33 protein-coding genes are annotated in these 44,612 nt (G+C 71.5%); 16 read left to right on the forward strand and 17 right to left on the reverse strand.

The annotated features are described in order from the left end of the window. The first annotated feature begins 435 nt into the window (after positions 1-435). On the forward strand, positions 436-885 hold the full coding sequence (locus ACFYP5_RS13125; protein ID WP_389034508.1) for a PTS glucose transporter subunit IIA: 450 nt from the start codon (positions 436-438) through the stop codon (positions 883-885). Positions 886-961: 76 nt separating this feature from the next. Next, a complete protein-coding gene (ptsP, locus tag ACFYP5_RS13130) occupies positions 962-2,632 on the forward strand; it encodes a phosphoenolpyruvate--protein phosphotransferase (RefSeq protein WP_389034511.1) in 1,671 nt (556 codons plus the stop codon). Positions 2,633-2,694: 62 nt separating this feature from the next. On the opposite strand, the gene ACFYP5_RS13135 is transcribed toward ptsP, so the two are convergent. Beyond that, on the reverse strand, positions 2,695-3,558 hold the full coding sequence (locus tag ACFYP5_RS13135; RefSeq protein ID WP_389034514.1) for a hypothetical protein: 864 nt from the start codon (positions 3,556-3,558) through the stop codon (positions 2,695-2,697). A 120-nt stretch (positions 3,559-3,678) separates the two neighbouring features. After that, entirely contained in the window at positions 3,679-5,655 is a 1,977-nt protein-coding gene (locus ACFYP5_RS13140; protein ID WP_389034517.1) for an acetoacetate--CoA ligase, read from the reverse strand. A gap of 223 nt (positions 5,656-5,878) precedes the next feature. Between ACFYP5_RS13140 and ACFYP5_RS13145 the strand changes: the two genes are divergently transcribed. Beyond that, on the forward strand, positions 5,879-8,224 hold the full coding sequence (locus ACFYP5_RS13145; RefSeq protein ID WP_389034519.1) for a glycoside hydrolase family 31 protein: 2,346 nt from the start codon (positions 5,879-5,881) through the stop codon (positions 8,222-8,224). Positions 8,225-8,230: 6 nt separating this feature from the next. On the opposite strand, the gene ACFYP5_RS13150 is transcribed toward ACFYP5_RS13145, so the two are convergent. After that, positions 8,231-8,752 (reverse strand): NUDIX domain-containing protein, encoded by a 522-nt coding sequence (locus tag ACFYP5_RS13150; RefSeq protein ID WP_389034523.1) that lies wholly within the window; start codon positions 8,750-8,752, stop codon positions 8,231-8,233. Positions 8,753-8,875: 123 nt separating this feature from the next. Here ACFYP5_RS13150 and ACFYP5_RS13155 point away from each other — a divergent pair, with 123 nt between their 5' ends. From ACFYP5_RS13155 to glpK, 6 genes are all read left to right on the forward strand, one after another. Next, positions 8,876-9,682: a M15 family metallopeptidase gene (locus ACFYP5_RS13155; RefSeq protein WP_389034526.1), complete on the forward strand. Its 807-nt coding sequence runs from the start codon at positions 8,876-8,878 to the stop codon at positions 9,680-9,682. 132 nt (positions 9,683-9,814) lie between these two features. Further along, a complete protein-coding gene (locus ACFYP5_RS13160) occupies positions 9,815-10,162 on the forward strand; it encodes a DUF962 domain-containing protein (protein WP_030968923.1) in 348 nt (115 codons plus the stop codon). A gap of 49 nt (positions 10,163-10,211) precedes the next feature. After that, positions 10,212-10,700 (forward strand): Zn-ribbon domain-containing OB-fold protein, encoded by a 489-nt coding sequence (locus ACFYP5_RS13165; RefSeq protein ID WP_389034529.1) that lies wholly within the window; start codon positions 10,212-10,214, stop codon positions 10,698-10,700. After that, entirely contained in the window at positions 10,697-11,887 is a 1,191-nt protein-coding gene (locus tag ACFYP5_RS13170) for a lipid-transfer protein (protein ID WP_389034532.1), read from the forward strand. Before ACFYP5_RS13165 ends, ACFYP5_RS13170 begins: the two co-directional genes overlap by 4 nt. A 222-nt stretch (positions 11,888-12,109) precedes the next feature. Then, positions 12,110-12,871 (forward strand): MIP/aquaporin family protein, encoded by a 762-nt coding sequence (locus tag ACFYP5_RS13175; protein ID WP_389034534.1) that lies wholly within the window; start codon positions 12,110-12,112, stop codon positions 12,869-12,871. Positions 12,872-12,952: 81 nt separating this feature from the next. Beyond that, complete coding sequence (gene glpK, locus ACFYP5_RS13180) at positions 12,953-14,470, forward strand: glycerol kinase GlpK (protein WP_389034536.1); 1,518 nt, start codon at positions 12,953-12,955, stop codon at positions 14,468-14,470. A gap of 95 nt (positions 14,471-14,565) precedes the next feature. Here the strand turns inward: glpK and ACFYP5_RS13185 are convergent, their stop codons facing one another. From ACFYP5_RS13185 to ACFYP5_RS13200, 4 genes are read right to left on the reverse strand one after another with little or no spacing between them, the layout of a single operon-like run. Next, positions 14,566-15,171: an ATP/GTP-binding protein gene (locus ACFYP5_RS13185; protein WP_389034538.1), complete on the reverse strand. Its 606-nt coding sequence runs from the start codon at positions 15,169-15,171 to the stop codon at positions 14,566-14,568. Then, positions 15,152-15,589, reverse strand: a complete 438-nt coding sequence (locus ACFYP5_RS13190) for a DUF742 domain-containing protein (RefSeq protein WP_389034540.1) — start codon at positions 15,587-15,589, stop codon at positions 15,152-15,154. The genes ACFYP5_RS13185 and ACFYP5_RS13190 overlap by 20 nt, the downstream gene beginning before the upstream one ends. 9 nt (positions 15,590-15,598) lie before the next feature. Beyond that, entirely contained in the window at positions 15,599-16,042 is a 444-nt protein-coding gene (locus ACFYP5_RS13195) for a roadblock/LC7 domain-containing protein (protein WP_030968910.1), read from the reverse strand. After that, positions 16,039-18,993, reverse strand: a complete 2,955-nt coding sequence (locus tag ACFYP5_RS13200; RefSeq protein ID WP_389034543.1) for a nitrate- and nitrite sensing domain-containing protein — start codon at positions 18,991-18,993, stop codon at positions 16,039-16,041. Before ACFYP5_RS13200 ends, ACFYP5_RS13195 begins: the two co-directional genes overlap by 4 nt. Before the next feature lie 401 nt (positions 18,994-19,394). Here ACFYP5_RS13200 and ACFYP5_RS13205 point away from each other — a divergent pair, with 401 nt between their 5' ends. Then, complete coding sequence (locus ACFYP5_RS13205) at positions 19,395-19,859, forward strand: hypothetical protein (protein WP_389034546.1); 465 nt, start codon at positions 19,395-19,397, stop codon at positions 19,857-19,859. A 2-nt stretch (positions 19,860-19,861) separates the two neighbouring features. On the opposite strand, the gene ACFYP5_RS13210 is transcribed toward ACFYP5_RS13205, so the two are convergent. The 9 genes from ACFYP5_RS13210 to ACFYP5_RS13250 form a co-directional block, all read right to left on the reverse strand. Continuing rightward, a complete protein-coding gene (locus ACFYP5_RS13210; RefSeq protein WP_389034548.1) occupies positions 19,862-24,712 on the reverse strand; it encodes a hypothetical protein in 4,851 nt (1,616 codons plus the stop codon). 53 nt (positions 24,713-24,765) lie between these two features. Continuing rightward, entirely contained in the window at positions 24,766-25,701 is a 936-nt protein-coding gene (locus ACFYP5_RS13215; RefSeq protein ID WP_389034550.1) for a hypothetical protein, read from the reverse strand. Between the two features lie 229 nt (positions 25,702-25,930). Further along, complete coding sequence (locus ACFYP5_RS13220; RefSeq protein WP_389034553.1) at positions 25,931-27,457, reverse strand: hypothetical protein; 1,527 nt, start codon at positions 27,455-27,457, stop codon at positions 25,931-25,933. A 95-nt stretch (positions 27,458-27,552) separates the two neighbouring features. Beyond that, positions 27,553-31,227 carry a hydantoinase B/oxoprolinase family protein gene (locus tag ACFYP5_RS13225; RefSeq protein ID WP_389034555.1) on the reverse strand — a complete coding sequence of 1,225 codons (3,675 nt, stop codon included), beginning with the start codon at positions 31,225-31,227 and terminating at the stop codon, positions 27,553-27,555. Beyond that, entirely contained in the window at positions 31,224-32,171 is a 948-nt protein-coding gene (locus ACFYP5_RS13230) for an SGNH/GDSL hydrolase family protein (RefSeq protein WP_389034558.1), read from the reverse strand. Before ACFYP5_RS13230 ends, ACFYP5_RS13225 begins: the two co-directional genes overlap by 4 nt. A 242-nt stretch (positions 32,172-32,413) precedes the next feature. Next, positions 32,414-33,577: a glycosyltransferase gene (locus tag ACFYP5_RS13235; protein WP_389034559.1), complete on the reverse strand. Its 1,164-nt coding sequence runs from the start codon at positions 33,575-33,577 to the stop codon at positions 32,414-32,416. After that, positions 33,574-34,884: a glycosyltransferase family 4 protein gene (locus tag ACFYP5_RS13240; RefSeq protein ID WP_389034560.1), complete on the reverse strand. Its 1,311-nt coding sequence runs from the start codon at positions 34,882-34,884 to the stop codon at positions 33,574-33,576. Before ACFYP5_RS13240 ends, ACFYP5_RS13235 begins: the two co-directional genes overlap by 4 nt. Before the next feature lie 141 nt (positions 34,885-35,025). Then, positions 35,026-36,444 carry a HEAT repeat domain-containing protein gene (locus ACFYP5_RS13245; protein WP_389034562.1) on the reverse strand — a complete coding sequence of 473 codons (1,419 nt, stop codon included), beginning with the start codon at positions 36,442-36,444 and terminating at the stop codon, positions 35,026-35,028. 218 nt (positions 36,445-36,662) lie between these two features. After that, positions 36,663-37,055, reverse strand: a complete 393-nt coding sequence (locus ACFYP5_RS13250) for an ankyrin repeat domain-containing protein (protein WP_389034563.1) — start codon at positions 37,053-37,055, stop codon at positions 36,663-36,665. 308 nt (positions 37,056-37,363) lie between these two features. On the opposite strand from ACFYP5_RS13250, the gene ACFYP5_RS13255 reads away from it, so the two are divergent. Beyond that, positions 37,364-37,558: a hypothetical protein gene (locus ACFYP5_RS13255; protein ID WP_018103962.1), complete on the forward strand. Its 195-nt coding sequence runs from the start codon at positions 37,364-37,366 to the stop codon at positions 37,556-37,558. 37 nt (positions 37,559-37,595) lie between these two features. Continuing rightward, positions 37,596-39,212, forward strand: a complete 1,617-nt coding sequence (locus tag ACFYP5_RS13260; RefSeq protein WP_389034565.1) for a hypothetical protein — start codon at positions 37,596-37,598, stop codon at positions 39,210-39,212. A gap of 109 nt (positions 39,213-39,321) precedes the next feature. Here ACFYP5_RS13260 and ACFYP5_RS13265 read toward each other — a convergent pair whose 3' ends face one another. Further along, positions 39,322-40,821, reverse strand: coding sequence for a PLP-dependent aminotransferase family protein (locus ACFYP5_RS13265; protein ID WP_389034568.1), 1,500 nt, complete (start codon positions 40,819-40,821; stop codon positions 39,322-39,324). Positions 40,822-40,923: 102 nt separating this feature from the next. Between ACFYP5_RS13265 and ACFYP5_RS13270 the strand changes: the two genes are divergently transcribed. The 4 genes from ACFYP5_RS13270 (at position 40,924) to ACFYP5_RS13285 (ending at position 44,450) form a co-directional block, all read left to right on the forward strand. Further along, complete coding sequence (locus tag ACFYP5_RS13270) at positions 40,924-41,625, forward strand: YitT family protein (protein ID WP_389034570.1); 702 nt, start codon at positions 40,924-40,926, stop codon at positions 41,623-41,625. Then, positions 41,622-42,386 carry a glycerophosphodiester phosphodiesterase family protein gene (locus ACFYP5_RS13275; protein WP_389034572.1) on the forward strand — a complete coding sequence of 255 codons (765 nt, stop codon included), beginning with the start codon at positions 41,622-41,624 and terminating at the stop codon, positions 42,384-42,386. The genes ACFYP5_RS13270 and ACFYP5_RS13275 overlap by 4 nt, the downstream gene beginning before the upstream one ends. Before the next feature lie 47 nt (positions 42,387-42,433). Then, complete coding sequence (locus ACFYP5_RS13280; protein ID WP_389034575.1) at positions 42,434-43,810, forward strand: MFS transporter; 1,377 nt, start codon at positions 42,434-42,436, stop codon at positions 43,808-43,810. 265 nt (positions 43,811-44,075) lie between these two features. Then, complete coding sequence (locus ACFYP5_RS13285) at positions 44,076-44,450, forward strand: RNA polymerase-binding protein RbpA (RefSeq protein ID WP_007262928.1); 375 nt, start codon at positions 44,076-44,078, stop codon at positions 44,448-44,450. Positions 44,451-44,612: the final 162 nt, after the last annotated feature.

Consider the following 44,612-nt stretch of genomic DNA (forward strand, 5'->3'; position numbering starts at 1 on the left):
CTTGCGTTTCCGACTCTATCAGACTCTTTCGTGTCCGATTCCCGGTCGAAGCGGCCCCCTGCGAAGCAGAAGAATTTTTACTGTGCTTTCCAGGTATTCGCTTTCGCGTTTCCCTTTCCGGCGAGTCCGACTCTAGCAGGCCTTTTCCCATTCCCTTGACCAGTCCTGCAGGCATGCAGAAGCTGAATCCGGGTTAGGGTTTGGGCTTAATAGTCGCCGCCGGCCCCCGACGCAATGTCGCACTGGGGCCAGGCAGGAGTACGACAGTACAGGCCGCTGGGAGTCGAGGCAAATCGTTTCCGGTGCCCCCCTAGGTCTGCGTACCTGTTGGACTCGGGCGGAACCGGGACTTCTTATGACTTACGCTGCTGAACAGTACGCCGTCCCCTGCAAGCCGCGGCGGCCCCATTGAAGTTCCACCCCGGGAGGCTCCCTATGACCACTGTGACGTCCCCTCTTGAAGGACGCGCCATCGGACTCGCTGCGGTACCCGACCCGGTCTTCTCCGGTGCGATGGTCGGTCCCGGAACCGCCATCGACCCCTTGCGTGAGCCGTCGGAGGCCGTTTCGCCGGTGGACGGGGTCGTCGTCTCCCTGCACCCGCACGCCTTCGTCGTTGTGGACGGGCAGGGGCACGGGGTACTGGTGCACCTGGGCATCGACACCGTCCAGCTCAATGGCGAGGGCTTCGAACTCCTCGTCAACAAGGGTGACACAGTCACGCGGGGCCAGAACATCGTGCGGTGGAACCCGGCCGCCGTGGAGGAGGCCGGCAAGTCGCCGATCTGCCCGATCGTCGCCCTGGAAGCCACGGCCGACTCCCTCTCCGATGTCCGCGAGGACGGCGATGTCAAGGTTGGCGACACACTGTTCGACTGGCAGTGACACGTTCGGCGCAGTAGCAGCCGACTGGACATTCACCGCGGTGGCACGGATCACCGCACAATCTGAGACGGGTGAAATGGAGACAACGCTGCGAGGCGTCGGCGTGAGCCACGGTGTGGCGATCGGCGAGGTACGGCACATGGGTACGGCTGTGCTCGAGCCGCCGGCCAAACAGATTCCCGCGGAGGAGGCCGAGCGCGAGCAGGGGCGTGCTCGCCAGGCCGTGGACGCTGTTGCGGCCGACCTCAACGCCCGAGGCCACCTGGCCGGCGGCGAGGCGCAGGCGGTGCTCGAGGCGCAGGCCATGATGGCCCAGGACCCCGAACTCATGGCCGACGTGGATCGGCGCATCGCCGTCGGGAGCAGCGCCGAGCGTGCGGTGTACGACGCGTTCGCCGCGTACCGGGCTCTGCTCGCCGGAGCCGGGGAGTACCTGGCGGGACGGGTCGCGGACCTCGACGATGTGCGTAACCGGATCGTGGCGCGGCTGCTCGGTGTGCCGATGCCCGGTGTGCCGGACAGCGATGAGCCGTACGTACTGATCGCGCGCGACCTGGCGCCTGCCGACACCGCGCTGCTCGACCCCGCTCTGGTGCTCGGCTTTGTCACCGAGGAAGGCGGACCGACCAGTCACAGCGCGATTCTGGCGCGGGCGCTCGGTGTGCCGGCCGTGGTGGCTCTCCCCGGTGCCGGTGAGCTGGCCGAGGGGACGGTCATCGCGGTCGACGGCAGCACCGGCGAGATCTTCGTCGAGCCGAGCGAGGCGAAGCGCGCGGAGATGGAGAGCGCCGCCGCGGCCCGCAAGGCCGCGCTGTCCGCTTCGACCGGCCCGGGTGCGACGTCCGACGGTCACAAGGTCCCGCTTCTGGCCAATGTGGGCGGGCCCGGCGATGTGCCGGCGGCGGTCGAGGCCGGTGCCGAGGGTGTGGGTCTTTTCCGCACCGAGTTCCTGTTCCTCGACGACAGCAAGCAGGCGCCGTCCGAGGAGAAGCAGGTCGCGGCGTATCGGGCGGTGCTGGAGGCGTTCCCCGAGGGACGCGTCGTGGTGCGGGTACTGGACGCCGGCGCGGACAAGCCGCTCGACTTCCTGACGCCCGCGGACGAGCCGAACCCGGCGCTGGGTGTGCGCGGGCTCCGTACCCTGCTGGACCACCCCGAGGTGCTGCGGACCCAGCTGACCGCGCTGGCGAAGGCGGCCGAGGGGCTGCCGGTCCATCTCGAGGTCATGGCGCCGATGGTCGCTGACCGTACGGATGCGAAGGCGTTCGCCGACGCGTGCCGGGCAGCCGGGCTTCAGGCGAAGTTCGGCGCGATGGTGGAGATTCCGTCGGCTGCTCTTCGGGCCCGCTCGATCCTGCAGGAGGTGGAGTTCCTGTCGCTGGGCACCAATGACCTGGCGCAGTACACCTTCGCCGCCGACCGTCAGGTGGGTGCGGTGTCCCGGCTGCAGGATCCGTGGCAGCCCGCGCTGCTCGATCTGGTGGCGCTGTCGGCTGACGCTGCCAAGGCCGAGGGCAAGAGCTGCGGTGTCTGTGGTGAGGCTGCCGCCGATCCGCTGCTCGCCTGTGTGCTCACCGGTCTGGGTGTCACCTCCCTGTCCATGGGTGCCGCGTCCCTTCCTTATGTCCGCGCCACTCTGGCGAAGTACACGCTCGCGCAGTGCGAGCGTGCCGCTGCCGCCGCGCGTGCCGCGGACTCCGCCGACGATGCGCGGCTCGCGGCTCAGGCGGTGCTGTCGGGCGAGTAGTTCGCGCGGCTGATTGTGAAGGGGCTTCCCGCCGGACATGGCGGGAAGCCCCTTCGGGTGTTTCAGCGGTGTTCCTCCGGTTCGTCCGCGCCGATGTCGAAGCCCGCGCAGTAGTCCACGCCGGACTCCGGGGAGACGGGTTCACCGGTGTCCGCGTCGGTGCAGTAGGCGCTGAAGACCTCACCGGCGGTGAGCGGTACCAGGCTGCCGCGGGTCAGTCGCCAGCCGTGAACCCGGTCGGGGGTCCCGGGGCTGCTTGTACGGAGCACCAGTCCGCCGCGACTTTCCAGTGCGATGCCGACGGCGAGGACGGTGACGAACTCTGCTCCTTCGCCCGAATCGAGGAGGGCCGGGCCCGTCGTGCCGCGCTCGGTGTGCAGGACGGCGAGGAGCTGTTCGTTCTCCGTGGGGGTGCTGCAGACCAGGTGGTGTGTGCCCGGGCCCGCCGCCTCAAGCGTGCGCATCAGGAGGTGGGACGCCCGGTCGAAGGCGGCGCGGCCGATGTCCTGCCCGCAGTCGGCGCATTCGCCGAGGTCGGCCAGGCGCGTCGTGGTGTACTCCCACGTGGCCTGCCGGACCGCTCGGCTGACGAGGAGCGGGATCAGGGTGTCGATGGGTTGTCCGGTGTACGCGACCGTGGCCCCGGTCGCGGCGATTTCGGCGGTGTACCGACTGCGGGTGGCCGGGGCGTCGGCGGCGAGGCCGGATTCGGCACAGAACTCGGCGTATTCCTCCGGGTCGAAGAGGGCGACGGTGGTGTGCATGCCCTGGGCCGCGAGTGTTCTGAGCAGGCCGTCGACCTGCTGCAGATAGACGGTGTGGTCGTCGAAGGTGAAAGTGCGGTAGCGCCGCATGGCCGCGAAGTCCCGCTCGTCGGCCAGGAGGCCGATGGTGCTCGGTGCTTCGCGGCGCAACGTGCGTCGCATCGATGTACCGGTCCGCCGACAGGCGGTCTTCCTGGTGTTCCTGCTGTGCGCCACGACTCCCCCAGTGCGCTGTCGAACATTGCTCACTCAGAGTAACCACGGGCACTGACAGTGCCCGCTTCAGCGGCGCGTGCGGGCCAGGTCCTCGTAGAAGTGGAGCAGTTCGAGATTGTCGATCGAGCCGGGATTGACCGCCTTGGCCAAGGCTGTTCCCTGGAGGAGGCGCTTGACCGGAACCTCGATTCGCTTGCCGGTGAGGGTGTGCGGGACGCCGGGAACCTCGATGATCTCGTCCGGTACATGGCGCGGCGAAAGGTTCTCGCGGATGGTCTCTTTGATGCGGTCGCGCAGGCCGTCGTCGAGAGCGGCGCCGTCGGCGAGGTGGACGAAGAGCGGCATCCAGTAGCCGCCGTCGGGCTCTTCGAGGCCGATGACCAGGGATTCGCGGATCTCGGGGAGCCGCTCGACGGCTTCGTAGATGTCGGCCGAGCCCATCCGTACCCCCTGTCGGTTGAGGGTGGAGTCGGAGCGGCCGTGGATGATGACGGATCCGTGGTCGGTGAGGGTGATCCAGTCACCGTGGCGCCAGACGCCGGGGTACATCTCGAAATAGCTGTCGCGGTAGCGGCTGCCGTCGGGGTCGTTCCAGAAGTGGATCGGCATGGAGGGCAGCGGGTTGGTGACGACGAGTTCGCCGACCTCGCCGATGAGCGGCTTCCCTGCCGGGTCCCAGGACTGGAGGTCCGTACCGAGGCAGGGGGCCTGGAGTTCGCCGATGTGGACGGGGAGGGTGGGCACCGCGCCGGCGAAGCAGCTGCAGACGTCCGTTCCGCCGCTGACGGAGGCGATCCACAGGTTGTCGGCGACTTCGTCATGGAGCCAGCGGAATCCATCGGGCGGAAGCGGGGAGCCGGTGGTGGCCACGCACTGGATGCGCGAGAGGTCGAGGTCCCGGCCCGGGTGGATGCCGGCCTTGCGGCACGCCATGACGTAGGCGGCGGAGGTACCGAAGAGGGTGGCGCCGGTCTGTTCGGCGACGCGCCACTGGGCGCTGACGTCGGGGTAGCCGGGGCTTCCGTCGTACAGCACGACCGTGGTGCCGGTGAGCAGGCCGGAGACGAGGAAGTTCCACATCATCCAGCCGGTGGAGGTGTACCAGAAGAAGCGGTCGTCGGGCCCGAGGTCGCAGTGCAGTCCGAGCTGTTTGAAGTGTTCGAGGAGAATGCCGCCCTGGGACTGGACGATCGCCTTGGGGAGTCCGGTGGTGCCCGAGGAGTACAGCACCCACAGCGGGTGGTCGAACGGGACCTGTTCGAAGACGGGTTCGGTGTCCGCGGAGGTGAGGGCGGACCATTCGAGGGCGCCTTCGGGGGCGGGGGTGCCCAGCAGCGGGATGTGGACGACGGCGCGCAGGGTGGGCAGTTCACGGCGCAGTTCGGCGACCGTGTCGGTGCGGTCGTGTTCCTTGCCGCCGTAGCGGTAGCCGTCGACGGTGAAGAGGACGACGGGTTCGACCTGCTGGAAGCGGTCGAGGACGCTGCGGGCGCCGAAGTCCGGGGCGCAGGAGGTCCAGACGCCGCCGACGGCCGCGGTGGCGAGGAGCGCCACGACCGACTGCGGGATGTTCGGGAGGTAGCCGCTGACCCGGTCGCCGGGGCGGACCCCGAGTGTGCGGAGTTCGGCGGCGAGGGAGCCGACCTGGCGGCGGAGTTCGGACCAGCTGACCAGGTCCTGGGTGTGGGTCTCGTCGACGTGGACGAGGGCCGGGGCACCGGCGCGCAGCGGGTCCTCCGCGGCACGCAGGGCGTGTTCCGCGTAGTTGAGGGTGGCACCGGGGAACCATTGGGCGCCGGGCATGGTGCGGTCGCCGATGGCGGACTCGTACGGGGTCGAGAACCGCACGTCGAACCAGTCGGCTACGGCCCGCCAGAAGGTGTCCAGTTCGTCGACGGACCAGCGGTGCAGCGCCGGGTAGCCGCCGTCGGCCGGTGCTCCGTACCGCTCGGCGGCCCAGCTCTGGAAGCGGGTGACCGCCGCGGCGGCGATGCGCTCGGCGTCGGGCTGCCAGAGGGGGGCTTCGTTCGCTGCTGAAGTCATGGGGCGGCTCCCTGGCTGTACGGGTACGCGGGGTGGGCGTGGTTCGCGCGCACACGTGCTGGGGTGTGCGCGTGAGGCGGCTTCCAGGGACGATGCCATGTGATCGTCTTCCGCACCAGGGTTCCCCGCCCATGGTTGCCTGTCCGGCTATGTGGTCCGGCCACGGGTGAACGGAAGTTGAACGGAGCCCGTTGCCGCTCCGTCAGGTGGCAGGGTGAGCTGCATGAACGGTCGGGACCTGGTGCGTTCGATGAAGATGGTGGGTTCGGTGCAGGGGCTGCGCATGGTGCGCTCGGCCTGGCGTCGGCAGCGGGCGGATGCCCGGGCGCTGCCGCGCCGTGGTGCGGAGCGGGCGAGAGTGCCGGGTCTGCTGGTGGGGGCGGAGCCCGGGCCCGGCGGCGGCGTCGTGAGATTCGCCCGTTCGGAGCTGTACATCCGGGTCGCGGTGGGAGGGGCCGTGTTCTGGGCGTGGGACGGCGCGGAGCCACTGCAGTCGTACGCGCTGCCGGGTCCGGCGCCGGAGCCGGATCCGCGGGCTGTGCTGGAGCCGGGCAAGGACGGCGGCTGGCAGGTGGTCTCGGAGCGCCTGACGCTGGTGGTCTCGCGGCACGGAGCGGTGGAACTGCGTACGCCGGGCGGCGTGGTGCTCCGGCGGGAGCTGCCGCCGCGCTGGTGGGAGCCGGTGGCGGGTGGTCCGGCCCGGTGGGTGCAGCGGTCCGAGGTGCCTGCGGACGCCCGGTTCTTCGGGCTCGGCGGGCGGGCGTCGGGGCCGCGGCTGCGCGATGGCGTGTACGAGCTGTGGAACACCGATCCGGGCGGGCGCTTCGTGCCCGGTGACGATCCGCTGTATCTGACGATGCCGGTGCAGCTGGTGGTCTCGGATGCGGGGACGCATCTGGCGTTCCACGACAACACCTGGGCGGGGCGTGTGACGCTGCGCGAAGGCGGGGAGGGCGCGGGGTCCGGCCATGACCGTCCGGGGCGGTGCGAGGTGCGGATGGACGGGGGCCCGCTTCGCTGCTGGGTGGTGGCGGGTACGCCGGCCCGGGTGCTGCAGGGCTGGACGGCGCTGACGGGTGCGCCGGCGCTGCCGCCGTCCTGGGCACTGGGTCCGCAGCACGCCCGGTGGGGGTTCGGCAGTGAGCGTGAGGTGCGGCGCGTCGTCGCCGGGTACCGGGAGCGGGGTCTGCCGCTGTCCGTTCTGCATCTGGACATCGATCACTACGACGGTCATCAGGTGTTCACCGTCGACCGGGGCCGTTTCCCGGACCTGCCGCGGCTGGCGAAGGAGTTGCGGGAGGACGGGGTGCGACTCGTGTCGATCGTCGATCCGGCGGTGAAGGCGGTACCGGGCAATGTGGTGTTCGACGCCGGTTCGGCGGTCGGTGGAGCCGGGGCGTTCGTCCGGGACGCGCGGGGGCGGGCGGTGCGCGGGGAGGTGTGGCCGGGTGAGTGCGTGTATCCGGACTTCACCGATCCACAGGTGCGGGAATGGTGGGGAGGTCTGTACGAGGAACGGCTGGCGCAGGGTTTCTCCGGTGTGTGGCACGACATGAACGAACCGGTGTCGTTCTCGGCGTTCGGCGAGCTGACGCTGCCGCGCTCGGCCCGGCACTCTCTGGAGGGCCGCGGGGGCGATCACCGGGAGGCCCACAACGTGTACGGGCTGGCGATGGCGAAGGCCGGGTACGAAGGGCTCTGCCGACTGCGGCCGGACGAGCGGCCCTTCCTGTTCTCGCGCGCCGGCTGGGCGGGGATGCAGCGGTACGGGGGCACGTGGTCCGGCGATGTGGCGACGGGCTGGCCCGGGTTGCGCGCCTCGCTGTCGCTGGTGCTGGGGCTCGGCCTGTGCGGGGTGCCGTATTCGGGTCCCGATGTGGGTGGGTTCGACGGGTCGCCGTCCCCCGAGCTGTATCTGCGGTGGTTCCAGCTGGGTGCCTGGCTGCCGTTGTTCCGTACGCACGCGGCGATGGACGCGGGGCGGCGGGAGCCGTGGGAGTTCGGGCCCGAGGTGCTGGAGCACGCGCGGGCGGCGCTGGTGGAGCGGGAGCGGCTGCATCCGTACTTCGTGACGCTGGCCCAGCTGGCCCGGCTGACGGGTGCGCCGTATGTGCGGCCGCTGTGGTGGGGGGCGCCCGGGGACCGGGGGCTGCGGGATTGCGAGGACGCGTTCCTGCTGGGGGACGCGTTGCTGGTGGCGCCGGTGCTGAAGCGGGGGACGGACCGCCGGGCCGTGCGACTGCCGCGCGGACGGTGGTACGACACGGCGACCGGTGAGGCGTACGAGGGGCCGGGGCAGATATCGGTCGATGCACCGCTGTCGCGGGTGCCGGTGCTGGTGCGGGCGGGGTCGGTGATTCCGGTACGGGGCGTGGACGGGGGACTGGAACTGGAGGTCTGGGCTCCGGCGGCCGGGCGTACCGGGGGTGGCCTGGTCGTCCGTGACGCGGGCGACGGCTGGGAGCAGCCGGAGGTCGAGCGGTATACGACACGGCTGGTGGACGGGCGGGTCGTCGTGGAGCTGGAGGGTGGTGAGGTGACGTGCCCGGTGCGGGTGCGTGGGGTGTGATGCCCGTCAGAGGTGGTGATAGCGGCCTTCGAACCAGGCACGGGCGGCCTGGGTGTGCAGCGGAAAGGCCAGTTCGGCGGGGGCGCGGAGCAGGCTGTGGCCTGCGGTCTCGCCGGTGGGCACGGACGGGGGGAGGTCGGTGACCGGACGTGGCGGGAGCAGGCCGAACAGGAGAAGGTGGCCGTCCGGTGAGCTGAGGGCGTCGGCAAGACGTACGTCCTGCTGGTCGGCTTCGATGCCGGTCTCCTCGCGCAGTTCCCGCACGACCGCATGCCGCCAGTCCTCGGTCTGGTCGATGAATCCGCCGGGCAGTGCGAGGCCGCCGCGTCGGGGCTCGATGGTGCGGGTGATGACGACGAGGGAGGTGCCGTCCTCGTCGGTGACGGGGACCAGGGCGACGGCGACCGGTAGCGGATTGCGGTAGGCGATGGCGCCGCAAGCCGTGCAGGTGCGGGGCCAGGTGCCGGTGGATCCCGGCGCGGGCTGGGGGTACGGCGCGCCGCAGCTGCCGCAGTGGGAGTCCTTCATCGGTTCCCGCACCCTTCCTCCACGTGCTCGTTCCCGCGCTCGGTTCCCTCTGCGGGCGCGGACAAGCGCGGACTGTGTCCGATCGTCCTGCCAAGGCCTGCACGACTGATGGATGATGCGCTCATGACAGGTATCGCTTCCGCACTCCGCTCCCTGGCGGCCAGTGCCGCCGTCCTGCTAGCCGCCACCGTAGCCTCCCCGCCGGCACAGGCCCAGGCCGAGCCGAAGGCCCCCGACGAGTTCGTCGCACTTCGTTCGGTGGACCCCACGATCATCCAGGAAATGCGCTACCCCACCGGGCACAACTTCATGGGTGAACCGGTCGACGGGTACCGCCGGCCCGTCTGCATCCTGACCCGGCCTGCGGCTCAGGCGCTCCACGCGGCGCAGACGCGGCTGCTGCGCCAGGGGTACTCGTTGAAGGTGTACGACTGTTACCGGCCGCAGCGGGCCGTCGACCATTTCGTCCGGTGGGCGAAGGATCTCGACGACGAGGCCATGAAGGGCGAGTTCTACCCTCAGGTCGACAAGACGAGGCTGTTCGCGGACGGGTACATCGCGGAGAAGTCCGGGCACAGTCGGGGCAGCACGGTGGACCTGACGCTGGTGAAGCTGCCCGCCTTGCCGACCAGGGCGTACCGGCCGGGCGAGAAGCTGGTGCCCTGCTACGCGCCGCAGGCCGAGCGCTTCCCCGACAATTCGGTGGACATGGGCACCGGTTTCGACTGCTTCGACACGCTTTCGCACACGGACGACCCGCGGATCCAGGGCGTACAGCGAGCCAACCGGCAGTTCCTGAAGACGACGCTCACCGACGCCGGATTCGTGAATCTGGCCGAGGAATGGTGGCACTACACCTTCAAGCCCGAGCTGTTCCCGGACACCTACTTCGATTTCCCGGTGGCCAGGAGGTCCGTCGCCGGGCACTGAGGTCCGCCCCCGGCCGGTACGGCCGGGCGAACGGGCGGCCGGGACCACCCCCGTGGGCTCCGGCCACCCGTACTTCCTCTCGGACGCGGATCGGCCGTATCCGGTTGCCCTCCCAGCCGTTACGGTGCCCATATGTCACAGCAGACGTTCGATTCGTACGAAGAGTTCTGGCCCTACTACGTGGCGATGCACTCCAGGGCCGCCACCCGCTGGGTCCATCTGACGGGGACCCTGACCGGTCTCGCGGTCACCGCCTACGGTCTGGCACGGGGCCGCAAGCGGTACGCGGCGGCGCTCCCCCTGATCGGCTACGGCACCGCCTGGCCCGCACACTTTCTGATCGAGAAGAACAATCCGGCCACCTTCGGGCATCCCGCGTGGTCACTGCGCGGAGATGTGCAGATGATCCGGATGATGCTGGCCGGCCGCGACCGGGAACTGGCGGAGACCGCCGCCAAGTGGCTCGCCGAGAACGGCTGACCGTGGCACACTTCTGACGTTCCGTCAGATTCTAGGCCGGGGAGGGGCTTTGTCGCACACGCGCACACCCGTGGTGGTCGGTTGGTTCACCGAGGGCGCCGCCGAGAAGGACTTCCGGCTGCTGGGCACACGCTGCTGCGCCTGCTCGTCGGTCTTCTTCCCGCGTCAGGACACGTTCTGCCGCAATCCCGGCTGCACGGGCGGCGAACTGGTCGAGGAGCCCCTCTCCCGGCGCGGCACCGTCTGGTCGTACACCGACGGCCGCTACCGTCCTCCCGCCCCGTACGTCTCCGACCCGGACGCGCCCTGGGAGCCGTACGTCCTGATCGCCGTCGAACTCGCGGCAGAGCGCATGGTGATGCTCGGACAGGCGGCGCCGGGGGTGGGCATCGAGGATCTCGCGGTCGGGATGACCGTCGAGGTGGTTCCGGGGGTCCTGAACGAGGACGCTTCCCAGGGCGGGGGAACCGTATGGACCACCTGGCACTGGCGCCCCGTGACCGCTGCCACCGGCGCGGCCCAGGGCGGTGCCGCGTGACCGGGGACGTGGCCGTCCTCGGAGCCGGGATGCATCCGTGGGGCAAGTGGGGGCGCAGTTTCGTCGAGTACGGCACGGTCGCGGCGCGGGCCGCGCTCAGCGATGCCGGAATCGGCTGGCAGGACGTGCAGTCGGTGGTCGGCGCGGACACCGTGCGCGGCGGCTATCCGGGCTATGTGGCGGGTGCGACTTTCGCCCAGGCGCTGGGCTGGCAGGGCGCACGGGTCACCAGTGTGTACGCCGCCTGCGCGTCGGGTGCCCAGGCCATCAATACGGCCAGGGCGCAGATCCTGGCGGGCATGGCCGACGCGGTGCTCGTGGTGGGTGCGGATGCGGCGCCCAAGGGGTTCTTCGCCCCGGCGGGCGGCGACCGGCCCGACGATCCCGACTGGCTGCGCTTCCGGGTGCTCGGGGCGACCAATCCCGCCTACTTCGCGCTGTACGCCCGCCGCCGGATGGCCCTGTACGGGGACACTCCGGACGACTTCGCGCTGGTCAAGGTGAAGAACGCGGCGGCCGGCGCGCTGAACGGCAATGCCCGCTACCGCGCTCCCGTGACCGCCGAGCAGGTCGCCGCGTCCGCCGTGGTCGCCGATCCGCTGAGGCTGCTCGACATCTGCGCGACGTCCGACGGGGCCGCGGCGATCGTCCTGTCCAGCATGGAGTTCGCCCGCCGCCACGGGGCGGCCGATCCGGTCCGTATCCGCGCCGTCTCCACCGTGACACCCACCTACCCGAAGGCCGTACTGGATCTTCCGGACATAGCAACCGATTCGGCGATCGCGGCGGAACCCGCACCGGAGACCTTTCGCGCGTCGATCGCCCGGGCTGCGTACGAGGAGGCCGGCATCGGGCCCGATGAGCTGTCGCTGGCCGAGGTCTACGACCTCTCCACCGCCCTGGAACTGGAGTGGTACGAGGACATCGGGCTGTGCGCGGCGGGCGAGGGCGCCGAACTCGTGCGCGAAGGGGCCACGGCGCTCGGCGGACGTATCCCGGTCAATCCGAGCGGAGGACTCGCCTCCTTCGGGGAGGCCGTGCCGGCCCAGGCCATCGCGCAGGTCTGCGAGCTGACCTGGCAGCTCCGTGGCACCGCGGCGGAGCGGCAGATCCCGGGGGCGCGCGCCGGAATCACCGCGAATCAGGGGCTGTTCGGGCACGGTTCGGCAGTCGTCGCGGTCCGCTGAGACCAGCCGGGCGCCTTGGACCCCGTACCGAAGTGTCCGCTGGGCGTGCTGTGAACTGGGCTTGTTGTCAGCGTTCTTGACGGCTGATCAGCACCCGTGAAAACTCCTTGTTCAGTCACTGCCGCCACTCCTGCTCTGCGGCAGAGCGACTTGGTCACCACGCTCGTCACGGAAGCCATGGAAGCGCCCGGCGCGATCCGCCGGACAACCCCTAGGAGCGCCATGAGCAATGGAGACATATTCGTCGGGGAAGTCATCGGAACGGCGATCCTCATCCTCTTCGGCGCAGGTGTGTGCGCCGCTGTCACCCTCCATCATTCGAAGGCCAGAGCCGCGGGATGGGTGGTGATCGCCTTCGGATGGGGCTTCGGTGTCCTGGCCGGCGCGTACACCGCGGCTCCCCTCTCCGGTGGCCACCTCAACCCGGCGGTCACCGTGGGCATCGCCGTCGACACCGGGAAGTGGGACAAGGTCCCCCTCTACATCCTGGGACAGCTGGTCGGCGCGGTCATCGGCGCGCTGCTGGCCTGGCTCACGTACTACGCGCAGTTCCGCGCCAACGCGGACAAGGAGACCGCCGTGCCGACGCTGGGGATCTTCGCGACCGCTCCGGAGATCCGCAGCCCGGTGGCCAACCTGGTCACCGAGATCATCGCGACGGCCGGCCTGGTGCTGCCGATACTGGCCTTCGGGAAGAACGCCGGGATCGGGATCGGCCCGGTCGCCGACGAGGGCGCCGGCGTCTACGGATCCGGGATCTCCGTACTGCTGGTCTCCCTGCTGGTGGTCGGTATCGGACTCTCGCTCGGCGGACCCACCGGATATGCCATCAATCCGGCCCGCGACCTCGGTCCGCGGCTGGTGCACGCACTGCTTCCGATACCGAACAAGGGTACCTCCGACTGGGGATACTCCTGGATCCCGGTGGCAGGACCGCTCGTGGGCGGGCTGCTGGCGGGGGTCCTCTTCAACGCCGCCTTCTAGCCGTTCCGGTTCCGGCTATTCGGGCGCGGCTCCTTCAAGCTCCGGCAATTCGAGTTCTCGACCTCGTGACAAGGGGACGTCATGACGGACAGGTATGTCGCCGCCATCGACCAGGGCACCACATCCAGCCGATGCATCATCTTCGACCAGGACGGTGCGATCGTCGCCGTCGACCAGCGCGAGCACCGCCAGATCTTCCCGAAACCCGGCTGGGTGGAACATGACGCCACCGAGATCTGGTCCAAGGTGCGAGCCGTGGTGGAGGGCGCGCTCGCCACCGCCGGACTGCGCGCGGAACAGCTCAGCGCACTCGGCATCACCAACCAGCGCGAGACGACCGTGCTCTGGGACCGGGCGACCGGACAGCCCGTGCACAACGCCATCGTCTGGCAGGACACCCGTACGTCCACGCTCTGCCACGAGCTCGGCGGCGCGGACGGGCAGGACCGCTTCCGGGACATCACCGGGCTTCCGCTCGCCAGTTACTTCTCCGGTCCCAAGGCCGCCTGGCTGCTGGACAACGTACCGGGGCTGCGCAGCCGGGCCGAGCGGGGCGAGATCGCCTTCGGCACCATCGACTCCTGGCTGATCTGGAACCTCACCGGCGGTACGGACGGCGGCGTCCATGTCACCGATGTGACCAACGCTTCGCGCACCATGCTGATGAATCTGGAGACCCTGGAGTGGGATCCGTCGATCCTGGCCGCGATGAATGTACCGGAGGGGGTGCTTCCGGAGATCCGTTCGTCATCGGAGGTGTACGGGACCGCTGTCGGCGCGCTCGCCGGGGTGCCGGTGGCCTCCGCACTCGGCGATCAGCAGGCCGCTGTCTTCGGGCAGGCCTGCTACGACCCGGGTACCGCCAAGAACACCTACGGCACCGGTAGTTTCCTGCTGCTCAACACCGGCAACAGGCCCGTGCCGTCGAAGAGCGGGCTGATCACCACGCTCGGCTACAAGATCGGCGACCAGGCCCCCGTCTACTGCCTGGAGGGGTCGATCGCCATCACCGGGGCGCTGGTCCAGTGGTTCCGCGACCAGCTGGGGATCATCCGGAGAGCCGAGGAGATCGAAACACTGGCGGCGAGCGTCGACGACAACGGCGGGGCGTACATCGTGCCCGCCTTCTCCGGCCTCTTCGCCCCGTACTGGCGCTCGGACGCCCGGGGTGTCATCACCGGACTCACCGGCTATGTCACCAAGGCGCATCTGGCACGCGCCGTCCTGGAGGCGACCAGCTGGCAGACGCGTGAGGTTGTCGACGCGATGTATCAGGACTCGGGAGTGCCGATCACGACACTGAAGGTGGACGGCGGCATGACGGCCAACCGGCTGCTCATGCAGCACCAGGCGGACGTGCTGGGCGTGCCGGTGATCCGGCCGAAGATCTCCGAGACCACGTGTCTGGGCGCGGCGTACGCGGCAGGGCTGGCGACCGGCGTCTGGTCGGGGCTCGACGAGCTCAAGACGCACTGGCAGCGCGATGTGGAGTGGCAGCCACGCATGGAACCGGAGATCCGTGAGCGCGAGTACCACAACTGGCGCAAGGCGGTGGAGCGGAGCCTGGGCTGGCAGGAGGAAGGCGGCGGCGAGCGGTAACCGCCCGTTCCATGAGCGGTCGCGCGTCGGACGGCCTCAGGACGCACGGCCCGTACCCCGGTCGGCGGGGGTGCGGGCCGTGTTCCGCCGCGTACTCAGGTGGTGGCGGGCTCGCGGAGGCGGTCCGCTCGGGCCAGCGCGTGTTCGACGACCGTGACCAGCACATCGCGCACGGAGGAGCGGTCGCGCGCGTCGCACATCAGCACCGGCACCTCGGGGTCGAGGTCCAGGGCAGCCCGTACCGTCCGGGTCGGGAACCGGTCGGCTCCCTCGAAGCAGTTGACGGCGACGGTGAACGGGATCTCGCGCCGTTCGAAGTAGTCGACGGCCGCGAAGCAGTCCTCCAGACGCCGGGTGTCGGCGAGAACGACCGCGCCCAGGGCACCCTGGGCCAGTTCGTCCCAGAGGAACCAGAAGCGGTCCTGCCCCGGTGTGCCGAACAGGTACAGCACCAGATCCTCGCGGAGCGTGATCCGCCCGAAGTCCATGGCCACGGTGGTGGTGGTCTTGGCCTCGACTCCGGCCGTGTCGTCCACGGGGCGGCCCGCCTCCGTGAGCCGCTCCTCCGTACGCAGCGGTCTGATCTCGCTGACCGCTCCCACCAGCGTCGTCTTGCCCACACCGAAGCCGCCCGCCACCAGGATTTTCAAGGTGACCGGCTCAACGGGCCGCGTGCTGCGGCTAGAGCGCCCGAAGGCCATTGATCACCTCGCGAAGAATGTTCACGTCCGGCAGCTCGGCCGGCGGAACGGGACGGGTCACGTGCACCAGTTCGTCCTCGACGAGATCGCCGACCAGCACCCGGACCACCCCGACGGGGAGATCCAGACCGGACGCCAGCTCGGCGATCGACTGGGGCATGTCATTGCAGAGTTCGATGATCTCCACGTGTTCCGGGGAGAGCGTCTGGTTCCGGCCCGGATCGTCGGCCGCGGGTTCCGGGACGACGATCGCGATCAGGTCGAGACGATGGCGGGACGCGCTGCTGGTACGGCCCCGGGTCATCGCGTACGGACGGACCACCGGCCCCGCCTCGGCGTCGTACCAGCGCGACGACTGCGGATCGTCGGCAGCCGCCGGGGATCCGGGGGGTGCGCCCCGGGAGGAGTCAGCGCTCATGCCATCCACTCACCCTCCGGCGTGAAGACCGGACGACCGTGGGGCGTTGGCCAGGTGGACCCCCACGCGCTTGACCATCAGCGTCATCTCGTACGCCACCTGGCCCACGTCGGAGTCGGCGTCGGCCAGCACGGCGAGACAGCTGCCGTCGCCGGCGGCCGTGACGAAGAGGAACGCCTCGTCGAGTTCGACGACGGTCTGGCGGACGCGGCCCGCGTCGAAGTGGCGTCCGACGCCTTTGGCGAGGCTGTGGAACCCGGAGGCGACCGCCGCCAGATGCTCGCTGTCCTCGCGGGTCAGGTCCTTGGACGTACCGGTGGGAAGGCCGTCGCTGGAGAGCACCAGCGCCTTGCGGATGGAGCCGACGCGCTCGACGAGTTCGTCGAGGAGCCAGTTGAGTTCGCCGGATCCGTGGCGTGTGGCGTCGGGTGCTGCGGCGTTCGGTGCGGTCATCGACCGTCCCCTCCCGGAGTGGTTCCTTGTGCTGTCTCACCGAGACCGGTCCCGTCCTCGGCGTTCTGCCGGCGGCCGCGCTGCCAGCCGCGCTGCATCGAAGCCATACGGTTGCGCACTTCGTCCGCGTCCCGCTCGATGTCCTCCGCCGGTTCCGTGGAGGCCGGCTCGGAAGCGCGGCCGCCGGAGCCCTCCCGGAGCTGCGGGACGAGGCTGGCCTGCCGGATCCGGCGGGGCAGTCCGTCCACGGTCCCCGGGTACGAGGCCGGCCCGGCGGATCGCGAAGGTCCGGCCGATGGCGTCGCCGCAGCCGGTGCCGACGCGGATGCGGCGGACTCGGTGGGCGGCCGGAAGCCGGAGTCCTGCCGGTCGGCGGACCGCCGGGCGTCGGCGGCGGAGTGCCAGGGGTCCGTGGTGGACCGCCCGGCTCCGGCCCCGGTGCGCGAGGGCTCCGGGTCCGTGGTCGTGGGGTGCGCACGGCCGGCCTCGTCGACCCGGCGGCCGCGGTCGGTGACCAGCGTGGGCGGCTTGCGGCGGGGCAGCGGCACCGGGCCGCCCGGGCGCATGGCCCGGACGTCTGCGGTGGACTCGGCGACCTGGTCGGCGGCCTGCTGATGCTGGTCGTGGCCGGCATCGCGGCGGAAGCCGTTGTCGGCGTCGCGCTGGAAGGCGCGGTCCCCTTCACGGCGCAGGTCGCGGGCGCGGAAGATGCCGCCGCGCTCGCTCTCGGTGTCGTCGATGTCGGACACTCCGTCGAGTACCGGGTCGAGTACGGGGTCCAGCCCCGCGTCGCGTACGGGGTCGGTCCCGAGGCCGAGCGCTGCGACCGGGGCTTCGAGCTCGACCGGTCCGTCCAGGGCGTTCGGACCCACGAGGCCGGTGAGGACGGGGGCGAGGCCGGTGGACCCCTCGTCGCCCGTACCGTCGGAAGGCCACCGGTCCGCCACACCGTCCCTGCGGTTCTTGTCGCTGCGCGGTCCCTCATTGCTGGGTCGGCCGCTGCCGATCGCCTTCTCGGCGCGGCGGTCGAGGCGGAATCCGGTGCCGTGCGTCTCCGCGGCGTCGGTGAGCAGGGCCGCCGGGATGAAGACGACGGCCGTGGTTCCTCCGTACGGAGAAATCTGCAAGGAGACTCGGACGTTCTGCCGCTGGGCCAGCCGGCTCACCACGAAGAGTCCCAGGCGGTCGGTGTCGGAGAGTTCGAACTCGGGGGTCTCCGCGAGCCGCAGATTGGCATCCAGCAGGACTTCGGGAGCCATGCCGAGGCCACGGTCGTGGATTTCGAGGGTGAAGCCGTTGGCGACGCGGTCACCGTGCACCTGGACCGCGGTGTGCGGGGGCGAGAACACCGTGGCATTCTCCAGGAGTTCGGCGATCAGGTGGGTGAGGTCGGCGACCGCCGGGCCTCCGACGCCGATCCGCGGCAGGCGGCGTACCTCGATCCGCTCGTAGTCCTCGACCTCGGCGACCGCTGCCCGCACCACGTCCATCAGCTGGATGGGCTTGCGCCACTGCCGGGACGGCGCCGCGCCGGAAAGGATCACGAGTCCTTCGGCGTGCCGCCTCATGCGGGTGGTGAGGTGGTCGAGGCGGAACAGGTCGGCGAGTTCGTCGGTGTTCTCGGTGCGGCGCTCCATGGCGTCCAGGAGCGTCAACTGTCGGTGCAGGAGTACCTGGTTGCGGCGGGCGAGGTTGACGAAGACCTCGGAGACACCGCGTCGCATGTCGGCCTGCTTGACCGCGGCTTCGACGGCGGCGCGTTGCAGGGTGTTGAGAGCCTGGCCGACCTGGCCGATCTCGTCCCGCTCGTAACTGAGATGCGGGGCCTCGGTCTCGACGTCGACGTGCTCGCCCGCGGCGAGGCGGCGCATCACGCTCGGCAGTCGCACGCCGGAGACCTCGTGGGCGTCCTTGCGGAGCCGGGAGAGGTCGCGGACGAGCTCGCGGCCGACGCGGACGGACACGAAGACGGAGACGAGCAGGGCGAGGAAGCCGAGGATTCCCGCGACTCCGGCCTTGACCAGGACGTTGTAGCCGACGGGCCTGCCGCGGTCCTGGAAGCGGTTGTTCATCTCCGTCGAGTCGTCTGCCAGCTGGTCCAGGACCGGCAGGGCCACCTCCTGCCAGCGTTCCGCATCGACCGTGCGAGGGGCGCGGGTGGGGCCGGCCGCGATGAGCTTGCTCTCCGCGGTGCGCAGCGGCTCGCTGTCCGGGCTCGCCCAGTACTGCTCCACGCGTCGGCGCTCCGCCGACGGGAGGACCTCGATGTTGATCTCGTAAAGCAGCTTGCGGTTCGCGACGAGATCGGAGATCTGCCGGAGTTCCGGGGCGTCGAGCCGTCCGGCGATGAGTGCCGAGGCCACCAGAGCATCTTCCCGGGACAGCATTTCGCGGGCCCGCGAGATGCCGGTCAGAGCGCGTACCTGCTTGTCCATCGACGCGTTCTCCGTCGTGTGCAGGCCGGTCAGGAAGCGGTAGCACGGGTCGACGAGACGGTTGTAGAACTCCAGCGCCTGATTGCGGTCGATGGTGCGCTTCTCGACGGAGTCGCGGAGCGCACCGAGGCCGTCGACGGCGCTGAGAACCGAATTGAGCTGCGTTTCCGCATCGGGACTCAGCGCATCCCGGATGTCCTTCTGCCGGGCGCTCTCCTTGACGTCCGCCACGACGCGGTCGGTGGCGGCCCGTTGGCGGCGCAGCAGGGGAAGTGCATCGGAGGCGCGGGGGTCCGCGAGGAAGACAAGTGTCTGACGACGCTCGTTCTGGATGACCCGGACGGTGTCCTCAAGAGGGTGGCCGACCTTCTCCACGATGGTGCTCGCACCCATCAGGTCTCCGGCTTCACGGCCGGTCAGGAAGGTGGCGAAGCCCCAGAGTGCGGTGAGGGAGACGAGCGGCACCAACAGCAACGCCACGATCTTCCTGCGGATGGACTTTCCGCGAAAGCGCATGGCCTCCCCCAGCTCGACCCCGCACGGCGGGGTGGGTGTTCCGGCAACAAACGGCGCGAGCCTACTACTGCCGCACAGGCAACTCGAAGACACGTCCGGACTATTTTCGGCCGCACCCCTGCGTGTCGATCACGAGTTGTCGTGGCATTCCGGGAGATGAAATCCGCGAAAGCGGCAGAAGAGACCCGGCAGAGCGCCTCAATCCCTCGCCCGGCAGTTGGCTGGAACTCTTCGTTCCGCGAGGGCTCAGGGGAATCTTCGCCGCCGGTCACTCGTCTGTCTGTACGAGGGAGAGGGATCGCGGGGAGCGCGTGGCACAGGATGGTTCCACTCGCCTGCGTAGAAACGGCGCATGCCGGGCAGCAGCTCTGAAGGCGGACAGCGGTGGGGAGTTGAGAGCCTTGGACACGGAAGAGCGTCGAAGTGCGAAGTCGGCGGGCGGGACATGGATCCCGCGGCAGCCGTTGTGGGTGGAGGAGCCCGCGGTGCGACGGCGGATGCCGGATCCGGTCCGTACGGCGGCCGTGCGTGCTGTGCTCGTCATGTCACTGACGATCATTCAGGCCATGGTGGCCCTGCTGAGCACGATGACGGGCTCCTGGCTGGCGTTCCCCATGCTGCTGAGCAGTGTGGGCAGCACGGTGGTGGCGACCTGGTCGGTGCTGGATGTGTGGGTGACCCGGCAGGTCTGGAATCAGCGCAACGGTGTGGTGTCCGTGCCCAGCAGTTCGGCGCGGCGGTTGCGCCGGGAGCGGCGCGCGGCGCGACGGGTGGCGAGGGCGGCGGAGCGGGAGGCCGCACGGATAAGCCGCCGGGGCGCGAGCAGCCTGTCACGGGCTGGAGCACGCGCCCCGGTGCGGAGTTGAGGTCAGTCGCCGGCGGGGGTTCCGGGAGACCGGGGTGGCTGAGGGGTCTCCGGCGTCGCTGACACATCGGGCGCACTCGGTGTGCGCTTGAACATGCGGGTGGCGGTGATCTCGCCGTGCACCGTCTCGCCGTTCGGATCCTGCTGCGGCAGACCGGGGCGCAGATGTTCCTCCACGCTGATGTACTTCAGGCCCGCCCGCAGGTCGGCGTCGTTGCGCAACCGGATGACCAGCGGGAATTCGGCGAGCGCCGTCGTGTCGAACAGCCCCGTGGTGTAGAGCAGTTGTACGCCGAGGGCGTCCGACACCGCTCGCTGGAGCTCCAGCAGATACGTGGCGTTGGCCCGGCCGATGGGGTTGTCCAGGAAGAGCGTGCCCGCATGGCGGTGCTGGTGGCGGTCACGGCCCCGGTCGTTGCTGCGCAGCGCGGCCATCGTGCAGTAGAGCGCGATCGCGGCGGTGAGCAGCTGGCCGCCGGAGAAGACGTCGCCCATCTGCCCGACCGGGACGCGTTCGGCACGGAGCACCGCGTCCGGCTTGAGGATCTCCACGGCGATGCCCTTGGGCTCCAGCGCCGCCTGTACGCCGCGCAGCAGAAGGGACATGCCGTCGCGGCGCAGATCGGAGTTCTTCCTGAGCGCGGCGCGAGTGGCATCGTCGATGACCTCGCCGAGCCGCTCGGTGAGCGTCGCCTGGTCGGGCTCCTCGAAGCGGATCCGGAGGAACTCCTGGCCGGACCACTCCCCGAGCCCCTCCGGGAGCTGGGAGAGCCGCTGGGCGGAGCGGAGGGTGGTGAGCGCGGACTCCACGAGTCCGCGGAGCCGGTCGACGATCGAGCCGCGGTTGCGCTCCAGCTGGGCCAGCTCATCGGTGAGGACGCGGAGGCGGGGTGCGAAGGCGGCGGCCCACTTCTCGGCGTGCTCGGGAAGGGCGGCGGCCGGGAGTTCGCGGATCTGCTGGCGGGCCGGGGTACGGACCTGTTCGTAACGGGTGGAGTTGGCGTGCCGTACGAGCACATCGCTCGCCTCGCGCACCGCACTCTCGGCGGCGGAGAGGTCGGCGGCACAGCCGCGCAGTGAGCGGCGGGCCTCGGCGGCGGACTGCCGGGCCTCGTCGAGGCTGCCGGGGTACGGCTCGGGGGACTCGGGGTCGTCGTCCGTGCCGTGGTCCCTGAGCAGGTCGCGCAGGAGGGCCGCGGTCTCGTCGAAGCCACCGGCCGAGGCCTCGGCGGTGCGGTGGGCGTGCAGCAGCTCCGCGTGTGCGGCGCGGGCGGTGTCCAGGGAACCGGTTGCGGTGCCGAGTTCGGCTGTGGCGGTACGCAGCAGGGTCTGGGCCTGCTCGGCATCGGCGGGGACCAGCTCGTCGGGGAGCTCGGTGTGGTGGCCCTCGCCGTCGGCCGGGGCCAGGCGCTCGGACTCGCCACGCAGTCGGCCGAGCTGCTCGCTCGCCGTGGAGGCCCGGGTCTCCAGCAGCTGGACCAGGGACTCGGCCCGGGCGGCGGCGGCCTGCCGGGACGGGCCGTCGGCGCCGTCGGTGCCTTCGAGGAGCTGGGCGGCGCGGGTGCGGACCTTGTTGGTGAGCCGGTCCAGCTCGGCGAGGGCGGCGCTCTCGTCGCTCTCGGCGCGGGCCTGTTCGGCGCGCAGGTCGGCGCCGACACCGACCTTCTCGTACAGCTGGGATGCGGCCCGGTAGGCCTCCCGCAGAGTGGGGAGGGCAGGGCGAGGTGCGTCGCCCTCGGGCTCCGGGATGTTCTCGGGGGCGCCGGCGATCTCAGCACGCTCGGCCCGCAGGGCGCGGGCGGTGCGGCGGGCGTCGTCGGCGGCGCGCTGGGCGGCCCTGCGGTCCTCGTCGGCGGCGCGGGCCCGCTCCAGGCAGACGGTGGCGCGGGCTTCGGACTCGGCCGCCTCCTCGACCAGTTCGCGCAGTCTGGTCTGCCAGTCGGCGCGTTCGCGCAGCCGGTGGGCCAGGCCCGCGAGTACGTCGGCGACGCGGCGGGCGCGCTGGGCGGCCTCCTGTCGCTCGTCGCGGACGCGGGCGGTGTCGGCGGCGGCTTCGTCGGCCTCGGCGCGTGCGGTGCGGGCCTCGGCGAGCACGGCCCGGGCCGTCTCGGCGGCCGTGCGGGCGGTGCGGGCGGCTTCGGCGAGCTCGGCGAGCATGCCGGGCGGGCAGTCGGCACGCCAGGAACCGATGCGCGCGGCAAGGGACCGGTCCCCCGTGAGGCGGGCCGCGAGGGTGCGGATGTCCTCGTCCCGGGCGGCGGCCCGGCTCCTGAGTGCCTGCCGTTCCTCGTCGGCGGCGTGCTCGTCGTGCATGGCCGGGTTCGGCGGGACGAGGAACACATCGTCCACTTCGGAGCCGGAACCGGAGGCCGGTACCGGGGCGAGCAGCGCCGCGGCGGTGCCGACGGCCACGGCGGAGCGCGGCAGCAGGGCGGCGCTGCCCAGGACTTCGCGGGCGCGGGTGTGCGAATCGGCGTCGGTGATGACCACGCCGTCGACGAGCTCTGGACGGGCGGCGAGCACCGCCGCGTGGTCGGCGGGGTCGACGGCCTGGGCGAGGTAGCGCCAGCCGGGCAGTGCCGGGATGCCGTGCTCGCCGAGATATTCGACCGTGGCGAGGACGTCGGGGCCGGGCGGCAGCAGTCCGCCGTCGCCGAGCGCGCCGAGGATGCGGGAGTCGTCGGCGGCCGCGGTGCGCAGCTCGAAGAGGCGCCGTTCGGCGGCCGTGATGCCCTGGTCCAGGAGGTCCCGCAGCTCATCGGCGTTGCGGTCGAGCTCCTCGGCGGTGAGCGGCTGCTCGCTGCTGACGGTGTGGTCGGTGATGAGTGCGTGATCGGCGACTGCTGTCTGCCGGTCGGATCCGGCGGCCGCGGTGCCCGTTCCGTCACCGGGCCGGCCATGGGATGCGGAATGCGCACCGGAGGCATGGGAGTCGGTGGCGTCCGCAGCCGCGCCCGCTTCACTTCCGCCGGTGCCCCGGCGCGGCCGCGGTACTCCGGTGCCGGGGGTCGGGGGCAGGCTGAGCAGGTCGGCCAGGCGGTGGTCGGCGGCGATCGACTCGGCGGCCCTGAGCTCGGCCTCGTACGACTGTTCCGCGGCCTGCGCGGCGTCGGCGGCACGCGCCGCGGCGAGTTCGGCACGGCTCTCGGTGGCCGCCGCTTCCCTGGCCCGGTCGGCCGCGGCGCCGGCGGCTTCCCTGGCCGTGTTCCAGGTGGCGACGGTGGACTGCTCGGCGTCGCTCGCGGCGAGGGCGGCGCGCGCCGGGTCGGCGTCCGGCGCGGTGTTGTCGAGCCAGCCCGCCCGTACGGCCTCGGCGGTCTCCTGCTCGACCTCGGCGAGGCGCTGGCGCAGATGTCCGGCCTCGCTGCGGGCGCGCTGGGCCTCGGTGGCGGCAGTGGTGGCGTCCCGGTGGGCGGTCTCGCCGGCGGCCTGGAGGGTGTCGGAGCGCTCCTCCTCCTCGTTGGCCACCTGCTCGCCGGCCTCCGCGGCGGTGTGCAGGGCGCGTACGAGGTCGGCGGCGGCCGTGGCGCGGGCGGCGAGCGCGGGTGCGGCGTCGCGCTCGGCCTCACGGATGGCGACGGCGACACGCGCGGACCGGTCGGCGGCGGCGCGGTGGCGGAGGACGGCTTCGGCTGCCTGCCAGGCGGAGTGCAGGGTGCGGGCCTCGACCAGTTCTCGGCGCTGGGCGGCGGCGCCCTTCTCCGCTGCGGCCAGCGCCAGCGACGCGTGACGGTAGGCCAGTTCGGCTGCGATGAGGCCGCTGCGGCTACGCGCCTCCTCGGCGGCACCGACCGTGTGGGCGGCGCCCGTCACCTGCTGGGCGAGGTCTGCGGCGCGGCCTCGCTCCTCGGCGGCCCGGGCGGAGAGCCTGCGGGCCAGGGTGCGGGTGCGGCGCTCGGCACCCGCGTGGATGTCGCGGGTGCGGGACCGCGTGTCGGCGGCCTCGACGATCCGGCCGAGCAGATCGACCGAGCCTGCGGTGAAGTCACGCTCCGCGGTGAGTTCGGCCCGGCGGCCCAGTTTGTTGCCGAAGCCGCTGACCAGGTCCGCGAGGCCGTCCGTGTCGCGGGTGTCCGTGACGGCGCGGAGCAGCAGGTCGGTGAAGTCGGAGTCCTTCTTGACCGCGAAGAGGCCTGCGGCCTCGCCCTCGTCCGCGTTCATCTCACGCTGGTAGCGGAAGAGTTCGGGGTCGAGGCCGAGGTCTCCGAGGTGCTCGTTCCACCGGTCGTGGATCTCTTCCCAGTGCACGTCGAGGTGCTGGTAGAACTTGCCCGCGTCCGTGAGGGCGTCCCGGAAACCCTTCATGGTGCGGCGCCTGCCATGGGCGCCGGAGGCGCCTTCGACGGGGCGGCCGACGGCGGTCGCCTCGGCGACCGGCAGCGAGTCGAGGCTGAGCCCGGGCCCGGGGCGGAATGAGTACCAGGCCTCGGCGAACTTGCGGGGGTCGTTGGAGACCTGCCGTCCGCGCCATTCACTGACCTTGCCGACGACCACGCACTCGCCGGTGAGGGTGTGCTGCCACTCCAGGGCGACATGGCCGCAGTCGTCGGCGAGCAGGAACTTGCGCAGTACGCCGGAGCTGGCACCGCCCAGGGTGTTGCGGTGGCCGGGCAGCATCACCGAGAAGATCAGTTTCAGCAGGACCGACTTGCCGCCGCCGTTCTCCAGGAACAGCACACCGGCGGGCGCGGGGCGGCGCGGCGGGCCGACCGGCTCCTCCTCGAAGAACTCCGCCTGGGCCGGCGCGGGGTGGGGCACAGGCTCGCCCACTCCGCGCAGGTCAAGCACGGTGTCGGCGTAGCGCGCACCGGCAGGCCCGATGGAGTAGAGGCGGACCCGGGACAGCTCGTACATGGCGGCGGACTCTCGTCGTTCGGAAAGCAGGAGTGGGGCGGCGGTGGGGGTGCTCAGGTGTGGAAGGGCAGACCGGCGTCGGCCGCCAGCTCCAGGTCGTCGCCGTCGGGCGGCAGCAGCAGCGTCGCCGTTCCGTCGGTGACCGGTACGACGCCGAGCTCCAGCAGTTCGGCCATGGCCGCGGTGCCCGCCATGTCGCGGACCTGCAGCTGGTAGCGGGCCGTGGTGCGGAAGGCACCCCCGGCGTCGTCCCCGGTGCGCTGGAGGAAGCCGGAGTCGGTGAGGAAGGCGACGGCCTTGCCGACGATGCCGGTGGTGGAGCCGGCCAGTCGCCGGGCGTCCTTCGTCGCGCCGGTGGCGCTGCGCCGGGCGTAGATCCGCCAGGCCGCTTCCAGTCCGGGGGCGTCGGTCACCGGGTCGGTGTTGTCGCCGTGTTCCTCGGCCCGCTCCTCCAGACGGTGGCAGGCCTGGCGTACGAACGCGTCGATGCCGTTGACCGTGATCCGGCCGATGTACGCGTCGTCGGCGAGGTCCTCGGGGCGCGGGAAGGCCATGGCGGCGACGGCGAGGTGGGCCAGTCCGTGCAGGAAGCGGTCGGCGGAGTCGGACGAGGCGCGGCGGGCATAGTCGCCCATGCGGACGGCGAAGACCGAGTCCTCGCCCGCCGTCACGGCCATGCCCGCCCGGGTGGACACCTCCAGGACGACGAGACCCAGTCCGGTGGCCACGGCGTCGGCGAGCCGGGCGAAGGGGGTCTCTTCCCGGTAGCGGCGGAGCAGCTCGGCGTATTCGGCGTCGCGGGCGGGCAGCAGCTTGGGCTGCAGCCCGAAGGCGACGAGCCGGGCCGCGTCGGCCGCGTCGGCCGGCGTGACGGCGGCGGGCGCCGCGGTCTCGTGGGCCGCGTCGCCGTCGGGCGCGTACCCGACGGTGGTGTACCCGGCGGTCGGCTCGCTCCACGCGTCGGTGTGCTCTGCGCGGTGGTCGCTCACGACGGTCGCTCCTCGGTGCGGAAGATCGGTGGTACGGGATGGACGGCGCGGGTTCTGCCGGTGTCCGTCGGGAACGGTGCCGTCCTGACCGCGAGCCGTGGGGCGCCGGCCCCGGCTCGGCGGTCACCGGGTCCGGGCCGTCGGGGACCGGAAGAGGAGTGGCGGTGGCCGGGACCCGATCCATGGTGACCGGGGTGGGGGCCGGGGCGGCCCCGGCGCCGCGGCCCGCTCATGACGCCTCCGAGCGGTCCGCGGCCATACCGGCCGCGTCCAGCAGGGCCATGCCCACGATCAGGTCCGCGCCGCCGAACTCCGGGTCGTCGAGCTCGGTTCCGTCGTCGACGGCGAACAGCAGTCGCCGCTCGCCCTGCCGGTAGGCCGTACCGACCGGCGGGGATGCGGCGTGGACCGCAAGCAGGGCGACCAGATAGGGCAGGTCCGGATCGCTCCGCCGGGCCTCGGCGAGGAGCCCGGAGAGCCGGCGCGGTGCGTCGTGCTCCAGATCGAGGAGATTCATGGCGCTCGCCAGTTGCTCCTCGCTGAACCTGCTGTCGTCCGGGGTCGCGATCAGATCCGGCTCGGGCATCTCGGCGCCCAGATGCTCACGCTCCAGGGGCGGGGTGAGCAGCATGTCGACCAGGTCGGCCACCCGTACGGATGTGGGCGTGCGCAGCCCCGTGCCGTGGGCGAAGAACGCGTCGGTGACGCGGGTGGCCTGTTCGACGGGGAGCGGCAGCAGCGGGGCGACCAGCTGGCCGTACAGGTCGAGACCGGCCCTGGCCGTCGGGGTGGCGAACGCCTGCCGGTCCTGCTCGGCACGGAACAGCGGTCCCGCCTCCAGCAGGCGGGACTGCAGCTGGGTGTGGCGGCGGATGCAGTCCTTGACTATGTCGACGAGTTCGGCGGCGCGGCGCTTGTGCTCGGGGTCCTCCGCCTCGTCCCGGGCCTTGCGGATGTTGGTGAGGATCGCATTCTCGTGGCGGTAGCGGTCGGCCACGTGGTCCAGTGCCTCGTCGATCATGTCGGGCACGGAGTTGAGCCAGTCGACGGCCCTGACGTTGCGCCGGGTCGCTTCCAGCGTCCTTCGGAGCGTCTCCGCGTACTGCACGGTGCGATAGCGGGCCTGTTCGGCGGCGAGCTGCGCGTCGGCGAGGCGGCCCCGGCTGATCAGGACCTCCAGTTTCACCTCGGCGGCGATCTGGGCGCTGGTGACGTCCGTGTCGAGGGCTCCGACCAGGACGTTGACCGCTTCGTCGGTCGCCCTCAGATAGACGCTGCCGCCGTAACCGGGGACCTCTTCGATCAGCTTGAAGTCGTAGTCCCTGCGGACATACACCCCGTCGGGTCCGAAAGTGCCGTACACCGCGCGGAAGCCGCGGTCCACGCTTCCGACATTGATCAGGTTCTCCAGCACCCAGCGGGCGACGCGCTCGTGCTCCGCCACGGGGCGGCGCGGGGCCTGGGCGGCGACGCGCGGGAGCAGTTTGGCCACTATCTGCTCGTGGTCGGCGCCCGTGTCGAAGTCCATGTGCAGCGTGACCTGGTCGATCGCGGCGAGCGCGACCTCCGCCATCGCGTAGACCGTGTACTCACCGGCCAGATTAGCCTTGCGCACGTCGAGGTCGTGCAGCGGCGCCGTGCAGGCGAGCGCGCGCAGCCGCCGTGAGAGCCCCTCGTCGGCGGCCGGGCCCGGGGCGGGCCGCGGCCCCGCGCTGAGCTGGGGCGCAGCGTTGTCCGTGTAGGCAGGCGAAGTCACGCTGCACAGATTAGGTCCTCGCACCGACAACGGTCGAAACGGCGCAGAAGCTACCGGTTGCCCCACCGTCGGTCGGGCCCCCACAACACGGTCGGTCAGCCGTGCTGCGGCAGTCGTTCCGGCTCCGGCGCCGACGGGTTCCCGCGCTCCCCGGCTCCGTACCCTCCACCCCCCGGAGTGCGCAGGACCAGCACGTCGCCGCGCGCCAGATCGGCCGTATCGCAGCCCTTCAGCGGGGTGACCGTTCTTGTGCCGTCGGCACGCTCGATGTGCTGGCCGCCCAGCGCGCCCGGTTCGCCGCCCGCCATGCCGTACGGCGGGACGCGGCGATGTCCGGAGAGCAGCGCCACCGTCACGGCTTCGAGGAAGCGGAGTCTGCGCTCCACCCCGCAGCCGCCGTGCCACCGGCCCGCTCCCCCGCTGCCGTCGCGTACCCGGAAGCTCTCCAGAAGCACCGGGTAGCGCCATTCGAGGATTTCGGGGTCGGTGAGACGGGAGTTGGTCATATGGGTCTGCACGGCGTCGGTGCCGTCGAAGCCGTCGCCCGCGCCCGAGCCGCTGGCCACCGTCTCGTAGTACTGGACACGGTCGTTGCCGAAGGTCAGGTTGTTCATGGTGCCCGAGCCCTCCGCCTGGACGGAGAGCGCCGCGTAGAGCGCGCCCGTGACGGCCTGGGAGGTCTCCACGTTGCCCGCAACCGTGGCCGCCGGATGGACGGGTGCCAGCATCGAGCCCTCCGGGATCCTGACCTCGAGGGGTTTGAGGCAGCCGCTGTTGAGCGGGATGTCGTCGGCGACCAGGGTCCGGAAGACGTACAGGACCGCGGCCATGACGACGGATTTCGGGGCGTTGAAGTTCCCGGGCTGCTGCGGTGAGGTGCCGGTGAAGTCGACGACGGCGCTGCGGGCGTCACGGTCCACGGTCAGCGCGACCTCGATCACTGCGCCGTTGTCGGTCTCGTAGCGGTACGAACCGTCGTGCAGCTCCGCGACGATCCGGCGTACGGACTCCTCGGCATTGTCCTGCACATGGCCCATGTATGCGTCGACGACCCCGGCGCCGAACTCGTCCACCATGCGCCGCAGTTCGGCGATGCCCTTCTCGTTGGCGGCGATCTGGGCGCGCAGGTCGGCGAGATTGGTGTCGGGATCGCGGGACGGGTAGACGGCTCCGGTGAGCAGCTCACGGGTCTCGTCCTCACGGAATGTGCCGTCCCTCACCAGCAGCCAGTTGTCGAACAGCACCCCTTCCTCGTCGATGGTGCGGCTGAAGGCGGGCATGGATCCGGGTGTGATGCCGCCGATCTCGGCGTGGTGGCCGCGTGATGCCACCAGGAACCGCAGCCCGGCGCGACCGTCGCCGGATGTCCCGTGTCCGTCGAACACCGGCGTCACGACGGTCACGTCGGGCAGATGCGTACCTCCGTGGTACGGGTCGTTGATGGCGTACACGTCGCCGGGGCGCATCGTGGTGCCGTTGCGCCGGAGCACCTCCTTGATGGACTCCCCCATCGAGCCGAGGTGCACCGGAATGTGCGGGGCGTTGGCGATGAGGTTCCCGTCCGCGTCGAACAGGGCGCAGGAGAAGTCGAGCCGCTCCTTGATGTTGACGGAGTGGGCGGTGTTCTCCAGGCGTACGCCCATCTGCTCGGCGATCGACATGAAGAGATTGTTGAACACCTCCAGCATGACGGGGTCCACCCGCGTACCGATCGCGGTCCGGCCGGGGCGCGGGCGGACCCGGGTGAGCAGCAGATGGCCGGTGTCGCCGATGGTGGCCTGCCAGCCGGGATCGACGACGGTGGTGGCGTCGGCCTCGGCGATCACGGCGGGGCCGGTGACGGTGTCCGACGGGTGCAGGGCCGCGCGCCGGTGGAGTGGGGTGTCCCGCCATCGGCCGTCGGCGAACATCCGTACCGTGTCATGCGGTTGCGGCGCGCCCTGACGTGCCCTCCGGTCCACCGGGTGCGGTACGTGCCGGCCGGCCGCGCCGGTCGCCTCGACCGACAGCGCCTCGACGAGCAGCGGTCGGTCCATGGTGAAGCCGTAGCGCGCGCGGTGTTCGGTCGTGAACGCCTCCGTCATCGCGGGCGCGGTGTCCAGGTCGACCGGCAGGCTCGCGTCCGTACCCGCGTAGCGCAGGTACACCCGGGCGTGCGTGCTGATCACATCGTCCGTGAGGCCGTCGGCGCGCAGTTCGGCGCGGGTGCGGGCGGCCAGGTCGTCGTGGAGCTCTGCCAGCCGGGTCCCGGTCCCCTCGTCGTCCAGTTCCGCCTCGACCGACTGTTCGCGCATGGCGGTCGCGTCCGCGAGACCGATGCCGTACGCCGACAGGACCCCGGCGAGTGGCGGTACGAGGACCGTGTCGACGCCCAGCGCGTCGGCGACCGCGCAGGCGTGCTGGCCGCCGGCGCCGCCGAAGGAGGTGAGGGCATAGCGGGTGATGTCATGGCCGCGCTCCACGGAGATCTTCTTGACCGCGTTCGCCATGTTGAGCACGGCGATCTCCAGGAAACCGGCGGCGACCTCGGCGGCGGCAGGTCGCGTTCCGGTGGCCCGGGCCACGTCGTCGGCGAGTTCGTCGAAGCTCTCGCGCACCACGTCGGCGTCGAGCGGCAGGTCGCCGTCCGGTCCGAAGACGGCGGGGAAGTGTGCGGGGTGGACCCGGCCGAGCATGACATTGGCGTCGGTGACGGTGAGGGGCCCGCCGCGGCGGTAGCAGGCCGGACCGGGGACAGCCCCCGCGGAGTCCGGTCCCACCCGGTAGCGCCGGCCGTCGAAGTGCAGGACGGAGCCGCCGCCGGCCGCGACGGTGTGGATGTTCATCATGGGGGCGCGCATCCGCACCCCGGCGACCCGGGTACCGAGCTCGCGCTCGAACTCACCTGCGTAGTGCGACACATCGGTGGACGTACCCCCCATGTCGAAGCCGATGACCCGGTCGAATCCGGCCTGTTCGGACGTGCGGGCCATGCCGACGACTCCGCCTGCCGGACCGGAGAGCACGGCGTCCTTGCCACGGAAGTGCGCGGCCTCGCGCAGTCCGCCGTTGGACTGCATGAACATCAGCCGGACGGCGTCCAGTTCACCGGCGACCTCGTCGACGTACCGCCGCAGGATCGGCGAGAGATAGGCGTCGACGACGGTGGTGTCACCGCGCGGTACGAGCTTGATCAGCGGACTCACCTCGTGGGAGCAGCTGACCTGGGTGAAGCCCGCCTCGCGGGCCGCGGCCGCGACCGCGGTCTCGTGGGCGGGGTGCCGGTATCCGTGCATCAGGACGACCGCCGCGCTGCGGAATCCGTCGCCCCACGCGGCTCTCAACTGCTCGGCCGTCGCTGCCAGGTCGAGGGGTGTGAGGGTCCGGCCGTGCGCGTCGATCCGCTCCGGCACCTCGATCACCCGCTCGTAGACGGCCTCCGGCAGGAGGATGCGGCGGTCGAAGAGGCGCGGCCGGTTCTGGTACGCGATGCGCAGGGCGTCGCGGAACCCTTCGGTGATCACCAGGACGGTCGGATCGCCGCGCCGCTCCAGCAGGGCGTTGGTGGCGACGGTCGTGCCCATCTTCACGCTGCCGACCCGGTCGGCGGGGACCGGGTCGGTGGGGCCGAGGCCCAGCAGCAGACGGATCCCGGCCACTGCGGCGTCCCGGTAGCGGTCCGGATCGTGCGAGAGAAGCTTGCGGGTGACCAGCCGCCCGTCGGGATCGCGGCCCACCACGTCGGTGAACGTTCCGCCACGGTCGATCCAGAACTCCCAGCGTCCAGTCACCCCTCCATAGTGACGTGCGGCACCGGCAACGGGGCGGGCGGCACGGCGGGCGGAGTTCTCAAGGTGACCGTGTCGAGCGCGCCCTGCAGTGCCTGGTCGGACCGCCGGTCCAGCTGTGCGCTCGTGCCGCGCGCCCAGTGCCGTATCTCCGCTCCTGCCAGGCAGAGCAGTTGGGGCAGCAGATCGGTGCTCCGGCGGACCAGCCATCCGGTGCCCGCCGTGGCCAGCCAGAGCAACGAGTCTGTACGGCTCGGCGGCGGCTGCTCCGGCTCACGCCCCGGCGGGGTGCCGAGGGCCAGACCTCGGGCGACGAGCAGCCCATGGAAGTCCGCCGCCACCGTGCGATGACCGCGCTCGGCCGGATGGAGCCGGTCGGCGCTCCACAGCGAACGGTCGGAGACCCACTCCCCGTCCGAGGCATGCAGATGGACGGCGTCGTAGCGGGTGGACAACGCATGAACCACGGCATTCACCGCACTCTGCCGCCGGGCCAGCGGCCGGCCGAGGGGCGGGGGCAGTCCGAGGACGGCGCCGGGATCGGGCAGACAGGCCGTGAGGAGTACGGCCCCGCCGTCGGTCAGGAGCGCGCAGACCTCGTCCAGCCGCTGGGCGAGGAGCCGGATGTCGAATGACCGGCGCAGGGTGTCGTTGACGCCGACGACGACGGAGGCCAGGTCGGGACGGAAAGCGGCGGCCTCCGGGGCCTGCCGGTCACGGACGTCGCTGGAGAGCGAACCGCTGACGGCGAAGTTACGGAACTCGACGCCCCGCCGGCCGTTCCCGATCCCGGCCGCCAGCAAGGCGGCCCAGCCGCGACGGCCGCCGGGGACGGGATCGCCGATGCCTTCGGTGAACGAGTCGCCGAGCGCGGCGAACCGGATCGGACGATCGGGGGTGCCGGTCCGCGCAGGTGGTTCGGGCCCTGCAGACGGAGCGGCCGTCACCGGGAGGGATGCCGTTACGGAAGGTGCGGCGGGCGCGGGCGACACCGGCGGCAATGGCGGAGCCTCTGTCACGGATACGCGAGCCGACAGGGAAGTCGGCGCGGCCGCGGGCGGAACCGACAGAGCCCCCGTCACGGGCACCAGGGCCGACGCAGAGCTTGACACGGGCGCCGGCGCCCCTGGCACCGGCACGGCCGCCGTCGCCCCCGCCGTCGGCGTGGCCACCCGCACCGCCGCCCCCGTCATGCCCGCACCCCCGGAATCCCGCCCCGGTCCGCCACCTCGTGGGCGGCCAGGAACGCCGCCACCGAGCGGTCCCAGCCGAAGAGTTCGGCGCGTTGTCTCGCCGCCGCCCGCCGCCCCTCCTCCGGGCGCGCCAGCAACTCCTGTACGGCGGCGGCGAATGCCTCGCCGGTGTCCGCCGCGGCCACTCCCGCTTCGCCGATCACCTCCGGCAGCGCGGAGCTCGCGCTCGCCACCACCGGGGTGCCGCAGGCCAGCGCTTCCAGGGCCGAGAGGCCGAACGTCTCGGCGGGGCCGGGGGCCAGGCAGAGGTCGGCCGCGGCCTGCAGATCCGCCACCCGTTCGCGGTCCCGCACATGCCCCAGGAACTCGACCGGCAGCCGCTCCTCCCGCGCCCGGTTCTCCAGCCCCGCGCGCAGCGGCCCGTCACCGGCGACCAGCAGCGTCGCACGCACACCCAGGCCGTTGAGAGCGGCGAGCGCGTCCAGGGCCCGGCCGGGCCGTTTCTCCACCGAGAGGCGGGAGCACATCAGAAGGAGCACGGACCGGCCGCGGACGTGCCGGGCACGCAGGACCAGGCTGCGCCGGCCGGGGCGGCAGCGCCGCAGGTCGACGCCGAGCGGGGCGCGGACCACATTGCGTGCGCCGATCCGGACGAACTCGCGCTCCGCCCACTCCGTGGTGCACACGATCCGGGTGTAGGCGTGTGCGCTGAGCGTGTTGAGGCGGTCGGCGGTCCGCGCGGCCGCGCCGGCCGGAACGCCCCAGGTGCGCAGCACCCCGTCCGCCGTCTCGTGGGAGACCATCACGGCGGGCACCCGGGCGCGGCGGGCCCACTCGCCCGTCCAGCGCAGGGTGGTGCGGTCGGAGACCTCCAGGCGGTCGGGCCGCAGCGTTTCGAGGAGGTGCCGGAGGGTGCGGCGGCCGGCCAGTACGCGGTAGCCGCCGCTGCCCGGCAGCGCCGGTCCCGGCAGGGTGATGACCCTGCCCTGCGCGGTGCGTACATCGCTCGCGCTGTCGCCGGGCACGACGAGTACCGGATCGTGCCCGGCCGCGAGGTAGCCGCGGCCGAGTTCGTCCAGGGCGGTGCGCAGTCCGCCGGAGGACGGGGTGACGAAGTTCGCCAGGCGGACAATGGTCTTTCCCTGCTCGCGCCCGGTCATGCGGCCACCGCCGTCCGGCCGCGCAGCACCTCGTCGTAGTGGTCCAGCAGTTGATCGCCGACGGCTTCCCATGTCCGGCCCTCGACCATGGTCCGCCCGGCCCGCCCGTAGGCCGCCGCGCGCGCGGGGTCGGCGGCGAGTGCGCCGACGGCTGCCTGGACCGCGTCGACGTCGTGCGGCGGAACCAGCAGGCCGGTCTTCCCGTGGTCGACGAGGTCGAGCGGGCCGCCCGCCGCCGGGGCGATGACGGGCACGCCGGAGGCCATGGCCTCCTGCACGGTCTGACAGAACGTCTCGTACGGGCCGGTGTGCACGAACATGTCCAGCGAGGCGAACAGCCGGGCGAGGTCCTCCCCGGTCCGGCGGCCGAGGAAGACGGCTCCGGGCAGGGCCGCTCGCAGCGATGCGCCGCTGGGGCCGTCCCCGACGACCACGACCCGCACCCCGGGCAGCCGGCAGGCGCCGGCGAGGAGCTCGACGTGCTTCTCCGGGGCGAGCCGGCCGACGTATCCGACGATCTTCTCGCCGCCGGGCGCGAGGTGGTGGCGCAACGCCTCGTCTCGCAGTTCCGGCCGGAACCGTACGGTGTCGACGCCGCGCGGCCAGAGCCGCACCCGCTCCACACCGTGCTCGGTGAGGTCGCGGACGGCGGCGGATGAGGGAGCGAGGGTCCGGTCCGCGGCGCTGTGCACCGCGCGCATCCGGCGCCAGGCGGTGCTCTCGCCGGCTCCGAGGTACGTACGGGCGTAGCCGGCCAGGTCGGTCTGGTAGACGGCCACGGCAGGCAGCCCGAGCCGGGCGGCGGCCGCCATGCCGCGTGCGCCGAGCACGAACGGTCCGGCGAGGTGGACGAGTTCGGCCCGGTGGGCGGTGAGGGCGGCCATCAGCCGACGGCTCGGAAGTGCCACCCGGACCTGGGAGTAGCCGGGCAGGGGCAGGGAAGGAACGCGCACCACGGGGCAGGGCGCGGCCGATTCGAAGATGTCGGGGTTGCCGGAAGTACCCGGGTACACGGTCGAGGAGGCCGGAGGGCGTGCGGGGTCACTGCCGGCAGACGGCCGCCACCGGGTGCCGGAGGCCCCCGGGTAGGGGGCCGAGGCAGCCGGCGGCCCCGCGGAGTCACTGCCGGTGGGTGGCCTCCACGGAGTGCCGGAGGACCGGGATGTGGCCGTCGCGCCGGCCGTGGCCGGGGCTATGACGAGCGGTTCATGGCCACGCGCGGCAAGGTGCCGGGCGGTCTGCATGGTGCAGTGGGCCACGCCGTTGACATCGGGCGGGAAGGATTCGGTGACGATGACGACACGCATACCCGTGTTGTCGTCGCACCGGACGTGACGCGGCCGACTTGGATCTTTCCACCCGGGGAACGTCCAGTGAGCGTTCGACGTCCGGTGGCAGGGTGCGCCGCGCTCCCCCGAAGCGCTGCGCCCTGCTGTGCGTGCCTCGGGTCAGACAGCCGGGGTGTCGGGTCCGATCCTGCTGCGTACCGCGGTCTGTACCTCGGCCTCCTCGGCCGGGTCGGCGGCCAGTCGGCGCAGCCGTTCGGCGACCCTGATGTCGCCGGTCTCCGCGTGGAGTGCGGCGACCTCCCGCGTGGTCTCCTCGCAGTCCCACAGGCATTCGACGGCGAAGCCGGTGGCGAATGAGGGGTCGGTGGCCGCGAGTGCGCGCGCCGCCCGGCCGCGCAGATGCGAGGAGGACGTCTCCCGGTAGACGTGGCGCAGTACGGGTGCGGCGCAGGCGATGCCCAGCCGGCCCGTGCCGTCGACGAGAGTCCACAGGCGTGGTGCGTCCGGCCCTTCGCCCCGTACGGCGTCGCGCAGAGCGGCGAGGACGAGGGGTGCGTCCTGGTCGTCGCCCCGGCAGGCGAGCACACCGGCGGCGGAGGCGCCGAGCGCGTCGGGCCGGCGGGCCCAGATCCGGGCCCGGTCCACTGCCGCGTCGCCGCACATCCGCTCGAAGGCGGCGACGGCCGCGTCGGCGACCGTGCGCGAGGGGCCGACCGCCGCGACTTCGATCAGGTCGAGCACGGCCGGGTCCCTGGCTTCGGACAGGTAGTGCAGAGCCGCGCAGCGGGCGCCTTCCGGGCCGCTGCGGGCAGCCTCGACGATCACCGTCCGGTCGTCGGGTCCGGCGACGGCGGTGAGGCAGCGGGCGGCCGGTACGTGAAGTGGGGTACCGCGGTCCAGTCCCTGCTGGGCCCAGTCGAAGACGGCCTGGACGCTCCAGCCGGGGCGTGGGCCGCCGGGGCGCATCTGTCGCTGCCAGCGGTCGAACGAGCCCTGTTCCGAGGCGGACCTGACCCTGGCTCCGACCGTTTCGCGCGGATCGTCCGCCCACAGCCGCCAGGGCCGGGGCTCGAAGGCGTCCCGTACGGCGGCCGCCAGCTCGGCGGCGCCCTCCTCGGTGTCCGGGAACCGGGCCAGGACGGGCACGGCGAGCGTGCGGAGTCCCGCGTCGTCGTCGCGCAGGGCCAGCTCGTCGAGGGCCCACGCCCAGTTGGCGCCGGTCGCCGCGTACCGCCGCAGCAGGGCCAGGGCGTCGGAGCGACCGTACGAGGCGAGGTGGCCGAGGACCGCGAGGGCCAGGCCGGTCCGCGAGTCGTCGGTGTCGATGTGGTCGTCCGGATCGCTCAGGTGCTGCTCGATCTCCTCGATGCCACCGTCGAGGTCGAGATACAGACGTGCGTAGTAGAGAGAGCGGTTCTCGACCTGCCAGTCGTGACGCGGATCGCTCAGGACGCAGTGGTTGAGGGCCGCGAGGGCCTCGGCGCGTGGTGCGGCGAGTGCGTGGAGCGTGCCGTCGCCGCGGCCCCTCTGCAGCAGGCCGAGCAGGGTGCCGCTCGGCGCTATGAACGGATCGAACATGGGGAAAGCCTCACATCAAGCTGTCGACGCAACCGGGACTGTGCAGTTCCAAGTGCCGGGTGGGCACTACGCCGCGCAGCAACATGATCGGCCGACCGCCGTCTTCTGCTTGGTGTAGACCATCTTCCTCTGCCTCTCGTCGGTGGCCCGAATCGGGCCCGCGACGTCATGATGACCCAGCCATTTCGTCACCGCGACCACATTTACCGCGTACCCGCTCAGCGGGGGCCGAAGAGTTCCAGCAGGTCGGCCTTGCCGAACATGCGCGCGGTGTCCAGCGCGGACGGTGTTCCGGCCGCCGGGTCGGCACCTGCGGCGAGCAGTGCCTCGATCACCGCGTCCTCCCCCTTGAACACGGCTCCGGCGAGCGGCGTCTGCCCGCGGTCGTTGGCCCGGTCCGGGTCGGCGCCACGGCCGACGAGGGCGGTGACCGCCTCGGCGTGCCCGTGATAGGCGGCGAGCATCAGCAGCGAATCGCCCCGGTCGTTGGTCAGGTTCGCGGGCACACCGGCATCCACATACGCGGCGAGCGTCTCGGTCTCCCCGCGGCGCGCCAGGTCGAAGACCTTGGTCGCCAGCTCCACGACCTCGGGATCTGGGACTTCGCTCATCGGACGGACCGCCTTCCACTGACTCGCTGCTGCTGACCGGGTGGGCCGTACGGCACGGGGGCCGTACGAGTGAATCGACAGGGTACTGCTCCGCGGCGCACATGGCCCGGACCGGCCGTGGCAAAGATCACGCCGAGTGAGGCAGGGCGGTACGCCGTGCCGGATGTTCCGCCCGAGCCGCGTTCGTCTGTCCGCCGTTCCAGTGAAAACAACGACCTTTCACTCCATTGCACCTTTTATCCTATAGATACTTTTTGTGAGGCTGGAAGGACTCATGGTGACTGTCCCCCCAAACAGGAGAACCACTCATGATCCTTTCCATGTCAGGCGTAGTCATCCTCGGCATCATCGTCTTCCTGTTCTTCAGGAAGGACGGCCTGAAGGCGTCGCACGCCCTCGTCACAGCCCTGTTCGGCTTCTATCTGGCCGGCACCGCCATCGCCCCGAGCATCACCGCGGGCGGAGCGAGCCTGGCCGGCCTGCTGGGCGGGATCAAGTTCTGACCCCCCGCGACCCGCTCCCACCCTTCAGGAGACCGACGTGGCCCGGCGACCACTCCCCCGCATTCTGAACAGCGGCAGCGCTTCGATCACTCGCGGTCGCGAGCTCGCGCGCACGGCCGTCGACAATGCCACCGACGTCCTTCATCCGCTGATCAGGATCACTCGTGGTCTGCGGCTGCTGGCCGGCGCAGGACGGCGGAAGTGGGCCGCGACACCCAAGGAGCGGCGTGGTCCCACGCTGTTCCTCGTCGCGGCCTGCGTACTCGTGGTGGCGCTCATCCCGTACGGGCCCCTGCTCGCCCTGGCCGCGGTGATGGGCGCAGCCGCATGGAAGGGGCGCGAGCGTACGCCGGTGAAGACCGGTCCCGGCAAGACCGAGACCGGGCGGCTGCAGGCCCTGTACGAGGCGCTCGTGCCGTACTTCTCGGTTGCCGACGACCCGAGTCCGCTGTTCTCCCACGGCGGCGACTGGGGTAAAGCGTTCAGCGGTTACGAGTTCGACGGCGACGGACGCGTCACCCGGCTCAAGGTCGCGTACCCCGCGTACTTCACCGACGGCGAGGCCGCCTCCCGCATCCGGATCGAACAGCTGCTGCACGCCAAGTCGGGCCGCGGCCGCGAGTACCACTTCGCCTGGGACGAGGAGGCCAACCAGCTCGTGATGAGCGTCCTGGACGCCCTGCCCACCTCCATCGCCGCCCAGCGCTTCGTCACCACGCCCGGGGAGACGGTGCTGGGCTTCACCGACGACGACGCGGTGCAGCGAAAGGTGCCGGTCATCGACGGCGAGGAGACCCGGGACGCCCCTCCGGTCGTCTGGCGGACCGGCGCCCGCTCCACGGAGCCGCATCTGCTGATCGTCGGACAGCCGGGCAGCGGCACCTCGACGCTGATGCGCTCCATCGCCCTGCAGTCCCTCCAGCACGGCGACATCCTCATCGTCGAAGGCAGCGGAACCGGCGAGTACGGCTGCCTGACCGGACGTACCGGGGTGCTGGCCGTCGAGTGCGGACTCGCCGGTGCGCTGGCCACCCTGGAGTGGGCGGCCCATGAGACGGAGCGGCGGCTGATCGCCGCCAACCGGGCCCGGCAGGCGGGACATCCCCCGCCCGAGGACACCAAGCGCCCGCTCTGGATCCTGCTGGACCGGCCCAGCGTCCTCGGCCATCTCGCGGCCGTGGACGGCCGGCCCGACCCGCAGGAACTGCTTCAGGTGCCGTTGCGGCACGGCAGGGCGGCCAATGTCACCGTGGTGACGACCGACCAGTTCGACAGCCTGGACACGCTCGGTGAGACCGTACGGACCCACACCCGCGCCCGGGTCGTCCTCGGTCCCTGCACACGCGACCAGGTCGAATCCGTGCTCGGCCTGGAGCCGCACACCACCCCGCCACCGGACGTCCCGCCCGGCCGGGGATACGCGCGGCTCGGCACCGGCCCGGTGCTGCGGCTCCAGGTACCGGCCACACCGGACCCGTACGACGACGCGACGAGCGAGGCACACCGGCAGGCGGTGCTCGATCTGCTGCCCGCGCGACCGACGGCGGTCGAGGCGACGGTGCCGGAACCGACAAGTCCGGAGCCGTTGCCCGCGGAGACGGCACTGACGGCGGAGCACGTCCTGAAGGCCGAGCAACTGACGCTCAGCGAGTAGGCCTACGAAGGGGCGGGTGGGGCGGCCGGGCGGCGGATCGTGCGATCCGCCGGCCGCCTCCACCCGCCCACAGCGATGTGGCCGTGCCGGCGATCGGGCCCGTCCGCGATCAGGCGACGAAGGTCCTCGGAGCCTCCGCCCCCGCACTCGCCCCGGACCCGACCAGCTGCGCCGCCGCAGCGAGCCGCACCGCCGCCTCGTCCGCCACCGGCCCGCCGACCGTGAACGGCAGCCGTACGTACCCCTCGAAGGCACCGTCGACACCGAAGCGCGGGCCCGACGGCACCCGCACGCCCACGCGCTCGCCCGCCACGGCAAGCCGCGACCCCGAGAGTCCGCCCGTGCGCACCCAGAGCGTCAGCCCACCGCGCGGCACCTCGAACTCCCACTCCGGCAGTTCCCGGCGCACCGCCGCGACCAGCGCGTCCCGGTTCTCCCGTGCCTGGCCGCGGCGGATCGCCACCGCTTCCTCCCAGCCCCCGGTACGCATCAGCCAGTTGATCGCGAGCTGCTCCAGCACGGGAGTGCCCATGTCGGCGTAGGCCCGGGCGGACACCAGGCTGCGGATCACGTCCGGAGCGGCCCGCACCCAGCCGATCCGCATGCCGGCCCAGAATGCCTTGCTGGCCGAGCCGACGGTGAGCACGGTGCTGCCCGCCGGATCGAAGGCGCAGACCCGGCGCGGCATCTCGACATCGTCGTCCAGGTGGAGCTCGTTCATCGTCTCGTCGACGACCAGGACGGTCCCGGCGGATCGGGCCGCGTCCACCAGGGCCCGGCGCTGGTTCTCGTCCGCGAGCGCGCCGGTGGGGTTGTGGAAGTCCGCCACGACGTAGGCGAGCCGGGGGGCCGCGTCCCGCAGCACGTGCCGCCAGCGGTTCATGTCCCAGCCGCCGATCCCCTCCTCCATCGCCACCGGCACCAACCGGGCGCCGGCCTCCCGCATCAGCTGCAGGATGTTGGCGTACGACGGGGACTCCACCGCGATCCGCTCGCCGCGCCCCGCGAAAAGATGGCAGATGGCGTCGATCGCGCCCATCGCACCGGTGGTGACCATGATCTGTTCCGGCATGGTCGCGATGCCGCGCTCGGTGTAGCGGTCGGCGATCATCTGCCGCAGCGCGGGCAGCCCCGCCGGGTAGTCGCCGTGGGTGTGCGCATACGGCGGCAGTTCTTCCAGGGCCCCCTGGACGGCACGGGTCAGCCAGGGTTCGGGCGCGGGCAGCGAGGCACAGCCCAGGTCGATCATCGAACCGAGCGACTCCGGCGGCAGCGGTTCGAGACCACGGGCGGGCAGTGGATTGCCCGCCGGCACCGCGGTCCAGCTCCCGGCGCCGCGGCGGGACTCCAGGAACCCCTCGGCCCGCAGCGCCTCGTAGGCGGCGGCGACGGTGGTGCGGCTGACGGACAGGCCGAGCGCCAGTTCACGCTCGGCGGGGAGCCGGGCGGCGACCGGCACCCGGCCCTCGAGAACGAGCAGCCGAATGCCGTCGGCGAGCGCGCGGTAGGCGGGCGGCCTGCGGGCGCCGGGGCCCATGGGCCTCTGCTGCTGGGCCTGGAGCTGCCGGGCGAGCTGTGCGGCACCGACGGCCGAAGTCCACTGCGCCATGAAAATCAGTCCACCTTCCTCGGATTGGCCATAGTTGGTAGCCAATACCCCGCCCCAGAGTGTCATGCGTCGGTCCACTGCCACCACACCAGGGAGCACATCTTGTCCAACACCGCCGTCCCGCGCGGGACGCATCTCACCCGGCGGCTGGTCCAGCTGTACGTGGGTCTGGCCCTGTACGGAGTGAGCTCGGCGCTTCTCGTCCGCGCCGGGCTCGGCCTCGAACCCTGGGGGGTGCTGCACCAGGGCCTCGCCGAGCGCACCGGGCTCTCCATCGGAGTCGTCGCGATCATCGTCGGTGCGGCGGTCCTGCTGCTGTGGATCCCGATGAGGCAGCGCCCCGGTCTCGGGACGGTCTCCAACGTCTTCGCCATCGGCCTCGCCATGGACGGCACGCTCGCCCTCGTCCCCGGGGTGCACGGCCTCGCCGGACGGATCGCGGTGATGGTCGCGGGGATCGTGCTCAACGGTGTCGCGACGGGGCTGTACATCGCGGCGCGGTTCGGCCCCGGTCCGCGCGACGGACTGATGACCGGACTGCACCGGAGCACAGGCCGCTCGATCCGGACGGTCCGCACGGCGATCGAGGTGGCGGTGGTGGCGACCGGCTTCGTGCTCGGCGGCTCCTTGGGAGTGGGTACGGTCCTCTACGCGCTCAGCATCGGCCCGCTCGCCCAGCTCTTCCTGCGTGTGTTCGCCGTCCCCGGGGCGGAGCCCGCCGGCCGGGCCGTCGCCCCCGCGCCGGAGTCCGGCACCACCGCCGTCACCGCACCGTCACCGGAGGAGGCCATACTTCCGCAGTGACCTCCCTACGCCACCCGTATCTGGACCATCCCGTGACGATCCCGTTCGCCCACCGCGGCGGAGCGGCGGACGGGATCGAGAACACGACGGCCGCATTCCGCCGGGCCGCCGAGGCCGGCTACCGGTACTTCGAGACCGATGTGCACACGACGTCGGACGGCCGCCTGGTCGCCTTCCACGACACCACCCTGGACCGGGTGACGGACTCCCGGGGCCGGATAGCCGACCTGCCGTGGAGCGAGGTACGGCAGGCCCGGGTGGCGGGCCGCGAACCGCTGCCGCTGTTCGAGGAGTTGCTGGAGGAATTCCCCGACGCCCGCTGGAACGTGGACATCAAGGCCGAGCCGGCCCTGGACCCGCTGATCGATCTGATCCGCCGGACGGATGCCTGGGACCGGGTGTGCGTCGGATCGTTCTCGGAGACCCGGGTCGCCAGGGCGCACCGCCTCGCGGGCCCCCGGCTCGCCACCTCGTACGGTGTCCGCGGCGTCCTCGGCCTGCGGCTGCGCTCGTACGGCATACCGGCCGCGCTGCGCTCCGGAGCGGTGTGCGCGCAGGTCCCGGAGAGCCAGAACGGGGTCAGAGTGGTCGACCGGCGCTTCGTCCGGGAGGCCCATGCGCGCGGACTCCAGGTGCATGTCTGGACGGTGAACGAACCGGAGCGGATGGCAGCGCTCCTCGATCTCGGTGTGGATGGCATCATGACCGATCACATCGAGACGCTGCGTACGGTGCTGAGCGAGCGGGGGGCCTGGGCCTGACGCCGGCCCGGAGGCGTCGCCACGGGGAGACACGAGGGGGGTGCGGGTTGAGCGCCGAGACCGCAGACACCGCAGAGCCGACGCCGGAACGCGCCACCGGGGCTGCCGGCGCCGAGGGCCGCAGACGCGAACAACGCGGCTGGTACTTCTACGACTTCGCGTGTTCGGTCTACTCGACCAGCGTCCTCACGGTGTTCCTCGGCCCCTATCTGACGTCGATAGCCAAGGCCGCCGCGGACGCCGACGGTTTCGTGCGCCCTCTCGGCATCCCGGTACGCGCCGGTTCGCTCTTTGCCTACGCCGTCTCGGTGTCCGTCGTCGTCGCGGTGGTGGTGATGCCGGTCGTGGGCGCCGCCGCCGACCGTACGGGCCGCAAGAAGCCGCTGCTCGCGGCCGCCGCGTATGTGGGCGCGGCGGCGACGACCGGAATGTTCTTCCTGGACGGCCACCGCTATCTGCTGGGCGCGTTCCTGCTGATCGTGGCGAACGCTTCGATCTCGGTGTCGATGGTGCTCTACAACGCATATCTGCCGCAGATCGCCGGGCCCGACGAACGCGACGCGGTCTCCTCGCGCGGCTGGGCCTTCGGCTACACGTCGGGGGCGCTCGTCCTCGTCCTCAATCTGGTCCTCTACACGGGCCACGACTCGTTCGGTCTCTCCGAGTCCGACGCGGTACGGATCTGTCTCGCCTCGGCGGGTGTCTGGTGGGGCGCGTTCACCCTCGTGCCGCTGCGACGGCTGCGCGACCGGCGGGTTGCACCCGGCGGCGAGGGCGCGGTCGGCTCCGGCTGGCGGCAGCTGCGCGCCACTCTGCGCGACATGCGCCGCCACCCGCTCACGCTCTCCTTCCTGCTGGCCTATCTGGTCTACAACGACGGCATCCAGACGGTGATCTCGCAGGCCTCGGTGTACGGCTCCGAGGAGCTCGGCCTCGACCAGACGACGCTGATCACCGCTGTGCTGCTGGTGCAAGTGCTCGCCGTGGCGGGGGCGCTGGGGATGGGCAGGCTGGCACGGGCGTACGGAGCGAAGCGCACGATCCTGGCCTCGCTCGTCGTCTGGACCCTGATCCTCGTCTCCGGCTACTTCCTGCCGCCGGACGCCCCGGTCTTCTTCTACGTGCTGGCTTCGGCGATCGGTCTGGTGCTCGGCGGCAGCCAGGCACTGTCGCGCTCGTTGTTCTCCCATCTGGTGCCGCGCGGCAAGGAGGCCGAGTACTTCTCCGCGTACGAGATGAGCGACCGCGGACTGAGCTGGCTGGGGCCACTGGTGTTCGGTCTCGCGTATCAGCTGACCGGCAGCTATCGGGATGCAATCATCTCGTTGGTGATCTTCTTCGCGATCGGTTCAGTACTGCTCGCGAGGGTGCCCGTGAGGCAGGCCGTTGCGGCTGCAGGGAATCCTGTTCCGGAACGGATTTAGACGTTGAAGTAAAAGGCCGGTAGTGTACGCCTTTGGCCTGCCCGGAGGACCGTTACTGCGAGTGGAAGAAGCCAAACCGTTGGGTGACAACTTCTGCCAGATGTGACAAACCGGGCATTGGTGGGTACCCCAACCCTGAAAAAGCAGCGGCACGACGGGCGACGCATGACCGGCAACGGGAATCTTTACCGCCGACCGGACGTTGACCGGATGACGACGACAGCGACACCTGTCCTGTGGGCGACAAGCCCGGGAGGCACGATTCATGAGTGAGCGAGCTCTCCGCGGCACGCGACTTGTGGTTACCAGCTACGAGACGGACCGCGGCATCGATCTGGCCCCGCGCCAGGCGGTGGAGTACGCATGCCAGAACGGACATCGGTTTGAGATGCCGTTCTCGGTAGAGGCGGAAATTCCGCCGGAGTGGGAGTGCAAGGCGTGCGGCGCCATGGCACTCCTGGTGGACGGGGATGGCCCCGAGGAGAAGAAGGGCAAGCCTGCGCGTACGCACTGGGACATGCTCATGGAGCGGCGCACACGCGAGGAGCTGGAGGAGGTGCTGGCCGAGAGGCTGGCGGTTCTGCGCTCCGGAGCCATGAACATTGCCGTGCATCCGCGGGACAGCAGGAAGTCTGCCTGACCGCACAACACCGCATCCAGACAGAGCCGCGGGGGGGGGGGGCCCCCCCCGGGGGGGCCCCCCCCCCCCCCGGGGGGGGGGGGGGGGGGTGGGGGGGGGGGGGGGGGGGGCGCCCCCCCCGCCACCCACCCCCACACACCCCGCCCCGCCCCACACACCCAC

This window comes from Streptomyces sp. NPDC005262, assembly GCF_042872425.1.
In the GTDB taxonomy this organism is placed as follows: Bacteria; Actinomycetota; Actinomycetes; order Streptomycetales; family Streptomycetaceae; genus Streptomyces.

What these genes read in the sequence shown, in the direction of transcription:
- ACFYP5_RS13125 (WP_389034508.1), top strand. Translation starts at nt 436, where the DNA reads ATGACCACTGTGACGTCCCCTCTTGAAGGACGCGCCATCGGACTCGCT.
- ptsP (WP_389034511.1), top strand. Translation starts at nt 962, where the DNA reads ATGGAGACAACGCTGCGAGGCGTCGGCGTGAGCCACGGTGTGGCGATC.
- ACFYP5_RS13135 (WP_389034514.1), bottom strand. Translation starts at nt 3,558, where the DNA reads ATGCGACGCACGTTGCGCCGCGAAGCACCGAGCACCATCGGCCTCCTG.
- ACFYP5_RS13140 (WP_389034517.1), bottom strand. Translation starts at nt 5,655, where the DNA reads ATGACTTCAGCAGCGAACGAAGCCCCCCTCTGGCAGCCCGACGCCGAG.
- ACFYP5_RS13145 (WP_389034519.1), top strand. Translation starts at nt 5,879, where the DNA reads ATGAACGGTCGGGACCTGGTGCGTTCGATGAAGATGGTGGGTTCGGTG.
- ACFYP5_RS13150 (WP_389034523.1), bottom strand. Translation starts at nt 8,752, where the DNA reads ATGAAGGACTCCCACTGCGGCAGCTGCGGCGCGCCGTACCCCCAGCCC.
- ACFYP5_RS13155 (WP_389034526.1), top strand. Translation starts at nt 8,876, where the DNA reads ATGACAGGTATCGCTTCCGCACTCCGCTCCCTGGCGGCCAGTGCCGCC.
- ACFYP5_RS13160 (WP_030968923.1), top strand. Translation starts at nt 9,815, where the DNA reads ATGTCACAGCAGACGTTCGATTCGTACGAAGAGTTCTGGCCCTACTAC.
- ACFYP5_RS13175 (WP_389034534.1), top strand. Translation starts at nt 12,110, where the DNA reads ATGAGCAATGGAGACATATTCGTCGGGGAAGTCATCGGAACGGCGATC.
- glpK (WP_389034536.1), top strand. Translation starts at nt 12,953, where the DNA reads ATGACGGACAGGTATGTCGCCGCCATCGACCAGGGCACCACATCCAGC.
- ACFYP5_RS13185 (WP_389034538.1), bottom strand. Translation starts at nt 15,171, where the DNA reads ATGGCCTTCGGGCGCTCTAGCCGCAGCACGCGGCCCGTTGAGCCGGTC.
- ACFYP5_RS13190 (WP_389034540.1), bottom strand. Translation starts at nt 15,589, where the DNA reads ATGAGCGCTGACTCCTCCCGGGGCGCACCCCCCGGATCCCCGGCGGCT.
- ACFYP5_RS13195 (WP_030968910.1), bottom strand. Translation starts at nt 16,042, where the DNA reads ATGACCGCACCGAACGCCGCAGCACCCGACGCCACACGCCACGGATCC.
- ACFYP5_RS13200 (WP_389034543.1), bottom strand. Translation starts at nt 18,993, where the DNA reads ATGCGCTTTCGCGGAAAGTCCATCCGCAGGAAGATCGTGGCGTTGCTG.
- ACFYP5_RS13210 (WP_389034548.1), bottom strand. Translation starts at nt 24,712, where the DNA reads ATGTACGAGCTGTCCCGGGTCCGCCTCTACTCCATCGGGCCTGCCGGT.
- ACFYP5_RS13235 (WP_389034559.1), bottom strand. Translation starts at nt 33,577, where the DNA reads ATGACCGGGCGCGAGCAGGGAAAGACCATTGTCCGCCTGGCGAACTTC.
- ACFYP5_RS13240 (WP_389034560.1), bottom strand. Translation starts at nt 34,884, where the DNA reads ATGCGTGTCGTCATCGTCACCGAATCCTTCCCGCCCGATGTCAACGGC.
- ACFYP5_RS13245 (WP_389034562.1), bottom strand. Translation starts at nt 36,444, where the DNA reads ATGTTCGATCCGTTCATAGCGCCGAGCGGCACCCTGCTCGGCCTGCTG.
- ACFYP5_RS13250 (WP_389034563.1), bottom strand. Translation starts at nt 37,055, where the DNA reads ATGAGCGAAGTCCCAGATCCCGAGGTCGTGGAGCTGGCGACCAAGGTC.
- ACFYP5_RS13255 (WP_018103962.1), top strand. Translation starts at nt 37,364, where the DNA reads ATGATCCTTTCCATGTCAGGCGTAGTCATCCTCGGCATCATCGTCTTC.
- ACFYP5_RS13265 (WP_389034568.1), bottom strand. Translation starts at nt 40,821, where the DNA reads ATGGCGCAGTGGACTTCGGCCGTCGGTGCCGCACAGCTCGCCCGGCAG.
- ACFYP5_RS13285 (WP_007262928.1), top strand. Translation starts at nt 44,076, where the DNA reads ATGAGTGAGCGAGCTCTCCGCGGCACGCGACTTGTGGTTACCAGCTAC.